The following is a 57671-nucleotide window of genomic DNA, read 5'->3' as shown; positions in this document are numbered from 1 at the left end:
GCCAGATACTTGGTGGCGGAATGCACAACGACATCTGCCCCCAGATCCAGCGGGTTCTGCAGATAAGGCGTGGCGAAAGTGCTGTCCACCGCCACTCGGGCGCCGTGCGCGTGCGCGATCCGGGCCAGTTCCGCGATGTCCACCATGCCCAGCAAGGGGTTGGTGGGCGACTCCAGCCACAGCAGCTTGGTCCGCGCGCTGATCAGCGCCGTCAGGTTCCGGCTATCGCTCAAATCCGCGAAAGTGACCTTGACGCCCGCCGGCTCCATCACCTTGCTCAGCAGCCGGTAAGCGCCGCCATAAAGGTCCGCCACCGCGATCACCTCGTCGCCCGGCTTCAGGCAGGCGCGCAGCACCGCGTCGATGGCCGCCATGCCGCTGGCAAAGGCCAGGCCGTGGCGGGCGTTCTCCAGGCTGGCCAGGCAGGCCTCCAGCGCCGCCCGCGTGGGATTGCCGGTACGGGCGTACACAAAGGGCATGGATTCGCCGACATGGCCGTATTCGAACACCGAAGTCTGGTACACCGGCGGCATCACCGCCTTGCCATGCTCTGCGTTGTCATAGCCGGCATGAATGGATCTGGTTGCAAATTTCACGACTTTTCCTCAAAAAATCATTCACTTGTCCGCCTTGTCGGACAAACCGACCGCAATCAAGCTTCTAGCGCGCCGCAGCCATGACTCTTTCATCATTTTTCGAAAACTTCAAGGAAACCGCCGTTAAAACGGCGACTACTCCCTTGATCTTGACTAAATTTTTAGCAGCTTTGGCTTTACATCCACGCTCTTTAGGACTATTTTGCAGCGTTTCGCATTCAAACAATTGTACGAATGAAGCTAGAACGCGTATTTGACATCCTGCCCCGCCAACTCGAACGCCACCCGCGCACCGACTGCCTCGCCGCCAAAACCGGCAAGGAATGGCGCAGGTTGTCCACCGAGGAAGTCGCGGACAGCGTCAACCGCTTCAGCCTGGGTCTGCTGGAGTTGGGCATCGCCAACGGCGACAAAGTCGCCCTCGCCGCCGACAACTCCATAGAATGGGTGCTGGCCGATCTGGCGCTGCAGCAAATCGGCGCCGTCAGCGTGCCGCTCTATCCCACCATGACCCTTGATGATGCACGCTATATCCTGACTCATGCCGAGGTCAAGCTCGCTTTCGTCGGCAATGCCGCATTGCAACGCAAATTGCATGAGGCGCTGGGCAAATTCAGCTGCCCGATCTACGGCCTGAGCCAGATCGACGGCTGCCCGTCCTGGACCGAAATCCTGGCCCTGGCCAAACCGGAGCGGCAGGCCGAGCTGGAACGCCGCCGCGACGCGATCCAGCCGGACGACGTCTACACCATCATTTACACCTCCGGAACCACCGGACGCTCCAAAGGCGTGATGCTGTCGCACCGCAACGTGCTCAGCACCGTGGTCGCCACCGCGGAATTCACCCGCCTGCCGCACGGAGAATGCCGCGCGCTGAGCTTTTTGCCGCTGTCGCACATCTTCGAGCGCGCCGGGGTCTTCTACTATATGTACAGCAGCGCCGGCGTTTACTTCTCCAGCGTGGAATGCCTGTCTTCCGCGCTCGCCGACATCCGTCCGCACACCTTCAGCGCGGTGCCGCGCGTGCTGGAGAAAGTGCACGACAAACTGGTGGGCAAGGCGCGCGAACTCAGCGGCTTCAAACGCCGTCTTTATCTGTGGGCCGTGGAGCGCGCCGAGCGCTTCGACCCCAACGCCCGCCGCTCGCCGCTGGAAGCCGCCAAGCACGCGCTGGCCGACAAGCTGGTTTACCGCAAGTGGCGCGCCGCGATGGGCGGCGAGCTCAAATGGATCAATGTCGGTTCCGCCGCGCTGCAGCCGCGACTGGCGCGCCTGTTCTGGGCCTGCGGCGTGTCGGTGGCGGAGGGCTACGGCATGACCGAATCCGCGCCGGTGATCTCCGCCAACCCGTTCAACGCCCGGGACACTCGGATCGGCAGCGTGGGCCTGCCCTTGCCCGGCGTGGAAGTGCGCCTGGCCGACGACGGCGAAATCCTGGTGCGCGGCGACAATGTGATGCTCGGCTATTACAAGGAGCCGGGACTCACCGCCGAAGCGCTGAACAACGGCTGGCTGCACACCGGCGACATCGGCGTGCTGGAACACGGCTATCTGCGCATCACCGACCGCAAAAAGGAAATGTTCAAGACCAGCAACGGCAAATACATTGCGCCGCAAGCGCTGGAGAACAAGCTGAAGGAATCCGCCTTCATCGACCAGATCATGGTGGTGGGCGACGGTCAGAAGTACGCGGCGGCGCTGATTGTCCCGCTCTTCGAGAAACTGAAGGAATGGTGCGCCGAACACGGCATCGCCTACACCACCGACAGCGAGATGAGCAGCCACCCCAAGATCGTCGAGTTGATTGACCGCGAGATCAAGCGCTTCAACCGCTACTTCGGCAACTGGGAGCACATCAAGAAATTCACCCTGATCGACAAGCCCTGGTGCGTCGACGCCGGCGAATTGGCGCCCACGCTGAAGCTGCGCCGCAAGGTGATCGCCGAACGCTGCCGCGCAATGATAGAAAACCTCTACGCCCCGGCCTGAGCCGGATGCGACAAAGCCCCGCAACGCGGGGCTTTTTGCTTGGAGACCGCGGTCAACGCTTATGGGCCAATTCCAGCCGCCGCTCCACATAACCCTGCACCCGCTCGAAGCTGGCGCTCAGCACCCAGTAGATCGCCGCCGCCGCCAGATAGAGCGGCAAGGGCTGAAAGGTCTGGGCGATCACTTCCTTGGTCGCCAGCATCAATTCGGTCACGGTGATCACCGATACCAGCGAAGTATCCTTGATCAGGCTGATCAGCGAATTGGACAGGCTGGGCACCGACAAGCGCAAAGCCTGCGGAGCGATGATGTGGCGCATGGTCTGCCACCAGCTCAGGCCCAAGGACAGGCCGGCGTCCCACTGGCCGCGGTGCACGCCGGCGATGCCGCCGCGCAGGCTTTCCGACAAATAGGCGGCCACATTCAGCGTCAAGGCCAGAATGCCCGCCGTCACCGGCCCCAACTCGATGCCCGCGCCGGGCAAGCCGTAATAGATGACGAAAATCTGCACCAAGAGCGGAGTGCCGCGCATCGCGCTGACATAGAAGGCGGCCAGTTGCGCCAGGACCGGCACTTGCGCCACTCGCAGCAAGGCCACGACGAAACCCAGCGCCAGCCCCAGGATCATGGAAACCACCGCGAACATCAAGGTATAGCCCGCGCCTTGCAATAGCACCGGCAGCGCCGATTCGAACAGGACGATCCAGTCAGTCATTCACGTTTTTCCAAAAAAAACCGACGCCCCCGCGCAAGCAGGGGCGTCTAGCCCTATCCACTCTGAAATCAACTGCCGCTTATTTCTTGGCCGCCGCCGGCGCTTTCGACACGTCGATGCCGAACCATTTGACCGAGATCTTCTTGAAGCTGCCGTCGGCCTTCATATCGCCCAGCGCCTTGTCTATCGCCGCCTTGAACTGCGGATTGTTCTTGGCGAACGGGATAGCCATCGTCGCCACCTCGCCCACCGGCGCGCCGGCCTTCAAGGGCAACTTGGCCTGCTTGATGGCGAAGGGGATCAGCAAGCTGTCGTTCAGCGCCGCGTCCACGCGGCCGCTGGCCAGATCCTGCAGGTATTCGGGCGCGCCGGGATAGGTTTTCACCTCGATGCCGGCCACGGCCTTGGCCATATCGGCGTAATTGCTGCCCTGGCCCACGCCCAGCTTCTTGCCTTTCAGGTCCGCCAGGCTCTTGAAAACGCGGCTCTCGTTCTTGCGCACGATCAGCTGCGCGCTGGAGTAGGTGTAGGGCTGCGAGAAGTCGAACACGTCCTTGCGTTTGTCGGTCACGCCCACCTGATTGACCACGATGTCGAACTTGCCGGCCTGCAAGCCCGCCAGCAGGCCGCTCCACTCCGCCGTGGTGAATTCCGGCTTCACTTTCAGACGCTTGGCGATTTCAGTGGCGATCTCGACATCGAAACCCGTCAGCTGCTGTTTGGCGTCCTTGAAGTTGAACGGCGGGTAAGTGCCTTCCAACGCGATTTTCAGGCTGCCGCGCTGCTTGACCGTATCCAGCAAGTCCGCCGCGAACACCTGGCCAGCCAGGCCCGCCATTACGAGAAGCGTCATCAGCTTGCGCATATCAATATAACCTTTGGTAATTTTGAAAAACAAAATAGTCAAAAGCGAGAATATCACTAGCCGTTGGCGCTGCCAAGTTCTAGATAGAACAATGGCCGCGAAAAGCGGCCATGATGTCAATTCATCTTACTCTGCTTGCAAGCGCTGGCGCAGCGTTGCCCCCAACTTACGCCCCAAGCCAATCAATACCGCCAAGACAAAGCCCCCCAGACCGGCCAGCAACACGATCATAGTCCGTTTCGGTCCCGCCTTTTCCAAAGGGGGGCTTGCCGGCAACACCACCTGCACATCCTGCGACATCAACGCTCTGGCCACCGAAGCCTGCTTCTGCAGCTCCTCCAACGTGGCCTGATAGAAGAACAAATCACGCATCGTAGCCAACTGCCTCGGAGAGATGGACTTGACCTGCGGATTGCTGCGCTCCAATTCCGCGCGCAGTTGCAATAAAGACGACTGTACCGGGCTATTCCCTTCCATTTGCTGAGCGTTCATTTGCGCTTCCAAGCGCGCGAAACTCTCGATCACACGCGCCGATTCGCTGTTCAGGAAGGTCTCGGCTACCGCGCCCAGCTGCTTCTGCTCGCGCTTCGCTCCCGACACCTGACCTTGCACCACCTTGATCCGCTCCTGCAACACCAGGTATTTCTTGCTCTGTTCCGTCACGTGCAAGCCCAGAATCCGCTGCCGGGTCTGCTCCACAAGGTAGTTGGCGAGCCGGGCGGCAAATGCCGCGTCCACATCCTGAACCGAGACTTCAAGCAAACCGTCTTTGCCCGCGGAAACTTTGAGATTGTCCAACAAGCTGAGCTTGGCCTTGTCCGCACCAGTCACTCCGTAATGCTTGGCCAGCTCAAAATGAGCCGCCGCCTCGCCCAGCATCACATTATCCTTCAACACGCTGGCGCCGCCCTGAGGACCCAGCGGCGCGGGCACGAGGAGCAGAGATGTCGCCGCATACCTGTCTTCCATATTCAACACTACGGCCACCGCCGCCAGCGCGGCGATGATGGGGAGGAAAACCATCAAACGCCATTGTTCTTTACAGAAACGAATAATATCAATCAGACTAATCTCATCAGCGACTTCAGCTTGGCGTTCCAAAACGTGTTCCCTTTTATTTACATCCCGTCGGCACTATTTTGCCGCATCTCAGTAGGCTTACAAAAATAAAGGCATGAGCCAGAGCTGCATGCCTTTATTTCGATCCGATAAGATCACACATTAAATAAGAAGTTCATCACATCGCCGTCCTGGACCACGTAGTCCTTGCCCTCGGCCCGCATCTTGCCGGCCTCCTTGGCCTTGGACTCGCCGCCCAGCGCGATAAAGTCAGTATAGGCGATGGTCTGCGCGCGGATGAAGCCGCGTTCGAAATCGGTGTGGATCACGCCGGCCGCCTGCGGCGCGGTGTCGCCGATATGAATCGTCCAGGCTCGCACTTCCTTAACGCCTGCGGTGAAGTAGGTCTGCAGACCCAGCAGCTTGTAACCCGCGCGGATCAGACGATCCAGGCCAGGCTCTTCCAGACCCAGCGTCTCCAGGAATTCGGCCTTGTCGGCGTCGTCCAGCTCAGCGATTTCGGACTCGATCGCCGCGCACAAGGCCACCACCGGCGCGCCTTCTTTGTCGGCCAGTTGCTGTACCCGCTCCAGCAAGGGGTTGTTGCTGAAGCCGTCTTCAGCCACGTTGGCCACATACATCGCCGGCTTGATCGTCAGCAGACACAGCGGCTTGACCAAGACCATTTCTTCCGGGCTCAAGTCCAGCGAGCGCGCCGGCAGGCCCTGATCCAGATGCGGCACCAGCTTCTCCAGCACCGCGATCAGCGCGCGCGCGTCCTTGTCGCCGGACTTGGCCTTCTTGCCTTCGCGCGTCATCGCCTTTTCCACCGCGGACAGGTCGGCCAGCGCCAGCTCGGTGCCGATGGTTTCGATGTCGGCGATCGGATCCACCTTGCCGGCGACGTGAACGATGTTCTCGTCTTCGAAGCAACGCACCACGTTAACGATGGCGTCGGTCTCCCGGATATTGGCCAGGAACTGGTTGCCCAGGCCCTCGCCCTTGGAGGCGCCCGCCACCAGGCCGGCGATGTCGACGAATTCGACGATGGCCGGCTGGATGCGTTGCGGATTGATGATCTTGGCCAGTTCGGCCAGGCGCTGATCCGGTACTTCCACGATGCCGACATTGGGCTCGATGGTGCAGAAGGGATAGTTGGCGGCTTCGATGCCGGCCTTGGTCAGCGCATTGAACAGGGTGGACTTGCCCACATTGGGCAGGCCGACGATACCGCATTTCAGACTCATGTCCGCATTCCTTCGAATTCTTGAAAAATCTTGTTCTGCCGCAGCATAGCGGCAAGCCGGCGATTTGCCCAGCGGCTTACTTGGCCGCGGTGTGCAATTCCTTCATCGCCGCCGCCATCTTGCCGCCGATGGCCGCCGGCAATTGCCGCAGCGCCTGCTCGATCGCCTCGTCCAGCGCCTGCTGTTCCTCGGCGCGCGGCTTCTTCAGCACGAAATTGGCGACTTCGTTGCGGTCTCCCGGATGGCCGATCCCCAGACGCAAACGCCAGAAGGCCGGCGAACTCAGCCGCGCGGCGATGTCCTTCAAGCCATTGTGGCCGCCGTGGCCGCCGCCCTGCTTGAAACGGGCCGCGCCGGGCGGCAGGTCCAGCTCATCGTGCACCACGAGGATCTGGTCCGGCAGAATCTTGTAAAAATGGGCCAGCGCCAACACCGCCTGTCCGGACAGATTCATATAGGTCATCGGCTTGAGCAGCCAGACGTCCTGTCCCTCGATGTCCACTCGGGCGACGTCGCCTTGAAACTTGCCTTCCGTGCGCCAGTTGCCCTTATAGCGCCAGCACAACTCGTCCACCAGCCAGAAACCGGCGTTATGGCGCGTTCTATCGTATTCGGCGCCGGGGTTGCCCAGGCCGACTATCAGGCGAATGCCGGACATATTCTCTGTTCCAAATGAAAAAGCTCGTTGCGGGCCGACGGCTAGCAACGAGCTTTTCAACCGTTACCGTCAGACGGCACGGCAGCTAGATTACACGCGAGCGAAGTCGATGTGCATTACTTGCTGTTTGTACGGGTGCATTTGGAACGCAGCCACTTTAACTTGTTCTTTCTGGCCGTCGATCACCAGATCCAGAACGGAAGTGTGGAACGCTTCGTTCTTCAGCGCGTAGTACATGGTGTTGTGGTCCAGAACGATGGATACGGCTTCTTTGGAAGCGCCGTAAACAACGGCCGGAACCTGGCCGGCGTGACGCAGGCGGCGGCTCGCACTCGTACCCGACTCTTCACGCTTGCTGGCGGTATATTCAAAAGACATGGCAAAACTCCAGTTTCAGATTAAAAGCACCCGGCCCGCCGCGACCAGCGGGCCCGATGTTCACGGCAGGCAGGCGCCCGCCGCAACCAGTTCCTCATTGAAGAGGTAGGACACCGATTCTTCGTTGTTGATCCGGCGCAGCGTCTCGGCCAGCAGGCCGGCGATGGAGGCCACCCGGATGTTCGGGCAGGCTTTGGCCTCGGCGGTCAACGGGATGGTGTCGGTCACCACCACCATATCGATGTCAGAATTCTTGATGCGATCAATCGCCTGACCGGAGAAGATCGGGTGAGTCGCATAGGCCAGCACGCGCTGGGCGCCGCGCTCTTTCAGAGCGCTGGCCGCCTTGCACAGGGTGTTGGCGGTGTCGATCATATCGTCGACGATCAGGCAGGTACGGCCGGACACGTCGCCGATGATGTTCATCACCTCGGCCACATTGGCCTTGGGACGACGCTTGTCGATAATGGCCAGATCGGTGTTCAAGGCCTTGGCCATCGCGCGGGCGCGCACCACGCCGCCCACGTCGGGGCTGACCACGATCAGATCTTCGATGCGCTGCGAGCGGATATCCTTCAGCAGCACCGGCGTCGCGTAGACGTTGTCCACCGGAATGTCGAAGAAGCCCTGAATCTGGTCGGCGTGCAGATCGACGGTCAGCACCCGGTCGATGCCGGCGCTGGTCAGCATATTGGCCACCAGCTTGGCGGAGATCGGCACACGGGCGGAACGCGGACGGCGGTCCTGGCGCGCATAGCCGAAGTACGGAATCGCCGCGGTAATACGACCGGCCGAAGCGCGTTTGAGCGCGTCGGCCATAGTCAGGATTTCCATCAGATTGTCATTGGTCGGCGCACAGGTCGACTGCAGAATGAACACGTCGCGTCCGCGTACGTTTTCCAGCAGCTCCACCGCCACTTCGCCGTCGCTGAACTTGCCGACGTCGGCGCGTCCCAACGAGATATCCAGATGTTTGACTACGTTTTGGGCCAGTTCCGGGTTCGCGGTCCCGGTGAATACCATCAAACTGTCGTATGCCGCCATGATTCGTGTGCCTTAGCTAGATAAAGAAAAAGCGTGTAAGGGATTCTTACACGCTTTTTTCATGCTCTCTCTTATTGAGAGAAAGTCTTGGCTGGGGAGGTAGGGATCGAACCTACGAATGCCGGAATCAAAATCCGGTGCCTTACCACTTGGCGACTCCCCAGTAACCTTTATTCAGCGTTGTCGATTAAGGGATGGACATCGAGTCCTTTTGCTAAAAACCCCTTATATTTTATCGACACCGCCTGATAAACTTTATCGGCTTCGTCTTTAGACTGGCACTCCAGAAACACGCAGGAACCGGAACCAGTCATCAGCGGCGAACCATATTTTCTTAATTCGGTCAGCACTTCATTCACCGCTGGGTACATATTCGAAACAACGTTTTGCAGATCGTTTCGTCGCTGCTGCGTTGTTTCGAGGATTCGCATTATGCCGACGACCCCTACCTCTGTCAACACCTCTTGCGAAAAATTTTGAAATACTTTGCCGGTGGGCACCTGCACCTGAGGGTGAATTACCACATACCATGCCGGCTTCAATTTGATTTCATTCAGTTTTTCGCCAACGCCGGTGGCCAGCGCGCTGCGCCCGAAAATAAACACAGGAACGTCCGCGCCCAGCTTCAAACCCAGTTCCTGCAAAGTCGCCCGCGGCAGATTCAGTCCCCACATGCGGTTCAAGGCCAGCAAAACGGTGGCGGCGTCGGAGCTTCCGCCGCCCAAACCGCCGCCCATCGGTATCTTTTTGTCCAGACGAATGGCCACGCCCAGCCCGCACTGGGCATGGGCCTGCAATAGACGCGCCGCGCGCACCGTCAGGTCCTGCTCCGGGTCCACGCCGGCGATCGGCGTCTCCAGCACGATGCGGCCGTCGTTGCGCAAGGCCAGCGACACGGTGTCGCTGAAGTTGACGAAGCGGAACACCGTCTCCAACAAATGATAGCCATCCGGGCGCTTGCCGACGACGTGCAATAAGAGATTGAGCTTGGCCGGGGCCGGAAAGTCTTGGAATACGGGGGAACTCATCAACAGAACACCATGGCAATCATTAGAAATAATACGGAGGAAGCGACGCGCGTCAGCGCCAGTCGCGGGTCACCACTCTGACCGTCAAACCGTCTCGGGCCAGATCCACGCGCTTGGGATAGCGCTCGCCGGACTCGGCCTCGCGCACAAAGCGGATGCGCCAACCCTGCTGCAGCAATTCGCCGTCGGGACGGACTTCGCTCGCCTCGCCCGGCACGGGCATGCCGCGGATCCACCAGGCCAGGCCGGACAGCGGCAGCGGCCAGCCCAGGGTTTTCTCGGTCAGGCTTTCCACATCCGCAGCCTGCCAGGCCTTGCCGTCCGCCAGCAGGGTGACGCCGCCGGCGTCGCGGATCACTTCGGCCACGGTATTGCCCAGCGGCGAGTTGATCGCCAACTGATCGCGCTCAGGCTGGTGCCGCCAATCGAAGTTGGCGACATGCCCCTTGCCGTCCAGATTCACCGACAAACGCCCACTGACCGCGAAGGGCTGGTCCGCGGACTGCGTCGCGGTGGGCATGAACACCGCCTCGCGCGTCGCGCAGCCGGTGAGCGCAAGAGACAGGGCCAGGATCAGAGCGCTCCACTTCATCAATGGGCCCCCAGACGGCGCATGGTTTCGCGCAGCACATCATGTTCCGGACTCGCCTCCAGCGCCTTGTTCCACACCGCCAACGCCTCGTCCTTCTTGCCCAGCTTCCACAACACCTCGCCCAGATGCGCGGCCAGTTCCGCGTCCGGCAACAGCGCATAGGCCTTCTGCAGCGTTTTCAAGGCGGCGTCCAGGCGGCCCAGCTTGTATTGCGCCCAGCCCAGGCTGTCCAGAATGGTGGGATTGTCCGGCTCGCTCTTCAGCGCCTTTTCGATATAGCCGAGCGCTTCCTGATGGCGGCTGGTGCGATTGGTCAGGGTGTAGCCCAGCGCGTTAAGCGCCTGAGCGTCGCCGGGCTTTTCCTTCAGCACTTGCTTGAGATCGCGTTCGGCGTTGCCGACATTGCCCAGGCTGTCCGACACCAGCGCCCGCTCGTACAACAACTCCGGCGCCTTGGGCATGCGCAGCAGCGCCTTGCTCAACAAGTCATGGGCCTTGCCGGGCTGCTTGCCCTCGCGCGCCAACTGGGACTGCAGCAAAGCCAGGGTGATCTTCTCCTGGTCGTTGCCGCCCAAGGGCGCCAGACGCGCCAGGGCCAGATCCAGCTTGCCGTCGCCAGCGTCCATGATCGCCAGCCGGCCTTGCGCCGGCAGGAATTGCGGCCCGGCGCCCACCATTTCGTACCAGCCCCTGGCCCCGGCGGCGTCCTGACGCTCCTCGGCGATCTGGCCCAGGGTGTAGCGAATGAAATTGGCCTCCGGATGGCCGGCCGCCAGCGCCTGGCGCAGATGCCGCTCCGCCGCCGGCAGGTCGCGCATCTGATAAGCCATCAGACCGGACGCGTAGAGCAAATCGGGATTATTGGGATTGCTAGGCAGCAGCTGGTCGAAAGCCTGGCGCGCCTCGGCGAAGCGCTTGGCGCCCACCAGCAGCCGCGGCTTGGCCAGCTTCAGTTCCAGGCCGGCGTTCGGCCGCCGCGCCAGTTCCCGCTGCAGAAAATCGATAGCCTGCTCCGGCTGCTCGCGGCGAAGCCGGTCCACCTGCCAGGCCACCGGCAAGTCCCAGGCCGGCGCGATCTGCGCCAGCCTGTCGAATTCGCGGTTCATCGTGGCCTGATCGCCGGCCTCGGCGGCCACGGCCAGGAGCGCGAAACGCGCCTCGGCCAGGTCCGGATAGCGGACGGCGAATTGCTTCACCAGCTCGTAAGCGGCTTGTTTGTCGCTCTGGCGCGAGGTCAGCCGCGCCAGTTGAACGAAGATGGCCGGCGCCCGCTCCGGCTCTTTTTGCAGCAGCGCCTCGATCAGCGGCTTGCTTTCCGCCAGCTTGCCGGCGCGCAGCAGAGTGATGAACAGCTGTTCTCTCGCCGGCACCGAGTCCGGCGCCAGCTCCATCCACAGGGTCAGGGCTTCCGAGGTTTCCTTCAGCAGGCCGGCGAACATGGAAAATTCGGCCGCGCGCTGCGCCAGCCGCGGATCCCGCGTCTGACGTGCCAGTTCCAGATAGGTCACGGCGGAGGCGCCCACCGAGCCGCGCTGGGCGGCGATTTCGCCGGCCACCACGCCATAGAGGATTTCCGGCGTCAGCTCCGCCTTGGGCAGTAGGGTTTCGTCTTCTTTCTGCGTGATCGCGGCCTCGTCGCCGGCCGGTTTGCCGGCATCGACCGACTTCGCCGCGCCCGGGTGCTTGAAATTGGCGCATGCCGACAGCAGCGCGACCATCAGCAAAGGGAGTGTTTTTTTCAGCCGTTGCATTCGCATGGAGTCAGAGACCTGCTTATAAACCTGTTGAATGCGTAGAATAGCATGACCTGTTTTTATCTTCGCGCCATTCTACCCATGCCTGAACTGCCAGAAGTCGAAACCACCCGCCGCGGGATTCTGCCCCATTTATTGAACGCCACGCTGGAGGGCGCCGTGGTCCGCCACGCCGGCCTGCGCTGGCCGGTGCCGCGGGAACTGCACGCCGCCTTGCGCGGCCTGACGATACGTTCCGTCGATCGCCGCGCCAAGTATCTGCTGCTGGGCACCGATGCCGGCACCCTGATCATCCACCTGGGCATGTCCGGCAGCCTGCGTTTCTTGCCGGCCGACACCCCGCCGGAGAAGCACGACCACATCGATCTGCTGCTGGGCCCCAATGTGCTGCGTTACCGCGATCCCCGCCGCTTCGGCGCGGTGTTGTGGCATGTCGGCGCCATCGAGCACCACCCCCTGCTGCAAGCGCTGGGACCCGAACCGCTGTCCGACGGCTTCGACGGCGACACCCTGATCCGGGCCGCGCAACGCCGCGGCAGCGCGGTCAAGCTGATGCTGATGGACAATCACGTGGTGGTGGGTGTCGGCAATATCTACGCCAACGAGGCGCTGTTCCACGCAGGCATCCATCCCGCCCGCGCCGCCAACGCGGTGCGCGACGGAGAATACCGCCGGCTGGCCGAGGAAATCCGCAGCGTGCTGAACCGCGCCATCCAGGCTGGCGGCAGCACCTTGCGCGACTTTGTGCACAGCGACGGCAAGCCGGGTTATTTCCAACAGACTTATATGGTGTACGGCCGTCAGGACCAGCCCTGCCGCCAATGCGGCACGCCGATCCGGCATTTGCGCCAGGGCCAGCGCAGTTCCTACTATTGTCCGCTATGCCAGCCATGCTAGAGTTACGGCCTCAACCTTGCGCACCGAGCCTCAAAGCATCTTGAAGTCAATCGCCACAACCTCTTTGCTCACCCGGATAGGACGCGTCGCGCGCCTGTTCGGCCACCTGGCCGTCGGTGTTTTCATCCTGGCCACCCGTTATTCTCGGCTGGCCCACGCCGAGCGCGCCGTCGTCACCCGGCGCTGGGCCGCTCACGCGCTGAAGATCCTCGGCATCAGCGTGCGGATCCACGGCGTCAACCCCGGCTTTTACCCGCCCAACACCCTGCTGGTGGCCAACCACATTTCCTGGCTGGACATCTTCGTGCTCAATAGCTGCACGGTGTCCCGCTTCGTCGCCAAGCGCGAGCTCCGCTCCTGGCCGGTGCTGGGCTGGCTGGCGCATCTGGGCGGCACCCTGTTTATCGACCGCAGCAAACGCAAGGACGCCAGCCGCGTTTACAAGGCGCTGGCCCACGCAATGGAAAACGGCGCCTGCATGGCGGTCTTCCCCGAGTCCACCACCTCGGACGGCCTGGCCCTGCTGCCGTTCAAGGCCTCGCTGTTCGAAGCCGCCCTGCTTTCGCGCGGCACCGTTCAGCCGGTGGGCCTGCGCTATTACGGCGCAGACGGCGAACAGACGCTGGAGCCGGCCTTCATCGGCGACCTGACCTTTTTGCAAAGCGTGCGCAAAGTGCTGGCGATGCCGGCGATGGAGGTGGAGGTCAGTTACGGCCAACCGCTGAAAGCCTGGGAAAACGGCCTGGATACCCGCTTCGCGCTGGCGCAACAGGCGCAGCAGGAAGTGGCGCGCGCGCTGCGCCTGAGCCCGCCGCCGGCCGCGGAAGCGCCGCAGGAACCGGCTCGCCAGCACTGAGCACCTGCGGCGAATCCTCGCCGATGCAAAAGCCCCCGTCCGGGGGCTTTTCTCATCCAGCGCCGACTACGCTCACAGACTGAGCCGCGCCATCAGATTATCGAACAAATCGTCGGCCAGCTTGGCATAGCCCTGCTGCGAGAAATGCACCATGTCCGGCCGCGCCAGCTGCTGAGCCTGCCAGCGCTTCATGCTGCAAGGCCCGCCCATCGCCTGCTCCCAATCCCAATACAGCACATGGCTGTCGCGCGCGACTTTCTGCTGGATGCGCTTGACCGCCGCCAATTGCAGCGGACGGCCCGGCGAGCACTCCTTGCTGGCCGCGCCGCGCTTGCGCGCGGCGTCCTGCGCGCCCAGCATCAGGATGGCCGCCTGCGGCAGATCGCGGCGCACGGTGTTGATCGCCGCCTGCAGATTGAGCTGGTACTCGATCAGGTCCAGCCTGTCGTCAAAGGCCTCGTTGACGCCGTAGGCCAGGATCACCAGGTCGCTGTTGCGCTCCGCCAACTGAGCGCTCCAGCTCTTGCCCCAGCGCTGCCAGATCGACAGCTGGGCGCCGTTGCTGCCTATGCTGTCCAGCACCACGCCGGGCGCCAGCCGCTCCAGCTCGATGCCGCCCAGCTCCACCGCCGGCAGCGCGCCAGCACGCACCACAAAGGGGAAGTACAGCTTCTGCTCCACCGTCTGCCAGCCCCTGCCCGCCTCCGGCGGATTCAGTTTGCGGCTGCCGTGGCCGTCATCCACTTCCAGCGCGCCGGCGCCGTCCTGAGCCGCCCGCACGCGGAAGCGTGCGCGCCACAGGCCGTCCAGCGGATTGCGCGGCAGTACGCTGATAGCGGCGCCCGGCCGCTGCGCCTGAGCGATATAACCGCCCAGCGGGAAGTCCGGATCGCCGTCTTTTCGGCTATTGATCAGCGTCCAGCCCTCGCTGCGCGCCATTACCAGCGCATGACGCTGGCCCGGCACCGCCATCGGCGGCGTCCAGCCGATGCCGGCGTCGCCGAACTTGGCCTGGAAGCGCTCCCGCAGCGTGCCGGTCAGATAGTCTGCCGCGGTATGCGAATCCCCCAGCTGGGTGACGCGCACCGGCTGCACGGCGGTGGAAATCGCCTTCAGCCGCGACGCCAGCCTCGCCAGATTGATCTCGCCGAAATCCTGCACCGGCGCGGCCAGCGCCGATGCCGCCACCAGCCAGCAGGCCAATGCCCCGCTGATTCTCAACTTCATTCAAACCTCAATTCTGCCAACACGCGCCGCGCCAGCAAGACCTGGCCCTGACGGGTGAAATGAATACCATCGGCGGTGCGCACCGCCACTTCGCCCTGATCGGGCAAGGTCATGAACTTGGTGAACGTCTCGTCCTCGCTGCCCAAGGCCTCGCGGGTGGACAGATAGCGCTGACCCGCGCCTTCCACTTCCTCGCGGAAGACGCCGTTAATGTACTGCACGCCGCGATTGAGCTTGTCCTTGCCCATATTCGGCGCGCCCAGCCACAGCAATTGCGTCCCATGCTTGCGGACCGAAGCCAGGATGGCGCGGATGCGTTCGCGGTAGCGCTGTTCCCACTCCTCGGAGGCGAAACGGATGTAGCGGCTGCCGCCCACCATGTCCCAAGTATCGTTGGCGCCCAGGAAGACCACCACCAGACCGGTGTCGGGATTGGCCGCCAACTGCCGTTCTATCGTGTCCGGCCAGTTGAAGAAATCCGGATAGGTCAGACCGGTGCTCTGCTTGCTGAGATCCAGCGCCTTGATCTGGTGCAGCTTGAACAAGGGACGCAGCAAATGCGGCGCCACGCCCTGCATCATGGAGTCCCCGGCCAGCAACACCTTCTGCCCCGGACGCAGCAAGATGCGGGCGTCCTTGGGCGCCGCTTGCTGCGGCGGGGCCGACGGCGGCCGCGGCGTCGGGGCCGCGTTCGGCAAGGCCGCCGTTGCCGTTGTCTGCGCCGCCGCCGGCTCCGCCGGCGCGCTTGCCGGCGGCAATGCCGGCCTCAGGCAGCAGGCGTTGAAATAGGCGATCATCTCGTCGTCCCAACGATCCAGCCGGCTCAGCAGCCCTCGGCTCTGATCGCGAAACTCCCGCCCCAGTTCCGCGCCCAAACGCCAGACGCTCAGCTCGGACAAGGCTTCCAGCTGGCTGGGACGGTGAAAGGTCTGCCGCCAATAGGCGTTGATGGAGCTCTGCTCGATCCAGCACAGCAGCAGCATGCTGCTGCCTAGGATGGCCAGGGCCTGGCGGATGGCGGAACGGGCGATCATTTGACGCTTGCCTCAATGCGGTAAGGAATGAAACGCGCGGCGGCGGATGCGTAGCCGCGCCGGCACGACTAAAACACGGTTAAAACTGGTAATAGATAAAACCCGGAATGCCCGGCGGCGACACCACGATGATCAGCAAGGCGCAGCCGGCCAGCAAGCTGGGCTTGCCCCACCACGGCAGGCGGCCCAGTTGGGCGATGCCGCGTTCGCAAACCGCGCCCAGATGAGGCAGCGCGACAAACGCCGCCGCGCTCAGCGCCAGAAAGCCCGGCGCGTTCAGCGTCAGTTCCTGGCCGGTGCCGGCCATGGCCTCCAAAAAGCTCCAGGCGTCCTCCAGCGACGCGGCGCGGAAAAACACCCAGGCCAGGCAAACGTAATGGAAGGTCAGCAGCCGCGCCAGCCAGGCCCAGCGCCGCGTCAGCGCTTCCTTGCCCAACAGCCGGTCCCCCAGGTTCAAGCCCACCACGCCCAGGCCGTGCATGCCGCCCCACACCAGGTATTTCAGGCTGGCGCCGTGCCACAGGCCGGACAGCAGCATCGCGGCCAGCAAATTGAGCTGGGCGCGGGCAAAGCCCAGCCGGTTGCCGCCCAAGGGGATATAGACGTAGTCGCGAATCCAGCTGGACAGCGACATATGCCAGCGCCGCCAGAAGTCGCGCAGATTGTGCGCCAGGTAGGGCGCGTCGAAATTGCGCGGCAACTGGATGCCCAGCAATAAGGCCAGGGCGGTGACCAGATCGGTGTAGCCGGAGAAATCCAGATAGATCTGGAAGGCGTAGGCGTAGAAAGCCGCCCAGACCTCCAGCGCATGATAGGTTTCCGGCGCGCTGAACACCGGGTCCACCCAGGCGCCGGCCAACCAGCCGGCCAGCCACAGTTTCTTGGCCAGGGCCAGCACAATCAGACCCAGCGCGCGATCCAGTTGCAGGATGTGGCGACACGCGCCGCTGCGCAGCTGCTCCAGCAGACCGGTGGCGCGACAAATCGGCCCGGCCAACAAGGTGGGAAAGAACGCCAGGAACAAACCCAGCTCCCTGGCCCGGGCGAAACGCAATTCGCCGCGATACAGGGACACCAGATAACTGACCGATTGAAAGGTGTAAAAGGAGATGCCCACCGGCATCAGGAAATCCACCGCCGGCAATATCGCGGCGATACCCAACGCATGCAGCCCCGCTTGCGCGCTTTCGCGGAAGAAATCGAAGTATTTGAATATCGCCAGATTGCCCACCGCTATCAGCAAACCTGCGCGCAACCAACGCTTGGGCCGGACGGAATCAAGCATCCGCGACGATATCAGGGTCAATAACAGGGTATAAACGGCAAGAATCAGCGCAAATCGCCAATCAAGCTTGGCATAAAAGGCGTAACTGCCCAATAACAGCAAACCATTCTGCCAATCCGTGCGCTTGCGGCACAGCCAATACAGGGCGAAAAAGGCGAGGAATGCCAGCGCGAACTCAATGGAAAGGTAACTCATACAAATAAAAAAACGGCTCTGGCAAGAGCCGCGATTATGACAGCCATAGGGCCTGGCTGACTATGGCTTGTCGATATTTTATTTACGGCGGCGCAGCCGCCCATACTCTTTAGGCGGTGATTTCGCGATAAGCCGAACACGGCAGGGAGAATAAGGCCTGGTCCCCCAAACGCATCGCGGTCAGGCTGCCGCCCCACAAACAACCGGAATCAATCGCCACCACGTCGTCGGTGATATGCACGCCCAGCGCCGACCAATGGCCGCAGATAATCGGCATCTCGCCTTGCCAGCGCCCCGGCGCCTCGAACCAGGGCGTCAGCCCGGCCGGCGCGTTTTCCAGCTCGCCCTTGTAATTCAGATCCATCTCGCCGTCGCGGTTCAAGAAACGCATCCGGGTCATCGCGTTGACGATCACGCGCAGACGGTCGGAGCCGCGCAGCTCCTCGTTCCAGCGCGTCGGCCGGTTGCCGTACAGCCGAGACAGGAATTCGCGGTGCTTGGGGCCGGACAAGCCGGCCTCCACTTCCTCCGCCAGATCCAGCGCGCGGTCTATGCTCCACTCCGGCAGCAGGCCGGCGTGCACCATCGCGTAGCCGTGGCCGGCTATCATCATAGGCTGGCAGCGCAGCCAGTCCAGCAGCACCTTTCCATCGGCGGCGTTGAGAATGTCCAGCACCGTGTCGCTGCGATGCAGCTTGCCGAAACCCTCCGCCACCGCCAGCAAATGCAGATCGTGGTTGCCCAGCACGATCTCCACCTGATCCTGATGCTGGAACACCCAGCGCAGCACTTCCAGAGACTGCGGACCGCGATTGACCAAGTCTCCCGTCAGCCACAGAGTATCCTTGCCGGGATTGAAATCGATTTGCCGCAGCAACTGCTGAAACGGCTGGAAACACCCTTGAATGTCGCCAATAGCGTAGATGGCCATATGCACCTCATAAGTGGCGGATCGATCTGAGACGTCATCCGCGGATAGCGCCATGATACCGCATGCTACAATGCACTGGCTGAGTTACCGATTTACTGCGCCCCGCCGGGCCCCTTCCCCCATACCGCCATGTCCGCTCCCTTGCTCAATCCGCCGCAGCGCGCGGCGATCCAGTATCTTGACGGCCCCTTGCTGGTGCTTGCCGGCGCCGGCTCCGGCAAAACCCGGGTCATCACCTTCAAGATTTCGCACCTGATCCGCGAAGGCGGCATCAATGCGCGCAATATCGCCGCCATCACCTTCACCAACAAGGCCGCGCGCGAGATGCTGGAACGAGTGGGCAAGCTGATGACGCCGGCGGAGATCCGCGGCATCACCGTCTCCACCTTCCATTCGCTGGGCATGCAGATCCTGCGTCAGGAAGCGCCGCACCTCGGCTATAAGCCCCAGTTCTCCATCCTGGACGCCTTCGACGCCGGCAAGATCATCTCCGACATCCTGAAGACCACCTCCAAGGATGAGGTGCGCAAGGTGCAGAGCCAGATCTCACTGTGGAAAAACGACCTCAAAACGCCAGACCAGATGCTGCTGGAAGCCCAGGGCGCATGGGAAAGCGTCTGCGCCTCCACTTACGTCGCCTATCAGGACACCTTGAGCGCCTACCAGGCGATGGACTTCGACGACCTGATCCGCCTGCCAGTGCAGCTGTTCCAAAGCAATGAAGACGTGCTGCAGAAGTGGCAGAACAAGCTGCGCTACCTGCTGATAGACGAATACCAGGACACCAATACCTGCCAGTACCAGCTGGTCAAACTGCTGACCGGCTTGCGCGGCATGTTCACCGCGGTGGGCGACGACGACCAGTCCATCTACGCCTGGCGCGGCGCCAATATGGAAAACCTGCGCTTGCTGCAAAGCGACTTCCCCAAGCTCAAGATCATCAAGCTGGAGCAGAACTACCGCTCCACCGCCCGCATCCTGCGCGCGGCCAACTCGGTGATCTCCAACAATCCCAAGCTGTTCGAGAAACAGCTGTGGAGCGAACTGGGCCTGGGCGAACCCATCCACGTGGTTCAGTGCAAGGATGAAGAGCACGAGGCGGAAACCGTGGTGCAAAGGCTGCTGGCGCACAAGTTCGAATACCGCACCGAGTTCAAGGACTACGCCATCCTCTATCGCGGCAACTATCAGGCGCGCATCTTCGAACAAGCCTTGCGCAATCAGCGCATCCCCTACCAGATGGCCGGCGGCCAAAGCTTTTTCGACAAGCCGGAAATCAAGGACATGCTGGCCTATATGCGCTTGATCGCCAATCCCGACGACGATCCAGCCTTCATTCGCGCGCTGACCACGCCCAAGCGCGGCGTCGGCGCCGCCACGCTGGAACGGCTGGGTGCCTGGGCCGGCGAACGCGGCAAAAGCCTGTTCGCCAGCGCTCATGAGGAAGGCTTCCGCCTGCAAGTGCAAAAGGCCCAGCTGGAGCCGCTGGAGCAGTTCTGCGACTTCATCGCCAATCTGCAATACCGCGCCACCCGCGAGGACGGCGGCCCGCTGGCGATGGAGATGATGCAGGCCATAGGCTACGAGGCCTGGCTTTACGATAGCGAGGACAGCCCGCGCATCGCCGAAACCAAGTGGAAAAACATCCTGGAAATGGTGAGCTGGCTCAGCCGCAAGGGCGAGGACAGCGGCAAGAACCTGGTGGAGCTGACCCAGACCATTGCGCTGATCACCATGCTGGAAGGACGCGAGGAAGGCGAGGTGGACGCGGTTAAAATGTCCACGCTACACGCGTCCAAGGGTCTGGAGTACCCGTATGTCTTCCTGGTCGGCACCGAGGAAGGCATCCTGCCGCACAGCGAATCCGTCGACAACGGCATGGTGGAGGAAGAACGCCGGCTGATGTACGTCGGTATCACCCGCGCCCAGCGCATGCTGACGCTGACCTATTGCGTCAAACGCAAGCGCGCCGGCGAATGGCAGTTCGTCGAACCGTCCCGCTTCATCAGCGAGATCAACGGCGACGATCTGCGCCACTTCGGCAAACCCGGCGCCGAGCCCATCGTCAGCAAGACCGAGGGCAAATCGCGGCTGGCCAGCCTCAGCGCGATGCTGGCCAATAAGGAAAAGCCGGCCGAATCCTGAAAAGCCGAGCAAGCCCTGCCCGCGTGGAGAATAGCGCGCGGCGTCCGCCGCTTCGGCATGCCCAGATGACCATGGCCATCTCGCGCTCTCAGTCGCTTGCCTTGTCGCGCGCAGGCTCGCCAGGCTTTGAACAGGCGCTGAGCACCCACACCAAGGCGCGAGAACTTTCGCCTGCGACGCCGGTCCATCCTGGCTGGCGCGACGCGTAAAAGAAAATGGCGCCAGCGGCGCCATATGAAGAATGAGGAACATCTCTGGGTGAAGCGAAAGTGGAAAGCCACTGAATCCCCACACCAAGCCGCGAAGCGCCTGACGCTTCACGACCTAAACAGATGGACTCATCATGCACCATGCGCCCCGCCAGGGCACCTGTCCCTTGTTACAGCGGGGTTTTGTTGACATAGCACATTGCCATTTCATCCGGTCAAAATTTTCCCAAAAACATAGAAACCCCCGCTTTTGGGCGATAAAAAACGCCTTGCAACCGTGCAAGGCGTTTTTTGCTGCGTTGATCCGCGGCTTATTTGGAATTATTCACCATGTACTCGACGGCGGAGCGGAACTCGGCGTCGCTGCCGGTATAACCGCCTTTGGCCGGCATCGCGTTCAAGCCCTTGATACCGATCTTAACCACTTCGTCCAGACCCGGCTTCAGACGTTCGGCCCAGGCCGCCTTGTCGCCGAACTTCGGCGCGCCGGCGATGCCGGCCGCGTGGCAGGCCATGCACACGCTGTCGTAGATTTTCTTGCCCACCACGGCCGGGTCCGCCGCCGCGGCCGCGCCGCCTGCGCCGCCCACCGGCGGTTCGGTGAACTTTCCGCCCGCGGAGTTGCCCATATAGGCTACCGCGCGCTTCACTTCGTCATCGCTCAGGTCGGTGGCGCCGCCCTTGACCGGCATCGCGTTGAAGCCCTGCAGCGCGTGCTGGGTCAGCGTGTCCCAGCCCTTGGCGATGCGCGAACCCCAGGTGGCCGTGTCGCCGAACTTGGGTGCGCCGGCCAGGCCGGTGCCGTGACAGGAAATACAGATGCCTTTATATACCTGTTCGCCAGTGCGCATTCCCGGAGGCGCGTCGCTGGCCTTGGCTTCGCCGACCGGTTTCAGGCGAGACGCAATGGCCTCCTTGGTCATTACTTCGGCATCCACGTTGTAACCGCTGGTAGCCAACTTGGCCAAAAGCCAGATTGCCACTACAAGAAAGACAACGACGCCAACCAGCACTTTGATGACCTGGCCGGGAGCCATTCCGTTCTCATTACTCATTACGAGCCTCGCCTGGAATTAATGACATTTAAAATAGGATAATTATACGGTAAGCCTGAAGGCAAGGCAAAACCATACACTGGACTCGGGTAAGGAAGTTGCGCTATGATGCGGGCCTGCCTCAAAGCAAGCACAGCGCACCCGTAGCTCAGTTGGATAGAGTGTCAGTTTCCGAAGCTGAAGGTCACAGGTTCGATCCCTGTCGGGTGCGCCACAACATCTCAGTATTTTCCGTTTTTCCGCTTTTCCCATTATTTTTCCGCGACGCGCGCCGAAACCGCGTTTTCGTCTAAACGCGTCCTGCATCGCCGCAGCCGTCTTCCCGTCTCCGCAATGAAAAAAGCGGGCCGCTTGCGCGTCCCGCTCTCTTGCCTTGGCCTAGGCTCAGCCTCAGGCCAGCGTCGCCACCGGCTCCGCTGCGTCGTCGTCCTCTTCGCCGAGGAAGCCCCCGCTCTGATGCGCCCACAGCCGCGAGTACAGGCCGCCCTTGGCCAGCAGGCTGCGGTGGTCGCCCTCTTCCACGATGCGCCCCTTGTCCAGCACGATCAAGCGGTCCATCGCCGCGATGGTGGACAGCCGGTGGGCGATGGCCACCACGGTCTTGCCCTCCATCAGCCGATACAGACTGCGCTGAATCGCCGCTTCCACTTCCGAATCCAGCGCGCTGGTGGCTTCGTCCAGCAGCAGGATGGGCGCGTCCTTCAACATCACCCTGGCGATGGCGATGCGCTGGCGCTGGCCGCCGGACAGTTTGACCCCGCGTTCGCCGACATGAGCATCGTAGCTGACGCGTCCCTTGGGGTCGGTCAAGGTCAGGATGAAGTCGTGCGCCTCCGCGCGGCGCGCGGCGGCCTCCATCGCCGCGTCGTCGGCGTCCGGCCTGCCGTAAAGCAGGTTGTCGCGCACCGAGCGGTGCAGCAGCGAGGTGTCCTGCGTCACCATGCCCACCTGGGCGCGCAGACTGTCCTGCGTCACCCGCGCGATATCCTGGCCGTCGATCAGAATGCGGCCGCCGTCCAGATCGTAAAAGCGCAGCAAGAGATTGACGATGGTGGATTTGCCCGCGCCGGAGCGGCCGACCAGGCCGATCTTCTCGCCCGGGCGTATCGTCAGCGACAGCTGTTCGATCACGCTCTTGCTGCCGCCGTAGCTGAAATCCACCTGATCGAAGCGGATCTCGCCCTGCTTCACCGCCAAGGGCTTGGCGTCGGCGCTGTCATTGACCAGCACCGGGCGCGACAGGGTGGCGATGCCGTCCTGCACCGTGCCCACTTGCTCGAACAGCGAAGCCATCTCCCACATGATCCAGTGCGAGATGCCGTTCAGGCGCAGCGCCATCGCGGTGGCCGCCGCCACCGCGCCGACGCCGACTTCGCCCATGCTCCACAGCCACAAGGTGGCGCCGGCGGTGCTGGCGATCAACAACATGCTCAGGCTGTGGTTGATGATTTCGAAGCCGCTGATCAAACGCATCTGGCGATAGGCGGTGGCCAGGAATTCCTGCATCGCGCCGCGGGCGAAGCCGGCCTCGCGCTGGGCGTGCGAGAACAGCTTCACCGTGGCGATATTGGTGTAGGCGTCGGTGATGCGGCCGGTCATCAGGCTGCGCGCGTCGGCCTGGGCGGTGGCGGCCTGGCCCAGACGCGGCACGAAGAAGTACAGCGTGGCCACGTACAAGGCCAGCCAGGCCAGGAAGGGCCACAGCAGACGGCTGTCGAAACTGCCGACCACGGCGATCATGGTGACGAAGTAAATCACCACGAACACCAGGATGTCGGCGACGATCATCACCGTTTCCCGCACCGCGATCGCGGTCTGCATCACCTTGGCGGAGACCCGCCCGGCGAATTCGTCCTGATAGAAATTCATGCTCTGCCGCAGCAGGTGGCGGTGGAAATTCCAGCGCAGCAGCATGGGGAAGTTGGCGGACAGGCCCTGGTATTTGATCAGCGCCTGCACGGCGATCAGCAAGGGACTGGCCAGCAGGATGCCCGCCAGCAGCAAGAGATTATGGCGTTGCGCGTCCCACAACAGCGCGGGCTTGACCGCGCTCAGCCAGTCCACGACGGAACCGAGCATGGAGAACAGCAAGGCCTCGAAGGCGCCGATGCCGGCGGTCAGCAAAATGACGGCCGCAATCAGGCCGCGCAGGCCGCGGGTACAGAACCACAAAAATGGGAAAAAGCCCTTGGGAGGTTGGGCCGGAGACGTGTCGGGATACGGATGGATCCGCTTTTCGAACCAGTTGAACAAAGATCGCTCCAGTGCAGAGGCCGCCTCTTGAGCCGCGCCTGCTTTGGGTTTAATGGGAAGTAGGACAATAGCCAAGCGCTGAAAATCGCGCAATGGAAAGTTGGCGTCGACCATGCCCGCATTTGTCATATTCAGCCAATAAACGCGAACAGGGTTGATTTGTAGGCAACTACATTGGCTAAAACGCGACAGTCAGCACAACTCCTCGAGCTTTTCCGTCTTGCGGCTGCGCAGGTCCACCACGCGGTGAATCTCGATGCGCAGCTGGCCGCGGTAAACGTTCCACATCACCAGCGCGGCCCGCCGCGCTTGTTCCTGGCTGGGATGCAGCGGCCCGCTGTCGTCGACGCCGAACTGCTCCGAGATCAGTTTCAAACGATACATCCCCCTTGCGCCCCCCAAGGCCGCGGCGTCCGCTTTCACCGCCGGCAAAAAGTGAGAAACTCGCCATGCCGATGTTTCCTTGATTCCGCCAAAAACAAACCATTGGCATAATTTTACGCGAAGCAAGCGCCGTTTCGCGGACGGCGGCGCTTAGCGACACGAGATTTGGCGCGGGAAACAGCGCGGGCCAAGGGCCCTTGGCATTTATTGACGGATTTTTCCGCTCTTGAGAATGATTCTACCCATTACCGGTGGCATCAGGCAAAGATTCCTGAATTAATTCACGCAGATGTAATATAAACGGATAGAACAATAGCGGGAGAGCCGCGCCGGCCACAGTGAAGAGCGTCCCGGCGCGGCAAGGGAATCAGCAGGAGGTCAAGGCGTGCACATCGCTGCGCTGAGGGTGGCGGATGCGCGCCAAGGCGGCGTCTATCGTCGGGGTGTGCTCTCCCCAATAGCCGTGGCGCGCCAGACAATCGCTGGCGACCAAGGCCGCGTCTATCATGAAGCGCTCTTCCAACAGCAGGCGTTCCACTTCGGCGAACGGCGTCAGGATGTGCTCGGCCACCTCGCCGTCCTGGTTACAGGGCGTCTCCCCCGCGTCCAGCCACAGATCGAAAGCGTAAATCCATTCGCGGTGCAGGCCGCGCTGCACCGGGCGCTCGGCCAGCAGCAAGCTGGATTGCGGCAAATCCCGCACCTGCTCGCGGCGCACGCCGGCTTCTTCCCACCCCTCGCGCTCCAGCGCCAGTTCTATGGTTTCGCCGGCGGCGACGCCGCCGCCGACCAGGTTGTCCATGCGATTGGGGTCCACCGCCTTGTGCGGGCTGCGGCGCCCCACCCACATCCGCACTTCGCCGGACGGCAAACGGGTCAGCCCGTTCAGGTGCACGGCGCGGCTGGTCAGGCCCAGCGGGCGGAAAGCGGCGCGTTCCAGTTCGAAATAAGGGGAGCCGTCGTGACGGAAGGCGGTGAAGTTCTCATTGCGCCAGCCATTGAGCCAACCGGCCTGCTGCCAGCGCCGCGCCGCCTGCGCCAGCGCGTGGCTGATGCTGCGGTAACTGCCATCCAGCCGGCAATGCAGTTTCTGGTATTGCTCCTCGAACAGCTGCGATTCGCTGTTCAGCAAGCGTTCCTTCCACGCCGCGTTGACCCAGCCCAAGCGCTCTTTGCCGATATACAAAGGCGTGAATTGCTGACGATCAAAACGGGTGATCTTGTCGAGATAGGCCAGAACCGCATCCACTTGCATTGCCGACTCCGCTGCGATGTGTTTCGGGAAGGCTGCATCTTAGGATGCTTCTTGGGCTTTGACTATATCTGGCGTAACAGCCGGCAAATAAACAGATTATTTTGCGTTGGGATGTTGCGGAATTGTCTCGGCGGCCGCTTCGGCCAACCCTCCGTCCAGACAATTTAACGACTTTGTCATTTCAATTTATCCGCCAGCCCCGAGTAACGCTGCGGCGCCGCGACGGCCGCCTGTTCCCACACCGGCTGCGCGCCGGACACGAGGAAGCGCTCCCGCGCCCGGGTGATCGCGGTATACACCAGCGCCCGGTTCAGCAAGGGCCCCGCCGCTTCCGGCAGCTGCAGACAGACCTCGCCGAACTCGGACCCCTGGCTTTTGTGCACCGTCATCGCGTACACGGTGTCGTGCTGCGGCAGCCGGCCGGGGGCGAATTCGCGCCAGCCGCCGTCGTCGCCGGGAAAGGCCACGCGCAAACCGGCCTCGCGCTGCACCGTGAAGCCGATGTCGCCGTTGAACAGGCCCAGGCCGTAATCGTTCTCGCTGATCATCACCGGCCGCCCCGGATACCAGTCGCGGCCGGCCGGCTTGTCGCCGTCGGCCTCCAGCTGCCGCTCCACGCGCAGATTGAAGGCCTCCACCTGCCGCCGTTCCGCCGCCAGCAGCATGAAGCCGGCGAAAGCCTGCTGCCGCTCGGCCAGCGGCGCGTCCGCGCGCACCGCCCGCCAATACGGCCGCCAGCGCGCCAGCACCTCCGCCGCCTCCAAGGCCGGCACCGCTTCCACATCGCCCCACACCGGGTCCTGCAGCACCGCCCAACTGCCGACGCCGTCGCCCGCGTTCACCCGCCGCGCCAGTTCGCCGATGCCGGAATCGGCGCCGAAACGATGGCTGTGGGTCAGCAGCGCCACGCAATCGGTGAGCTTGCCGCCCGCGCCCGGCGTCGACGGCAGGGTTTCGCCGCAGTTCACCCGCAGCCAGTCCAGAGTATCCGGACGGTAATGGATGTCGGCGCACAAATCGCCCAGCACCGCGCCGGCGTCCACCGAGGCCAGCTGATCGCGGTCGCCCAGCAGAATCAGCCGCGCCTGCGACGGCAAAGCCTCCACCATGCGCGCCATCAAGGACAGGTCTATCATCGACGCCTCGTCCACCACCAGCACGTCCAGCGGCAAAGGATTGCCGGCGTGATGGCGCGGCGCCGCCGCGCCCGGGCGCAAGCCCAGCAAGCGGTGCAGCGTCTGCGCCTGCTGCGGCAATTGCCGCAGCGTATCCTCGGCCAGGTCCAGCCGCGCGCGCGCGCCGCGCACCGACTCCGACAGCCGCGCGGCGGCCTTGCCGGTGGGCGCCGCCATCGCCATCACCAGCGGCCGCGGCGACAGGCCGGCGAGCAAGGCCAGCAGCTTGAGCACGGTGGTGGTCTTGCCGGTGCCCGGACCGCCGGAAATGATCATCAGGCGCTGACGCGCCGCCAGGGCCGCCGCCAGCTTCTGCCGGTCCGGACCCGCCGCGGACGCCGCGCCGAACAAAGCCTCCAGCAAAGGGCGCAAGCGCGCGCCGTCCGGCGCCGGTCCCGGCTCGGCCAGCGCGGCCAGGCGCTCGGCCAGCCGCGCTTCGTCGAACCAGTGGCGGGCGAAATACAGCCGGCCGGCGGCGTCCAGGATCAGGGGCGCGTAGTCGCCGGGGCGGCCGACCAGCGCGCTGGCCTGCAAGGCCTTGCGCTCCGGACGCTGCGCCAGCGGCAGGCAGACGTGGCCGGCCTGATTGGCGCTGGCCAGCTCGTGGATCAACGCCAACGCGGCCTCGTCCACGCCGGGATCGAGACGGGCGAACAAGTGGGCGAGTTCGGCGGGCAACAGGGCTTGCTGGACAGACATGGCTTGGAATCCGGATGCTTTGCGCTCCGCGACGCGGAGCCGGAATGGGGAGACTCGAAGCGCTTCAGCGCAATTTGCCGCTATCTTGCAGCTGCTGAATCGCCTTGTCCAATTGCGGCAACAGTTGCCGGTATTGCGGATGCAGGCGCAGCATCACCGACACGCTGCCCACGACGTCGCCCGCCGCGCAGGGCTGCGCCTCCGGCGCGCGGTTCAGCAGCAAGTCCAGCTGACGCTGGCTCAAGACGATGGCCTGCATGCTGCCCTGGCGCAGACCGCTGATCAGATCGCTTTCGCTGGCGGCCTCCACCCGCTTGAATTGCCCGCTGGCGAAACCGGCTTCCAGCACGGGGTAGCTGCGCCCCTGCAGCACACCCAGACTCAGGCCGCTGAGGCTGGCCGGCGCCGCGCCCTTGCGCCGCTTGCCGGGGGCGAAGCACAGCCGCAACGTCTGCACGTCGATGGGCCGGGTGTAGAAGCCGGCCACCGGCGACAGCGCGCGCCAGGACGGATTGACGCCCACTTCCACGTCCACCTTGCCCACCTCGAACAATTGCTGCAGCCGCGACGACGGATAGTACTCCAGCTCGAAGCGGACGCCGCTGTGCCGGCCGATCAGCTCCAGCGCGGCGCGGTACTGGGTGGCCAGCGCGCCGTCCTGGGCGCTGTACAAAGGGCCGAAGCTGTCGTTGGCCACGCCGGCGCGCAAGCCGGGCGCGGCCGCGGCCGGCATCGCCAGCAGCAAGGCGATCAGCCGGACGCCGCGCTCAAGCAAGCCGGGCTTCCAGCGCATCGCAAATGGTTTTAAGAATTTTGATGCGGGCATAGTATTTATTATTGGCCTCCACCAGCGTCCACGGCACCTTGCTGGTGCTGGTGCGGTCCACCATATCGCTGACGGCCAGCTTGTAGGCGTCCCATTTGTCGCGGTTGCGCCAGTCTTCCTCGGTGATCTTGAAGCGCTTGAAGCCGGTTTCCTCGCGGCCCTTGAAACGCGCCATCTGTTCGTCCTTGCTGATGGCCAGCCAGAACTTGACGATGACGGCGCCGTTTTCGCTCAGCTGATGCTCGAAATCGTTGATTTCGTAATAGGCGCGCATCCAGTCCGCCTCCTTGGCGAAGCCCTCCACCCGCTCCACCAGCACCCGGCCGTACCAGGTGCGGTCGAAAATGGTGATGCCGCCCTTGCCCGGCATATGGCGCCAGAAGCGCCACAGCCAGGGTTTGGCCTTTTCTTCCTGGGTGGGCGCGGCGATGGGCACCACCCGGTAGCGCCGCGCGTCCAGCGCCTGGGTGATGCGGCGTATGCTGCCGCCCTTGCCGGCGGCGTCGTTGCCTTCGAAAGCCAGCACCAGCGAATGCTGGGCGAAGCGCGGGTGACGGGTCAGCCGGTGCAGCCGGCCTTGCAGTTTTTCCAGCTCGGCCTTGTATTCGCCCTTGTCCATGGGCTGGTCCAGTTGCAGGGTGTCCAGCAACAGCTTGTTGTCTATCGGCGCCAGCAGCGGCGGCGCGTCTATCAATTCGGCCTGCGACCCCTGCGCCTGCGCCAGCCGGTTGCGGATGGCGTTGAGCAGGGTGTTGCCCACGGTCAGGCTGCGGTAATTGGCGTCCTCGCCGTCCACCACCACCCAGGGCGCGGCGGCGGTATTGGTCAGCCGCAGGATGTGCTCGGCGGATTTGCGTATCTTGTCGTAGCGCTCGTAATGCTCCCAGTCGGTCTTGGTCACGCGCCAACTGCTGGCCGGATCTTTTTCCATCTGCTTGAGCCGCTTGTGCTGCTGCTCCCGGGTCAAGTGGAACCAGAACTTCAGCACCAGCGCGCCGTCCATGGTCAGCATGCGTTCGAAGCGCAGGATGTCGAATATCTGCTTGTCCAGCGCGTCGCGGTCGCTGCGGGCGAACACCCGGTCGAACAGGGCGTCGGAGTAATAGGAGCCGAAGAACATGCCGATGCGGCCCTTGGCCGGCAGCTGCATCCAGTAACGCCACATCCAGGGCCGGGCGCGGGCGTCGTCGTTGGCTTCGGCGAAGGCCACGGTGTCGATCAGGCGCGGGTCCAGCCATTCATTGATCAGATTCATGGTTTCGCCGCGGCCGGCGCCGTCGAAGCCGTGAATCAGGATCAGCACCGGAAAATCGGCTTTCTCCTTCAAATCGTATTGCAGGTCCAGCAAGGCCTCGCGCAATTTGGGCATGGCTTCCCGGAATGTCTTTTTATCGATGCTATGGCCGATTTCGGCGGATTCGAACATGATGCGTCCTTGTTATTGTCGGCCCGCGCCCGGCGCCACTCTCCCCTTCCGGCCGCGTTCCACTTCAGATAGTTCAGCTTAGTCCCATGACCGCGGCTTGCGCACTCCGCATTCCTACGCATGCCCGGCGAACCATTGGTCCAGCGCCTCCAGCAAGGCCGGCGCGGGCTGATCGCTCCAGATCCCGCAAGCGTCGGCGCCGACGCCGCGCAGATAGAGATAACGCACGCCGCCGAAGCGGGCGGCGAAGTCCACGCCGCGCGCGCTGAAATAGCGCCGCAGGGCCACGCAGTAAATCAGGTATTGCAGATAATAATGTTCTTGGGCGATGGATTCCGCCAGCCGCTCGGCGCGATAGTCTTCGCGCCGCCCGCCCAGGTGGTTGGATTTATAGTCCACCAGATAAATGCGCCCGTCGGACTCGAACACCAGGTCCATGAAACCCTTGAGAAAACCGCGCACGGTGGAAAAGTCCAGTTGCGCCGCCGCCGCGCGCAAGGGCGCAGCCAGGCCGTGTTCCGGCGCGGACAGGATGGCGGCCAGCTTAGCCACCTCCAGCCTGGGCGCCGGCAGCATGAACTCCATCTCCACCAGCCGCTTGCCGTCCGGCACCTCGGCCAGTCTCACCCCCGGATCCAGTTCCGCGTTCAGCGTGGCCGCCACCATCTCGCAGCCGGCGTCGGCCCACTCCGGCGCGAAGCCGTGCTTGGCCAAGGCCCGCTCCACCGCCTGCCGCAGGCCGGCGTCGTCCACGCCGAAGCTGATGGTTTCAAAAATCTCGTGCAGGCAGGTGCCGGCCTTGGCCCCGCGCGGAAAACCGAAACGATCCAGGGCCGGCGGCTCCGGCGCTTCCGCCGCCGCCGCGGGCTGCCCCGCGTCGTGGTCCGGGCTCTCCTGCCATTTGCCGGCCGCCTGCGCGTGGGTCAGCGAGGTGAAGCTGGCCACCCGCCACGGCGCGGCCAGCCGGCGCGTGAACGCTTGAGCCTGATAATCCCGCCCCGTTTCGCGCCGCGCGGCCAAGGCCGGCCGCGCGCCGTCCTCCTCCAGCACCGCGCAAGCGCCTGCCGCGGCGGCGTTGGCCGTCGCCGCGAACGCCTCCAGCTCCCGCCTGAGCACGGCGTCGTCCAGTTCCAGCGTTTCCAGCTCCGGCAAGGCGCGCGCGTCGCGGCCGTGCAGCAGCCAGCTCAGCGCCGCCGTCTCCATGCCGCGCACCCAGCCCCAGCACAGGTATTGGCGATATTGCGCCCGGGTCAGCGCCACGTAGAGCAGACGCAGTTTCTCCGCCAACAGTTCGCTGCGCGCCGCCAGTTTCACCTCGGCGTCGGCCGCGGCGTCCGGCGCCAGCCAGGATTGATCCTGAGCGTGGTAGCGCCAGAACGCGGCGTCGCGTCGCTCCAGCGCGCCGCCCCACAAAAAAGGACAGAAGGCCACCGGGTATTGCAGGCCCTTGGCGGTGTGGATGGTGACGATTTTGACCAGGGCCGCGTCGCTCTCCAGCCGCAGCACCGCCTCCTCTCCGCCCGGCGGCTGCGCCACCCGCGTTTCCAGCCAGCCCAGCAGCGGCGCCATGCCCTGGCGCTGATCGCTCTCTTGCTGAAGCAGTTCGGCCAGATGAGACAGATTGGTCAGCCTGCGTTCGCCGTCCGGCATCGGCAGCAGGCGTTCGGCCACCCGCTCCCGTGCGAAGAAATGCCGCCAGGCGGCCATGAAGCCGCGCTCCCGCCATAGCAGGTGGTCGGCGGCGTTGGCCTGCAGCTGCGCTTCCCAGCGCGCCTCGTCCTCCACCCGGGCCAGCAACTCTCCGGCGTCGACCCCGGCCAGTTCGGTCACCAGCGCCGCGCGCAGCCGCGCCTCGCTGGCCGGCTCCGCCCAGGCGCGCAGCAAGGCCAGCATCTCGCCGGCCTCGCGGCTGGCGAACACGCTCTCCTGGGTCAGCGCCACGCTGGCCACGCCGCGTTCGGCCAAGGACTGGCGCACCCGGTCCCCCTGACGATGGGTGGACACCAGCACGGCGATGTCGCCGCCGGCCAAGGGCCGGCGCGCCTCGCCGGCGATGATGGCGGCGCGATCGACCGCGGCCAGCGCCAGCAGACGCGCGATCTCGTCGGCGCAGGCCTCGGCGGCCCCTTCGGCGGCGGCTTCTCCGCTGGCGGCCTTGCCCTCGGTCTCCGGTCTCAGCCATTGAAAGCAGAACGGCGGCCTGTCGTCGTCGATGTCCAGCCGGCCGCCGGAGGCCGGTTGCGCCGCCACCGGCTGATAGGCGATGCCCTCGATCAGAAACGGCAGTTCCCGCGCGAACAGCGCGTTGACGGTGCTGACCAGCGGAGCCTCGGAGCGGCGGTTGGTGTCCAGCGTGTAATGATGTTGCGCGTCGTTACGCGCCGCCAGGTAGGCGAAGATGTCGGCGCCGCGGAAACTGTAGATCGCCTGCTTCGGATCCCCCACCAGGAAGACCGGCCGCCACTGCGCGACGAAGCAATGTCGGAAGATGGAATACTGAATGGGGTCCGTGTCCTGGAATTCGTCGATCAAGGCCACCTGGAAGCTGCGCGCCACGTGGGCCGCCAGCAGCGGACCGCTGATCGGGTCGGTCAACGCCGCGCCCAGATCGGTCAACAGGTCGTCGAAACTGCGGCTGCGCTCCCCCACGCGGCGCGCGCTCAATTGTTCATTGGTCCAGGCGATCAGCTCCAGCTTGAGTTGCGCCACCGACAGCGCCACCTCTTCCATATAAGCATCCCAGGCGCCCAGCCAGGCCTCCGTCAAGGCGAACAAGGGGTGCTCCGGCACGGCGTGGCCTTTCTTCATGCCCTTGGCCAGCGAGGCCGGCAGCAGCTTGTCCAGCTGGCGACGGCTCTCCTTGTCCAGCACCGGGGTGGTCTCCGGCGCGGCCAGCAGGCCGTCCAGGGCGCCGATGGCGCGTTCGATAATGGCCGGGCTGTAGCTGCGCGCGTTGAAGCCGACGGCGGCGCGCAGCAGATCGGCGGCCTCCGCCGCGCCTTCCGGCCGCGCCGCCAGCGCCCGCCAGCCCCGCTCCACCGCGAGCAAGGCGCGCTCCAGGCCGGCCACGTGCGGCGCGCGCATGCGCAGATAGGGCTTGGACAGATAGGGCCGGATGTCCGCCAGCCAGCCGTCCGGCGTTTCGCCGTTGTCCACCAGCACTTGGGCGAGCAAGGGATCGTCCACCACCCGCCTCCGCCAGAAGTCGTCGACGATCTCGATCAAGCGCTCCTCGTCGTCGCTGACCAGTTCGGCTTCGAAGGTCTGGCTGCTTTCAAAGGCGGCATCGGTCAGCACCCGCTGGCAGAAGCCGTGGATGGTGTAGATGGCGGCGGCGTCGAAGCCGGTGATCGCGGCCTTGAGCCGCTGCGAGGCCTGCTCCCGCGCCGCGCCGGGCGGGAAACGCGCCGCCAGCGCCGACAGAAAGGGATCGCCGCCGGCCTCGCCCTCTCCGGCCAGCGTCTGCGCCAGCTCGCTCAAGCGCCGGCGCAGCCGTTCGCGCAGCTCCGCGGTGGCGGCCTTGGTATAGGTCACCACCAGCACTTGATCGACGGTGGGCGGCGGCTGACCGTCGCGCTCTTCCAGCAATAACCGGGCGAACAGAGCCGCAATGGTCCAGGTTTTGCCGGTGCCGGCCGAGGCTTCGATCAGGTTGATGCCGCTCAGCGGGCAGTTCAGCGCGTCCAGCGCTTGGGGAAGCAGGCTCATGATGGCGACACTTTAATGCGATTCGGCCATTTAAACGACCCGTCATCGGGGCCAGCGTCGCTTGTCCGCATTCAGAAGCGCTCGTCCAGGATAGCGGGCAGGACGATTTCCCGCGCGAAGGAGGCGTCGGACAAATTCAGCAAGGCGCGCGTCAGGCTCACCACGTCGTGCAGCGGGATCAGCTGGCCGGCGCCGCGCTCGGCGGCGTGTTCGCGGGGCACGGACAAATCGTCCTCCGTATTGAGGTAGCCCAATTGCAGGCAGGTCACGGCCAGGCGCTGCGCGCGGTACTCCTCCCGCAGCGCGTCGGCCATGCCGCTCAAGGCGAACTTGCTGGCGGCGAAAGCCACTTCGGGACGGCCGCTGCGCGGCAGGCCCGAAGTCGACCCCGTCAGGATGAGCTGCGGCTTGGCCGCGCCCGACATGCGCGGCAGCAGATGTTTGAGCAGCAGAATCGTCGAAGCGATATTGACCTGGACCACTTCCATCAGTTCCAGATCCGAACAGCGGGAAAACGCATAGGAGGACTCAAACGCCTCCCGCTCCCAGATCCCCACATTGCACATCACCACGTCCAGCCGTTCCGGCAGCGCGCTCATCACTTGCTCCACGGCCAGCGCCGGCTTGGACAAATCGGCCTCTATCCAGTCCAGCGCAACGCCGGCCGGCGGCTTCAGGTCTTCCGGCCGGCGCCTGGAAACGCCGATCACGCGGTCGCCCTCCCGCCCCAATCCTTCCACAAAAGCCTTGCCAAGGCCCCGGCTCGCTCCAATGATCAGTATATTCACGGCGTCTCCAAAATGAATCTGCGCGGCGGTTCCGCGGCAGTGACAGACGAGAAGGATACCTGATTCGTCAAATTTGTCGGCCACGCCGGCAAAGGGGATAATCGCCGCCCGAACCCCGCATTCAAGGCCTGACACAATGAGCGACGCCGCAATCCGACTTTCAAAACGCATGGTGGAACTGGGCCTGTGCACGCGGCGCGAAGCCGACGCCTGCATCGAGCAGGGTCTGGTGAAAGTGGACGGCCAGATCGTCACCGCGCTGGGCAGCCGGGTGGAGCCGCAGCAGCGCGTCGAACTCCTGGGCCGGCCCGACGCGCAGCGCGACGCGGCGGTCACCCTGCTGCTGCACAAGCCGGCCGGCGCCGAGCCGCTGTCCCTGCTGGGCCCGGACAGCCAGATGCCGGGCGACGTCAGCGGGCTGAGCTGGCTGCCGCGCCATCGCCAGCATCTGCAAGGTGTCGGCGCCGTCGCCGATCGCGCCCACGGCCTGGTGGCGCTGACCCAGGACCGCAAGCTGGCGCAGCGGCTGGCCGATTGCCAGCTGGAATTCCTGATCAATGTCGACGCCGCGCCCGCCGCCGCCGAACTGCAACAAAGACAAAGCGGCCTGCGCCCCGGCGGCAAACCGCCGCGCGAACTCAAAGTCTCGCGCCAGAGCGACCGACAACTGCGCCTGGTGCTCGCGGCGCGCGACGCGCGCTGGCTGGACGATATCTGCGCCGGCCTGGGCGTCAGCCCGCTGGCGCTGCGCTGCATCCGCATCGGCCGGCTGGCGATAGGCCAGTTGGCGGCCGGGCAGTGGCGTTATGTGCCGGACTTCGAGCGTTTCTGAGAACCCAGCTTCATGCCCAGCGCCAGCGCCGCCGCCGCGTTGCGCGCGGCGCGGCTGACATTGTCCGCGGCCTCGGCCAAGGCCTGTTCCTGGCTGCACGGCCGGCTGACCGCGGCGAACACCGCGTCCAGCCCGTGCGCGTGGGTCAGCTCGCTGCCCGCGCCCAGACAACCGCCTATCGCCAGCACCGGCACCCCATGACGCCGAGCGACGCGGGCGACGCCTATCGGCGTCTTGCCTTGCACGCTCTGGCTATCGATGCGGCCTTCGCCGGTCACCGCCAGATCGGCGTCGGCCAACGCCGCGTCCAGGCCGACGGCCTCGGCGACGATGGCGCTGCCGGAACGCAGCCGGCCGCCCAGGCAGGCCAGCAGCGCGGCGCCCATGCCGCCGGCCGCGCCGGCCCCGGCCGCCTCGGCCGCGGCCACGCCCGACTCGCCCTCCATCAAGACCGCGAAATGCGCCAAAGCCGCATCCAGCACCGCCACCATCGCCGGCGTCGCGCCCTTCTGCGGCCCGAACACCGCCGACGCGCCGCGCGGGCCGGTCAGGGGGTTGTCCACGTCGCAGGCCACGTCGATGCGGCAGGCCGCCAGCCGCGGGTCCAGCCCGGACAGCTCCAGCCGCGCCAGGCTCGCCAAGGCCGCTCCGCCGGCCGGCAGTTCGCCTCCGTCCGCGTCCAGCAGCCTGGCGCCCAGCGCCTGCAACATGCCGGCGCCGCCGTCGTTGGTGGCGCTGCCGCCTATGCCCAGCACAAAGCGGCGCGCGCCGGCGTCCAGCGCGTCGCGGATCAGATCTCCGGTGCCGTGGCTGCCGGTCAGCAAGGGGTTGCGCCGTTCCGGCGGCAATAAGGCCAGGCCGCTGGCGGCGGCCATTTCTATCACCGCCACGCCGTCCGCGGTCAGCCCGTAGCGCGCGGACAAGGTCTCGCCCAGCGGGCCTCGCGCCGACGCCTCGCGCCACTGGCCGCCCAGGGCGTCCAGCATCGCCTGCACCGTGCCCTCGCCGCCGTCCGCCATCGGCAGCTTGTGGTAGCGGGCGGCGGGAAACACCTGGCGGAAGCCGTCCTCTATCGCCTGGGCCACCTGCAGCGCGCTCAGGCTTTCCTTGTAGGAGTCCGGGGCAATCACGATTTTCATGCGGTTTTCAATCACAAGAGACGACGATGGCAAGATATTAGCGATTGACCAGCCGCGGCGGAATCCGCAGCACCAGCAGCGCGCCGGCCAGCATCACGCCGGACAGAATGTACAACGCCGGATCCGTGCTGTGAGTCAGGTCCTTGATCCAACCCACCAGGAAGGGGCTGACGAAGCCGGCCACCTGGCCCAGCGAATTGATCAAGGCCAGCCCGCCGGCGGCGGCCGCGCTGCCGAGAAAGGCGGTGGGCAGCGGCCAGAACATGGACAGGCCGGCCAGCGCGCCCATGGTGGCCAGGCTCAGCCCCAGCATGGACAGCCAGACCGCGCCGCCGCTATTGGCCGCCATCAGCAAGCCCAGCACGCCCATCAGCAGCGGCAGCACCACGTGCCAGCGGCGTTCTCCGCGCCGGTCGCCGGAACGGCCGACCCAGACCATGAAGAAGCAGGCGGCCAGATAAGGCAGCGCGCTGAGCCAGCCGATGACGCCGGCGCTCTGGAAACCCAGACCCTTGATGATGGACGGCAGCCAGAAGTTGATCGCGTACACCCCCATCTGGATGGCGAAATAGATCGCGCCCAACATCCACACATTGACGTTGCGCAGCACGCTGGCGAAGGACTGCTCCACCGGCCGCTGCGCCGAGCGCCGCGCCTCGTCGTCGATCAGCGCCTGCCGCATCGCCGCTTTCTCTTCCGCGCTCAGCCAGCGCGCCTCGGCGATGCCGTCGTTCAGATAGAAATACACGCCCAGGCCCAGCAACACCGTGGGCAGGCCTTGCAGCAGGAACAGCCACTGCCAGCCGGCCAGGCCGCCTTGGCCGGCGGCGAAATGCTGCAGCATCCAGCCGGACAGCGGCCCGCCCAACACGCCGGACACCGGGATGGCCGACATGAACAGCGCCATCACCTGGCCGCGCTTGTCGGCCGGAAACCAGCGGGTGAAGTACAGCACGATGCCGGGAAAGAAGCCGGCCTCGGCCACGCCGGTGAAAAAGCGCAGCGTGTAGAAGGACTGCGGCGTGGACACGAACATCAGACAAGCGGACAAGGTGCCCCACACCAGCATCAGCAAGGCGATCCAGCGCCGCGCGCCCACCTTGTGCAGCATCAGATTGCTGGGCACGCCGCACAGCACATAGCCGATGAAGAAAATGCCGGCGCCCAGGCCGTAGACGGTTTCGCTCAAGCCCAGCGCGTCCAGCATCTCCAGCTTGGCGAAGCCGACGTTGACGCGGTCCAGGTAGTTGAACAGATAACAAACGAAAATGAAGGGAATCAGCCGCCAAACGGCTTTCTTGTAAGCGCCGGCCAGAATGTCCTGCCGCGGCGCGCTCAGGGTATCGCTAGGGTTCACATCCATCTCCTCTGCGCGCGGGGGCTCTCCCTCCGGCGCGTCTCCTTGGTTCTGATGAATATTGTTTTTGTATCGCGTCGCTCATTCTGGTCAGCGCCAACGGAAAATACTTCGTGCAGACGTCTGGTTTATGCGCGGAAATTGCCGGAATATATTATGCAAACGCACAAACCCTGGACGCGCCATGCCCATTCTGACCGCCGAACTCGCGCAGGACATCGTCAGCCGCACCATGCGCATCATTCCGTTCAACGTGAACGTGATGGACGCCCAAGGCGCGATTCTGGGCAGCGGCGACGCCGGCCGGCTGGGGCAGTTGCACGACGGCGCGCTGCTGGCGCTGGCGCAACGACGCACGGTGGAAATAGACGAGGCCACCGCCGGCAAGCTGCACGGCTCCCGTCCCGGCATCAACCTGCCCCTGCACGTGAACGGCCGCATCGCGGGCGTGGTCGGCCTGACCGGCCAGCCGGAGCAGGTTCGCCAGTTCGGCGAACTGGTGCGGCTGACCGCCGAGATGATTCTGGAGCAGGCGCAGTTGCAGCGGGCGCTGCAACACGACGCGCGCCAGCGCGAAGCCTTTGTGCTGGAATGGATACGCGGCGAGCCCGGCCCGGCGCTGGACGCCTGGGCGCAGCGCCTGGGGCTGCGCTTGGAACAGCATCATGTGGCGCTGAGCCTGCAACTGGACGAAGAGGGCTTGGCCGCCGATCAGGCCCAGGCGGCGCTGCAACAGCTGCAATCGGCGCTGGCGGCGCGCTGGCCGCGCTTGCTGAGCGCGGCCACCGGCCCTTACGAGCTGGTGCTGGTGGAGGCTTGCGAGGAGGAAGGCGAAGCCGAGCGCGAAGCGCTGCTGCAACGCCGGCTGCGCGCGCTGGCCGCCTGGCTGGAAGAAACGGCGGCGCCCAGCTTCCGCCTGGGCATGGGCATTGCGCTGCCAGGGCGGGACGGCGCGGCCCAATCCTGTCTCAGCGCCCGCGCCGCCGCGCGCATCGGCCGGCAACGGCAGCCCAAGCGGCGGGCGCACAGCTATTACGAACTGGCGCTGCCGGTGCTGCTGTCCGGCCTGGATCACGGCTGGCAGGCCCAGCAATTGCGGCAGCCGCTGCAAAGGCTGGAGCAGGCCGGCAAAAGCGGACTGCGCCGCACCGCCGAGGCCTGGTTCGCCCACCAGTCCCACCCCGGCGCCACCGCGCGGGCGCTGCACATCCACCGCAACACGCTGGACTACCGGCTGGGCCGCATCGCCGACATCACCGGACTGGACCTGCAGCGTCACGAGGACCGTTTCCGGCTCTACGTCGCGCTGCTGCTGGGGTGACACTCGCTCGTCGACGGCCTCGGCCTCGGGCTACCGGCCGATGCGCTTGAGCCGCGCCGGCTTGGCCCCCTGCTGCGCCAGCGCGATTTCCAGCAAGGTCTCCAGATGCTTATGCGCAGTCCATGACTGCGGCAACGAAACAAGACCAAGACGGCGTATGGACACTTTTTGAGAGGCAGGCTCCAAGCCTGTCTCTAGTATTGCCCCCTGTCGCGATGCCCGAGATCGCCCTCACCGCACAGGACCGCCATATGCCCTCCATTCCCTTTTTCTCAAGTCGCCCCTCCCAGCAGCCTAGCCCGATTGAAGCGCAACTGCTCGCCAACGCAAAAACCCCGGCAGAACGCCGTGAAACGGAAAATCTGTTTGCTCAGGTGAAACAAATACGCAATGCACCCGATTCGTCGGCATCCACGCTTTCGCCCCCCGCCTTTCCCCTCACCTTGAAAAACGTTCTGCTGAGCGGCCTGTATGTCCAGGCCGGGGTCCAGTCGCTTCTCAACCGCGAATCGCCATTGCTTCCAGCGTTCTCCGCGCCATCCGCCCTCCCCTCGGCGCTGGTCCAGGTCCACAGCCAGCCCTATTCCCGCTCCGCGCCTCCACAGCCGGAAACGCCCCTGCTCCGCCAAGCGCGCCATGTCGTTCCCAAACCCAAGACCACGACCACGACCGCTGCGCCTGACGACGTCAAGATCGTTAAGATGTTTGATTTTTCCTGCATGAACGAAGGCGAGAACCTGTCCTTCGCCCAAGTGCTGCGCCAAATCGGCAAAACCTTGCGCAACCCCATCACCGCACTGGCCACGGAAAGCAAGCATGTCGACAGCTGGAGACAGGGCCGCGGCTGCGCCACGTCCGAGGAGATCTCGGCCATCACCGACATCACCGAGAAAGTCGATGCCATCACCTCCCAAGTCCTGACGCTGCTGCCAGGCAGCCAGCCCTTGGCCATCGCGCAATACATCGTCGGCCCTCTGCTGGAGCATGCAGCCAATGATCTGGAAGGCAAACCCACCTCGCGGGAAGAAGAACTCAACCTGTTGCAGCAAGTGACCCAACAAGCCCGCTTCAGCATTGATGGGATGAGCCATGCCGAGCGGCAGCGCTTGCAAACCGCGCCCCAGCCTGGCGGCAAGGCTTCAGGAATAGACCTGCCGGCATTCCATCTCAAAAACGGTCGTAACCACATCAAACTCAAAGCCAACGGCAAACACCATGACGTCGCCTTGTTGGAGAAGGATGGCCGCAGCTTTGCGCAAATCCCGGCCAAGCAGCAGGGAAAGTTTGCTAACCGCGAAGTCTATTTCAACCATCTCGCACAGGAATGGCGCTTGCTGGGCGATGGCAAATTCCGGCATTTCAGCAAGCAGGAACAATTGGCCGCCCATAAACTGGCGCTGGGTCCGCATCACTTGCATCGCTCCAGCAGCGCGAACACGCCTCATGTCTACAGCGTTCACAACTCCTTCACAGCGCAACCGGCACGGCTTGAAGCCATCGAGCTGTTTGGCCGCCTGGTGCCTTACCGTCATGAACTCGCCACCGGCAAGGAATACATCTACGATGCCCGCCGGCCTGACGCCGCGCCCCTGGAAGTGGAAAATCGTCTGGGCGAATGGCATATCAAGCACGAGCTCACGCGACAGGCCGCTCCCGAACTGCGCGCGGCCATCGCCAAGCACGACATCGCGCCGCTGGCCCTGGACGAGCGCCAGCTATCCACGCCCAATCACTTCGGCATCCAGCGCACCGGCGATGGCCAATACGTCCTGGCCATCGACCAGCAGTACTACCCCGTTCAACGGCACGGCAAGCAAGTGCAGCTTGGGGACGCCCGCAATCTGCAGATCGAGCTGAGCGCCCACGGCAAGCGCGTCGAGGTGGGATTGGCCAAACCAGCCAGCCGGGACAATCCCGCGTTCAAACTGGTTGACATGCCTATCATCGGCAAGCCGCTGAAAATCCGCGCCGCGCGCAAGGCCATAGGCAAGGCGCTGCCAATCGCGCAAACCAAAATCGCCAATGCGATCCAGGCCTTGAACCGCTCCGACCTTCGCCCCCAAGTCCAGTTGGCGGAGGAGGCCTATTTCGGCAAAACCTTCCATCAGGACCCGAAACGCTTGGCGCAGCTGGGCAAATATCTGGACCAGATCCGGGGCGACCTGGCGCGCATCGATACCGCCAACTTCAATTTCGACAGTCGGGTCGGCTCTCCCACCACGGTGGCGGAACTCTCCAGGGAGCAATACCAGATTCTGGGCCGCAAGCCCAAATCAAAAATCATCAATGTTGGCCGCGATGGCTTCTACGCCTATTACGAACGGATGGGCAAAAACCCGAGCGCGGTCGCCGATGTGCTGATCCACGAGCTGTCGCATGGCGGCCCCAACACGCTGGACTTCGCTTATGTCGGTACGCAAAAGCAGGCCCGCGTCGGCGATGTCGATGTATTCGAACTGATCAACCTCGCCAATAAGCATATCGAGAAGGATAGCCGCTACGGCGGCGCCGACCTGCCGCAGATCGATAACATCAACATTGCGTTCAAAGGGCTCAAGAACGCCGACTCCATCGCCCAGTTCGTCTCCTTCCTGGGCAAGGCGGACAGCGACCCTGCCGGTTTCGAGCGCGACTACCAAACACTGAAGGCCGCCGCCGACCGCTCTGACCATTTTCAGCAACGCCTGCCGGAAGGCGTGCCGGTGAGCCGCAACCGCCGCTCCATTGAGACCCCGGTCCCGTCACTGCCGCCGTTGCTGTTGCTAGTGGAACGACAAAGCGGCCGTTATCACTTGTATCGTCCGCTCGCAGGCTGATTCACCTGGCCCGCCGCCGGGCAGGGTCCAATCTCCCTGCCCGGCCCGCCGATGCGCTAAACTGTTCGGTTTAGACTTCTTGCGTAATCCCTCATGGGCCAGCCCTCTGCCACTCACCCCCTCCCCCGCCGGCTGGCCTGGATCGCCGCCGCCGGCTGCCTTGGCTACTATCTGCTGCTGGCGCTGCGTCCGGCCTGGCTGGAAGCCAAACTCGCCGGCTGGCCGGCGTCCGTTCTGCTGGCGCTGGCCATGTTCCTGCTGTTCTTCCTGCTGGCCGCCGGCTACGCGCTGGCCGCCGGCCGCGCCGACGACTCGGAGCGCGCATGAACCACGCGTCCGCCTTTTTCCTATTGTTCGTGCTGCTGACCCTGGCCATCACCGCCGCCGCCGCGCGGCGCACCGCCTCGGCCGGCGATTTCTACACCGCCGGCGGCCGCATCCGCGGCTGGCAGAACGGGCTGGCGCTGGCCGGCGACTACCTGTCCGCGGCGGCCTTCCTCGGCGCCGCCGGCCTGTATCTGTCCCAGGGCTACGACTCTCTGGCCTACGCCGTCGGCACCCTGGCCGGCTGGCCGCTCTTGCTGCTGCTGTTGGCGGAAAAGCTGCGCGGCAGCGGCTGCTACACCGCCGCCGCGGTGCTGGGCCGGCGCTTCGACCACGACGGGGTGCGGCTGGCCGCCAGCGTCAACTCGCTGACGGTGACGCTGTTCTACCTGATCGTGCAGATGGTGGGCGCCGGCAAGCTGATCGAGCTGCTGTTCGGCCTGCCCTATCTGGCCGCGGTGAGCCTGGTGGGCGCGCTGATGGTGCTCTACGTGGCGCTGGGCGGGATGTTGGCCACCACTTGGGTGCAGATGGTCAAGGCGGTGCTGATGTTCGGCTGCGCGCTGTTGCTGGCCGGCGGCGTGCTGGGGCGCTTCGGCGGCGATCCTGCGCGGCTGTTCGCCGCCGTGGAGGCCTTGCGCGGGCCGCAGGCCTTCCTGCCCAGCCCGGCGCTGAGCGATCCGCTGGAAGTGCTGTCGCTAGGCCTGGGCCTTTGCCTGGGCCTGCTGGGCCTGCCCCATGTGCTGATGCGCTTCTTCACCGTGCCTGACCGCCGCGCCGCGCGCCAGTCCGCCTGCTTCGCCACCGGCCTGATCGCGCTGTTCTTCGCCGTCAACATCATCATCGGCTACGGCGCGCTGGCGCTGGTGGGGCCGGAACCCAGCTTCCACGACGCCGCCGGCAAACTGCTGGGCGGCGGCAATATGGCCGCCATCCACCTGGCCACCTTGCTGGGCGGGCCGGCCTGGCAGGGCCTGGTGGCGGCGGTGGCCTTCGCCACCATCCTGGCGGTGGTGTCCGGCCTGGCCATGGCCGGCGCCAGCGCCATCAGCCACGATCTCTACGCGGTCTGGTGGCGGCGCGGCCGCGTCGACGCCCACGCCGAATTGCGGGTGTCGCGATGGGCCACCGTCGGCCTGGGCCTGCTGGCCCTGCTGTTGTCCACGCTGTTCCAGCAGCAGAACATCGCCTTCCTGATGGGCCTGGCCTTCGCCATCGCCGCCTCGGCCAATTTTCCGGTGCTGCTGCTGGCCCTGCACTGGCCCGGCCTCAGCGCGCGCGGCGCGCTGTGGGGCAGCCTGGGCGGGCTGGCCGCGGCGGCGGCGCTGATCGTGGCCGGCCCGGCGGTATGGGTGGGCATGCTTGGCCACGCCAAGCCGCTGTTTCCCTACGCCAACCCGGCGCTGTTCTCTGTGCCGCTGGCCTTTGCGCTGGCTTGGCTGGGTTCGCGCCGCGGCGCAACGGCGGTATCATCGGCTAGCGATACTTCTCACCGACCCTGACACTCATGACCACACTGACTCTTTACGGCAACCGACTGTCCGGCCACAGCTACAAGGTGCGCCTGGCGCTGATGCTGGCCGATGTTTCCCATGATTACGTCCATGTGGACCTGGAGCTGCCGCGCGAACAGCGGCCGGAGGATTTCCGCGCCGCCAGCCGTTTCGGCGAAGTGCCGGTGCTGGTGGCCGACGGCACCGCGCTGTGCCAGTCCAACGCCATTCTGCAATGGCTGGCCAATAATTTCGGCCAGCTCAGCGGCGAGCACGGCAGCCGCGAAACCGTGCGCGAATGGCTGAGCTGGGAAGCCAACCGCGTCGGCCTGTCGGTGCCCAATCTGCGCTGGTCGCGGATGAACCGGCTGCCTCAGCCGGAGGTGGAAGCCTGGCTGGAACAACGCGCGCGCGCCGATCTGGACGCCCTGGACGCCGCCCTGGCCGAACAGCCCTATCTGGCCGGCCAGCGGTTGAGCATCGCCGACCTGTCCGCCAGCGCCTATCTGTGGTGGCTGGCCGACGCCGGCCTGGACATCGCCGCTTGGCCTCAAGTCCGGGCCTGGCTGGAACGCATCGCCCAGCAGCCGGGCTGGCAGCACCCCGATGTGCTGATGGCGCCGGACATTCCCGACTAAGCCCCCACGGAGCCCCGCCATGTCGTCCCGTCCCGATTGCATCCGACACTGGAGCGAGCTGATCGAAGCCCGCTCGCAAAGCTATCCCGACAGCCGGGAGCCGCTGGCGCGCGGCGCGGCGCTGGGCAAGCATTACGGCTTCGCCCGCCTCGGCATCCATCACGAACTGCTGGAGCCGGGCCAACGCACCAGCTGGCCGCACGCGGAAAAAACCGAGGACGAATTCGTCCACGTGCTGGAGGGCGAGCCCGACGTCTGGCTGGACGGCGCGCTGCACCGGTTGCGGCCCGGCGACTCGGTCGGCTTCAAGGCCGGCACCGGCCTCGCCCACACCTTCATCAACAATAGCGATAAGCCGGTGCGCCTGCTCTGCGTCGGCGACGTCAACCGCGACGACAATCAGGTGCACTACCCGCTGCACCCGGCGCGCAACGCCGCCATCGGCCCGCAGCACTGGAGCGACGCGCCCGAGCGCCCGCAGGGCGATCACGACGGCCTGCCCGATCTGCTGCGCGCGGCCGGAGGCCCTTTCTAACATGCACGATTTTCTCCAAGCCGCCGCGTCCCTGATCGGCCCCGCCCATCTGCTGACCGAAGCCGCCGACACCGCGCCCTACACGCTGGACTGGCGCCGCCGCTACCAGGGCCGGCCGCTGGCGGTGGCCTTGCCCGGCAGCACCGCCGAGGCGGCCGAGCTGGTCAAGCTCTGCCGCCGCCATCAGGTGGCCATCGTGCCGCAGGGCGGCAACACCTCCACCTGCGGCGCGGCCACGCCGGACGCCAGCGGCCGCCAACTGGTGGTGGCGATGCGGCGGCTGCGCGCCGTGCGCAAACTGGACGCGGACAACAACGCCGTCACCGTGGAGGCCGGCGCCACGCTGCGCGAGGTGCAGTTGGCGGCGGAACAGGCCGGACGGCTGTTTCCGCTGTCGCTGGCCTCGGAAGGCAGCTGTCAGATCGGCGGCAATCTGTCCACCAACGCCGGCGGCGTCGCGGTGCTGCGCTACGGCACCATGCGCGAACTGACGCTGGGCCTGGAAGTGGTGCTGCCGGACGGCCGGGTGCTGGACGCGCTGGCCGGCCTGCGCAAGGACACCACCGGCCTGGACCTCAAGCAATGGTTCATCGGCGCCGAGGGACAGCTGGGCCTGATCACCGCCGCCACGCTGAAGCTGTTTCCGCTGCCCAGCGCCCGCGCCACCGCGCTGATCGGCGTGAACGACATCGAAACCGCCATCGTCTGGCTCAACGGCCTGCGCCAACGCTTCAACGACCGCCTCACCGCCTTCGAGGTGATCGAGGCCGACTGCCAACAGGCAATCGAACGCCACCGCCCCGGCCAATTGCCGTTCACCGCGCCGTGGCTGCTCTTGATCGAGCTGTCCGACGGCGGCGACGACGCCGCGCTGAACGAGGCGCTGCTGGACTGGCTGGCCGGGCAAACCCCGCGCGACGGCGTGGTGGCGCAAAGCGAGGCGGAGCGCCGCAAGCTGTGGCTGCTGCGCGAGGAGATTTCGGAAATCCAGAAACAGGACGGCCCCAGCATCAAGCACGACATCGCCGTGCCCACCTCGGCGCTGCCGCAATTGGTGCGCGACTGCGGCGCCGCGCTGCGCCGCGCTTATCCCGGCGTGCGCATCGTCGCCTTCGGCCACGCCGGCGACGGCAATCTGCACTACAACATCAGCTATACCCGGCCCGGCAACGTCGATCTGTTCGACGACGAGGCGGCGGTCAACGCCATCGTCTACGACCACGTCTACCGCCTGGGCGGCACGCTGGCGGCCGAACACGGCATAGGCCAGCTCAAGCCCCAGTGGCTGGAACGCTACAAGGACCCGCTGGCGCTGGAGCTGATGCGCGCGCTCAAGGCCGCGCTGGACCCGGAGCGGCTGATGAATCCGGGCAAGTGGCTGTGATGGATTGCCCCGCCCCGCTCAACCCTTAAGGTCCGGATCGCCCGGCAAGGCGCTCGCCAAGCGCGCCAGCGGCGCCGTCCAGTCCCCTGCCTCGCTTTGGCGGAACAGACGATGGCGCGGATACCAGGGCGTGGTTTCGCTCTCCAGCCCCCAGCGCCAGTCGGCGTGCCGCGCCGACAGCAGCAAGGCGCAAGGCAGCCCCAAAGCGCCGGCCAGATGGCCGAAGGCGGTGTCCACCGTCACCAGTCCGTCCAGCTCCGCCAGCAAGGCGGCGCTGGCGGCGAAATCCGCCAACTCATCGCCCAGGGCCGGCACGCCGCGCGCGCGCAGCCAATCGCGCTCGGCCTGGTTCAGCTCCGGCTGCAAGGCCAGCCACTGAACACCGGGCAAGGCCAGCAGGGGAAGCAACGCCTCCGGGCCCGGCAAGGAGCGGCAATGGTCGAACTCGTGCTCCGGCCGGCCGCGCCACACCAGGCCCAATTTGCGGCCGCCGGCCGGCAAGCGCGCGCGCCAGGCGGCGCGGCCGGCGTCGTCGGCGCGCAGATAGGCCGGCGCTGGCGCGGGCTCCGGCTGCAAGAGGCCGGGCAAACTCATGGAAAACACATGGCAATCGTGTGCCGGCCACGGACCGGCGAGATCGCTTATCGGCAGCCACTCCACCGGCCAGCCCTGCGCTTGCAGCAAGGGCAGCAGGACAGGCCGGCAGGCGATGATCACGCGCGCCGGCCCGCGCCCCAGCAGCAGCGGCAGGTAACGCGCCGTCTGCAAGGCGTCGCCGTAACCCTGCTCGAACCACAGCAGCAGACGGCGGCCGGCCAAGGCCTCGCCGCGCCAGCGCGGTGAGCTCAAGGCCGGCGACGGCGCGGTTTCCAGCCGCGCCTCGTGCAAGGGCCAGCCCTCGCCCCAGCGTCCCTGGGTCAGCAGCAAATAGCCCAGATTGCGACGCAGCCCGGCGTGCAGCGGCTGAGCGTCCAGCCCCGCGCGCAGCGTAGTTTCGGCCTCTTCCCAACCGCCTTGCTGCGCCAGAGCCAGCGCCAATTGCTGATGAGCGTCCGCGTCCGACGGCTCCAGCGCCAAGGCGCGGCGCGCCAGCGGCTCCGCCTCCTCGCTGCGCCCCTGCCGCCACAAACACAGGGCCAGATTGCCCAGCACCTGCGCCTGTTCCGGCGCGCGCTCCGCCGCCGCGCTCAAGCAGGCCTCGGCCTCGGCCCAACGCCGCTGCGCCTGCAACAACAAACCCAGATTGCTCAGCGCGCCGGCATGGCTCGCCTCCAGCGCCAGCGCCCGGCGCAACAACGTTTCCGCCTCGGCCCGCTCCCCGCGCTCCGCCAGCCTTTGTCCCAGCAGATTGAGCGCGTCCACGTCGTCCGGCGCGCAGGCCAGCGCCCGGCGCAAGCAGTCCTCGGCCTCCTCCGGCCGCAGCCGATACAATAAACGGCCCAGATTGAAGCAATGAACGGCGGACTGCGGCCGCAGCCGCAGGGCCAGCCGATACTGGGCTTCGGCTTCGTCCAGCCGTCCCGCCTCCTCCAGCAAGACGCCCAGATTGCCTTGGCAGGCCGCGTGCTCCGGACGCTGCGCCAGTTCCGCACGGAAATGCGCCTCCGCCTGCGCCAACTGGCCTTGCGCCATCAGGCAGCGGCCCAGATTGTAATGGGCGTCCGGCGTCCGCGGATCGCATTGCAGCGCCTGACGCCAGCACTGCTCGGCCATGGCCAGTTGCTCCAGCCGCGCCGCGCATACGCCCAGCAGGTTCCACAATTCGGCGTTGTCGGCCTGGGCCTGCAAGCCGCTTTGCGCGGCCAGCAAGGCGCCGTTCAGATCGCCGGCGGCCAATAAGGCGCCGGCGCGCAAGGCGTGGGAAGTCGGTTCGGTCATAAGTTTTCAGCGCCCGGAACGCAAGCGCCCCGGCTCCGTTCCGATTAAGCGCTTTTTGAAATCAGCGGAATATCGTCTCCCGCATAGTAACCAGCATCTCTCCTTGATGAAAACGCCCTTTGCCGTGCCCCGCCTGAATTTCTTCCACGCGCGGCGGCCTTTTCACTGGGGGGCGGCAAGAACGCTGCCTGCCGGCTGGATGCTGGGGCCGGCTGAGCCGCCTATGAAAACGGCCGGGGAGCATGCTCCCCGGCCGTGTGTTCTTGCTCTCGCCGTTTTACAAACGGAATTTGTCGAACTCGGCGTTCATCTTGCCGGCATTGAGCGACAAGCCGGTTAGCGTGCTGCTGACGTTCTGCAAGGAGTCGTCGTTTTCCAGCACATGGCCGTTGATCGCCTCCGAGCTTTGCGCGATCAAGGTGGTCGCCTTGTGCTGCTCGCTGGTGGAATCCGAAATCTCGTTCATCTTGGCCACCACGTCCAACATGGACGCGCGGATTTCCTCGATCTTGGCCACCGCTTCGCGGGTCAGCTCCACGCCCTCGTCCACCGCGGCCACGGTCTGATTGACGTCGTTGACCGCGCGGCCGGTTTCGTCGCGGATGGCGCTGACCATATTGGAGATTTCCAGCGTGGCCTGGGCGGTGCGCTCGGCCAGCTTGCGCACCTCGTCCGCCACCACCGCGAAACCGCGGCCCTGTTCGCCGGCGCGCGCGGCCTCGATCGCCGCGTTCAAGGCCAGCAGATTGGTCTGGTCGGCGATGTCGCGGATCACATTGGTGATGCCGGAAATTTCCTGAGAGCGCTTGTCCAGCGAGGACAACATGGTTTCCAGGCCGCGCACCGACTGCACCGTGCCCTCCATGCCGCTGGACAGCCTTTGCATATTGCTGGCGCTGGCCTCCAGGCTGGCGCCGGTCAGGCTGGTCAGCTCGTCGGCCTGGCGCGCGCTGTCGGCGATGTGGGAGATGGACACCGTGATCTGCTCCAGCGTGGCCGCGTTGGACGAGGACACATCGGAAATATGGCGCGAGCTGTCCGCCACGCCGGCCACCAGCTGGCTGGCGTCCTGCACCCCGTTGACCACGCCGGCGGCGTCCTGCTTCAGGCCGCGGAACAGCTGGGCCAATTGGGCGACGAAGGTGTTGAAGGCGCGCGCGGTGGCGGCGATTTCATCCTGGCCGTCGTCCTTCAGCCGCAAGGTCAGATCGCCCTCGCCGTGGGAAATGTCCTCCATCGCGTTCTTCAGCCGCACCAGGCCGGCCAGCATGCGGCCTATCACCAGACTCGCCAGCGGGATCATCAGCACGAACACCAGCGCGGTCAGGCCGGCGATGGTGTACAGCAGCGTGGTCAGCGGCGCCAGCACGGTGGCGCGGTCCGCCGCCAAGGCCATCACCCAGTTGGTGCCGGGGATTTCCTGCGCCGACAACAGCATGGCCTGGCCGCCGATCTGCACTTCCGACGCCTGGTCGTGGCTGACGATGTCCGCCAGCCGTTCCGGCGTCAGTTCCGGCGCCACGCTGGTGATGGGCTTCAGCGCCAGATCGGTTTGCGGATGGGCGATCACCGTGCCCTTCTTGTCCATGATGAAGGCGTAGCCGTTGCCGCGCACTTTCAGGCCCAGCACCGATTTCACCAGCGTGTCCACCATCACGTCGCCGCCCACCACGCCGGCGAAAGCGCCGTTGTGGTTGAAGGGCGCGGAAATGGTCACCGTCAGTTTCTTGGTGGCTTCGTCCAGATAGGGGTCGGTCACCACCGCCTGGCCGCTGTCCTTGGCGCGCTTGTACCAGTCGCGGTCGGCCACCTTGTAGTCGGCCGGCGCCGTCCAATCATCGGAAAACAGCGAGCGACCGTCGGCGTAGCCGGCGTAGTTGACGTTGAAACCGCCGGCCTTGGCGCCGGTCTTCAGGAAGCGGAGGGCGTCGGGCTCGGACGCCATCGTGCTCTGCGCGACAATCTGCTGTTTCTTCTCGCCCAGCCAGGTGGTCACCACCGCGCTTTGTCCCATCAGGCTGGCCTCGAACTCCTGGTCCAGGCCCTGCAATATTTCCGTGCGCATCTGCACGAAGACGATGACCACCAGCACCAAACCAAACAGCGCCATCAATAGCGCGTTCAGGGCGATCAGCCGGCTACGGAGCGATTTCATAACAGTCCTTTTTCTCGCGTGATTGACAACCATGGTTTTGATGCCCCGCCTTGCCGCGCGACACTCCCCTTACCGTTGGCAGCCAATTGTTATTGTTGGTTTATCTTCGGCCAGTTTAACGGATGTAACCCGTTTTAAATATCAAATATGGGTACAGTTGTGACAGATTATGATTTTGTTTGATCAAACACAGGAGCAAGGGAAGACGCGCGCCGGACGGCGGGCAAAAAAAACCCCCTGCGGTTTGACAACGGCAGGGGCCAACACGAGGAAGAAACGTCGTCCGGCGGACCGGCCGACATTTCGAGGGGCTAACACCTCAAAACCATACGGTTTTCAGTGCAGCCGCCACTGTAGCGTAATTACTCTATTCAGTCCAGTCCATTCCGCGACCGACGTCAGGAACGCCAGCGAAAATCGCGGAACTGCTCGCGCAGCCGCACCTTCTGCAATTTGCCGGTGGCGGTGTGCGGCAGCTCCTCGACGAAGGCCACATCGTCCGGCGTCCACCATTTGGCGATCTTGCCTTCGTAAAAGCCCAGCAGCTCTTCCGCCGTGGCGCTGGCGCCGGGCTTGAGCACCACCACCATCAGCGGCCGCTCGTCCCACTTGGGATGCGGAATGCCGATGGCCGCCGCCTCCGCCACCGCCGGGTGGCCCACCAGGATGTTTTCCAGCTCGATGGAGCTGATCCACTCGCCGCCGGATTTGATCACGTCCTTGGTGCGGTCGGTGATGCGCATGAAGCCGTCGGCGTCTATGGTCACCACGTCGCCGGTGTTGAACCAGCCGTCGGCGCTGTGGCTCGCGTCCAGTTCGCGGCGGAAGTATTGCGACAACACCCACAGGCCGCGCACCTGCAAGTTGCCGAAGGCCACGCCGTCGTGCGGCAGCGGCTTGCCGGCGTCGTCCACGATGCGGAGTTCGACGCCGTAGATCGGCCGCCCCTGCTTGGACAGCAGCGCATGCAGCCGGGACGGCTCCAGGCCCTCATGCTTGAGCTTGGGCGTGCCGGTGGTGCCGCAGGGCGACAGCTCGGTCATGCCCCAGAGCTGGCGCATTTCCACGCCGTGCTCGGCCAGTTGTTCGATCATGCTTTCCGGCACCGCCGATCCACCGGCGATCACCCGCTTCAGGGAATGCAGCTTCAGATGGTTCTTCTGGCAATGCTGCAACAGCATCATCCACACCGTCGGCACCCCGGCGGTGACGGTCACCTGCTCGCTCTCGATCAGTTCGTACAGATTGACGCCGTCCAGCTTGGGTCCGGGCAGCACCAGCTTGCTGCCGTTCATGGTGCAGCTGTAGGGCAGGCCCCAGGCGTTGACGTGGAACATCGGCACCACCGGCATCACGCAGGCGCGGGCCGAGATGTCGAAACTGTCCGGCAAGGCGCTGCCGTAGGCGTGCAGCACGGTGGAGCGATGCGAGAACAGCACGCCCTTGGGGTTGCCGGTGGTGCCGGAGGTGTAGCACAGGCTGGACGCGGCGTTTTCGTCCAGCAACGGCCACTGGTACTGGTCGCTGTGGCTGTTGACCAGATCTTCGTAGCACAAGAGATTGGACAGCGGCGTCTGCGCCGGCATATGCGCCTTGTCCGTCATCAGCACGAAGGCCTCCACCGTGTCCAGTTGCGGCGCGATCTGCTCCACCAGCGGCAGGAAGCTCAGGTCGAACATCAGCACCCGGTCTTCCGCGTGCTGGACGATCCAGGCGATCTGTTCGGCGAACAGCCGCGGGTTCACCGTGTGGCACACCGCGCCGTAGCCGGACACGGCGAAGTAAGTCTCGTAATGGCGGTAGCCGTTCCAGGCCAGGGTGCCGACGCAGTCGCCCTGGCGCACGCCCAGCGCCGCCAGCGCATTGGCCAGTTGGCGCGCGCGCCGCGCCGCCTCGCGGTAGGTGTAGCGATGGATGGGCCCCTCCACGGTGCGCGACACGATGGGCGTGTCGCCATGGTAGGTTTCGGCGTGACGCAGCAAGTCGGAAATCAGCAAAGGCCGGTCCATCATCTGTCCGCGAAGCATGGTAATCCCCTCCATTGGCATGGTTATGGACATTCACCATACGGCGGCTAGAGTGGACGCTCCAATCAATTTTTCTGATGGCGCGGCCAAGCCGGATTTATACCCCCGTCATGACACGGTAATTGAAGAACAAAGACCGCTACAATCCGCATCCAGCCCATTGGCGGCGGACCGCCGCGCTGTAGCAATGCAACAGGCCTGGCTTCAACTCTTCACCGGCTTCTTCGCCAGCATCCGCTGCAAAGTGCGCCGGTGCATGTTCAAGGCGCGGGCGGTGGCGGAGATGTTGCCGTCGTTTTCGCTGAGCACCCGTTGCAGATGCTCCCAGGTCACCCGCCGCAGCGACATCGGCTGCGGCGTCAGCGGCAGCTCGGGATTGGCCTGCTGCTGTTCGAAAGCGGCCAGGATTTCGTCCACCGTCGCCGGCTTGGCCAGATACTGCACCGCGCCCAGCTTGGTGGCCTCCACCGCGGTGGCGATGCTGGCGTAGCCGGTCAGAATCAAAATGGCGCTGCGCGGGCAGGCGGCGAGCAAGGCCGGCAGCAGACGCAGCCCGCTGTCGCCGTCCAGGTTCAAATCCAGCACGATGCGCGCCGGCGCGTCGCCGGCCAATTCCAAGGCCTGCGCGGCGGTTTGGGCCGCCGCCACTTCAAAACCGCGCCGGCTCAGGGAGCGCGCCAGAATGGCGACGAAGGCCTCGTCATCGTCCACCAAGAGAAAATCCAGCATCAGGCTCCTTCCTTATCGTCCGCCAGCAAGGGCAGGCGCACCTGCGCGTGCACGCCGCCCTCCGGCCGGTTCAGCAAACGCAGCGAACCGCCCAGCCGCGCCAGCGTCGCATGGCTCAGCATCACGCCCAGGCCCATGCCCACCGGCTTGTCGGACGGCAGCGGGGTCAGGCCGGCGCGCTCCAGCTGCTGCTCGGTCAAACAGCCCTGATGATTGACGATGTCCAGCAGCAAGGCCCCCTGCTCCAGCCGCGCCGCCACCGTCAGTTCGCCGCCGCCGGCTTCGGCCGCGTTGTTGATCAGATTGAAAAACGCCGGCCAGAACGCCGGGTCCAGCGTCGCCAGCGGGTCCGGCCCGCGCGGCGTCTGCCAGTCCAGCCTCACGTCCGGCCGCAGCGAGCGCCAGCCGGCCAGGCGCTCGGCCAAGGCCGCGAACAGCGCGGTCTCCCCCGGCGCGGACTCCGAACCCAGCTTCAAGCGCGCCAGCGCGCTGCCGCAGTTGGCCAGCTGCGCCTTCATCAGCAGCAAGTCTTCCATCAGCTCGGCGTCCCGCTGCCGCGTGGCCAGCAACTCGTCCACCAGCAGCGTCATGGTGTTCAAGGGCGTGGACAACGAGTGGGCGGCGCCGGCCGCCTGCATGCCCACCGCCAGCAATTGCTCGTCGCGCAGCTGAGTTTCCCGCGCCGTCGCCAGCGCCGCCTCGCGCAGGGCCAGCTGCCGCGCCAGCCAGGACACGAAGCCGGCGATCAACAGCGCCGACAGCGCGAAGCTCAACCACATCCCGGTCAGATGCATGGAGAAGATGTGCAGCGCGTTGCCGTGGTCCACCGGCCAGCTCAGATGCCACTCGAACAGCAGGCCGTAGGCGGCGACGCTGGCCAGCGCCAGCGCCCAGGCGAACAGGCCCGGCGACAACAGCGCGGCGAACAGCACCGGCGGCAAAAACAGCGAAGCCAGCGGATTGGCCGCGCCGCCGGTGAAGGCCAGCAGCTCGGTCAGCACCAGCACATCGGCGGACAAGCCCAAACGCAAGGCCAGCAAGGGGTCGCCGCCGCGGCGCAGCCACCACGGCAGGCAGACGTTGACCGCGGCCAGCGTCAGCAGCGCCTGGGACAGCAAAGGCCAGGGCAGGTAGACGTGCTGCCACCAGCAGACCAAGGCCACGGTGGAGCCCAGCAGCAGCATCAGCCAGCGCAGCCAGCCTATCAGCCGCGCCGAGCGCGCGATGTCAGCGGTCAGGCCCAGGCGGGGGGAGGAAACGGGGAATCCGGCAATCATGGCCGACACTTTATCACCATGCGCCGAACAGGGGCGCTGCGACACTTTGCCGCATTGGGCCGCTGCAACTCGCAACTTAGAATTGTCACCTCTAAATTTGTTAACGTTAGTTTCTAAAAAATGACTAAAAAACCGTATTTGCTGCCGATTCCCCTGGCGCTCGCCGTCGGCCACGCCTTTGCTCAGGAACTGCCGGAATTCCGCGGCGAGGAAGTGCTGGTCACCGCCACCAAGGCGGAACAGCCGCTGAAAATGTCGGTGGACCCGCGCGCGCCGCGTCAGCCGCTGCCCTCCGCCGACGGCGCCGGCCTGCTCAAGGGCCTGCCCGGCTTCAACGTGATCCGCAAAGGCGGCGCCTCCGGCGACCCGCTGCTGCGCGGCCTGGGCGGCTCCCGCCTGGCCATTCTCGCCGACGGCAACTTCGTGTTCGGCGGCTGCGGCGGTCGCATGGACCCGCCCACCGCCTATCTCTATCCGGACGCCTATGACGAGGTGAACGTGGTCAAGGGCCCGCAAAGCGTCAAGCTCGGACCCGGCCTGATCAGCGGCGGCGTCAACTTCGAACGCAAGACCAAGCGCTTCGACGAGGCCGGCGTGCGCTTCAACGGCAGCCTGACCGGCGGCAACGCCGACCGCAACGACGCCTACGCCGACGCCGCCTTCGGTTCCAGCCTGGGCTATGTGCGCGCCATCGCCAGCCGCAACCATGGCGGCGATTACAAGGACGGCAAGGGCAATAAGGTCCACTCCAGCTTCGACCGCGACAGCCAGACCCTGATCGCCGGCCTGACACCGGACCAGGACACCACGCTGGAACTGGCGCTGGACCGCAGCCGCGGCCAGGCCGCCTACGCCGACCGCGGCATGGACGGCAGCAAGTTCGACCGCGACGCCTGGAGCTTCAAGGCCGAGCGCCGCAATCTCAGCGGCTGGCTGGACGCCGTGCGCCTGCAACTGGGCCATAGCGAAGTGGACCACGTGATGGACAACTACTCGCTGCGCCCGCAGACCGCGCCGGCGGACCGCGCGGCGATGAATCCCGACCGCAGCGCCGACACCGGCCGCCTGGCCGCCGACATGGCCTTCGGCGACTGGGAAGTCAGCGCCGGCTTCGACTGGCTGCGCGACCGCCACCGCAGCCGCATGGGCAAAGGCCCCAACGTCGGCCAATACGTGGATCAGCCGCGCACGCCCAATCAGAGCTTCGACAACCACGGCGTCTACGCCGAAGCCAGCCGCCCGCTGGGCGACGGCGGCAAGCTGATCGCCGGCCTGCGCCGCGACCAGACCCAGGCGGTGTTCGAAGCCAAGGCCGCCGCCATGGGCCAGCCGGCCCAGCCGCGCCGGGAAACCCAGTACCAGCTCAACGCCGGCTTCCTGCGCTATGAACACAGCGCCGGCAACTGGACCCGCTACCTCGGCTTTGGCCAGGCGGAACGCGCGCCGGACTTCTGGGAGCGCAACAAGAACGACAGCCTGAACAGCGAAACCAACCGCCAGCTGGACGCCGGCCTGCTCTACCGCGGCGACAAGCTGCAAGGCTCCTTGTCCGCCTACGCCAGCCGCGTGCAGAACTTCATCCTGGTGGAAGGCAGCGCCGGCGCCGTCGGCAACAAGGCCCGCAATATCGACGCGCGCCGCTACGGCTTCGAAGGCGACCTCAGCTGGCGCTTCGCGCCGGAATGGACGCTGTCCGGCAGCCTGGCCTGGGTCTGGGCTGCCAATCTCGATGAAAACCGTCCGCTGGGCCAGACCCCGCCGCTGGACGCCAAGGCGGCGCTGAAATGGGACAACGGCAAATACGCGGCCGGCCTGACCGTGCGCGGCGTGCAGCGCCAGGACCGCGTGGCGCCCGGCCAGGGCAATATCGTCGGCACCGACATCGGCGCGACCCCGGGCTTCGGCGTGGTGTCGCTGGACGGCGGCATGAAGCTGAACAAGCACGCCAAGCTCTTGTTCGGCGTCGACAACCTGTTCAACAAGGCCTACGCCGAAAGCGTCAGCAAAGGCGGCGCGATGGTGGCCGGCTACGACCGCACCCTGCAGGTCAACGAGCCGGGCCGCACAGTGTGGGGCCGCGTGCAACTTCAGTTCTGAGAACGTGTTTACAATCTTGCGAGCGAAGGCGGGACAAGGCGAAAACCGCTGAGAAAGCGGGGTGTACACACGGTATATGAGCATTTCGACGTTGTGCTCGCCGCGCCACGTCTCACGACGCGCAGCAGATCGTAAACAGGCTCTGAGCGCGCGGCCTCTCGCCGCCATGCCTCCAGTCTGCTAGGCTGGAGGCCTTTTGCCACCGCCCAAACCTCACCGCCGGATGAAAACGCCCTATCTGAAAATACTCGCCTGCGGCCTGACCCTGTTCATCCTGCTGGGTCCGCTGGTGGCCTTGCTGGCCAGCGGCGTGGTGCCGATGATGGCTTATTTGATGGGCGCGATTCCGGCGCTGGGCTTCGGCCTGCTGCTCTGCCTGCTGCGCATGCTGCTGGCCCGGCCCATCGCCGGCTGGCAGCAAGGCTGGCCGCGCTGGCTGCTGGCCCTGGTCGCCTTCCTGCCCGGCGCCTTCAGCGGCAGCGTGGTCACCTTCGTCTACGCCCGGCTGGCCGAGCCGCTGCTGTACAACGACCTGATGAACCTCTATCTGGGCGCGATGGCCGGCGGCGTCTGCAACGCGCTGTTCTGGCTGATGCGCTTCGGCGCGCCTAAACGCCCGGGCTAGACAAAAAGAAAGCCCGCCGAAACCGGCGGGCCGCAACCAAATGTAGAACGCTGGCTGCGTCAGGGCCAGCGTCGCCAGCATAGCCGGATTCCCCCTCTGCTCCCATGCGGCGAATTGCCGCAGTCCCAGAGCCTGCTCCAAGCCTCGCCTGCAAGACGAAAACGGCTGAGAAAGCGGAATGCACGAATGCCGCATGAGCGTTTCGAATGCTGCGCTCGCCGCGCCACGTCTCACGAAGCGCAGCGGACTTTGCACCGCTTCTCAGCGCCGCCGCAAGCCGGCCTCCAGCCCGCCGCCGTCTCGCTTGGCCAGAATCAGGCGCAGGCCGTGCAGCTCCGCCACCCGCTCGACGATGGACAAGCCCAGTCCGCTGCCGACCACGTCCTGGCCCGGCGGCCGGAAGAAGCGCTCGCGTATCCGTTCCAGCCATTCCGCCGCCACGCCCGGACCGCGGTCCAGCACGCTGACCGAGTCCTCGGTCAGCACCAGCCGCGCCTCGCCGCCCTCGGCGCCGTAGCGGACGGCGTTTTCCAGCAGATTGCGCAGCATCAGGCCCACCAGGGTTTCGTCTCCGTTCAAGGGCAAGACCCGTTCCGGCACGCAGCGCCATTCGGTTTCCAGCCTCACCCCCTTGAGCGCCGCCTCGGCCGCCATCTCCGCCAACACCCGCTCGGTCAAGGCCGCCCAGGCGATGGGCTCGCCCTGGCGCGGCGCGTTCAAGGGGTCCAGGCGCGACAGGGCCAGCAACTGCTCCACCAAGCGCGTGGCGCG

46 protein-coding genes and 2 tRNA genes (2 of these 48 cut by a window edge) are annotated in these 57671 nt (G+C 65.1%); 15 read left to right on the top strand and 33 right to left on the bottom strand.

Features of this window, described 5'->3' with window-relative positions:
• Window positions 1-596, bottom strand: the 5' portion of a protein-coding gene (locus QUG03_RS03975; RefSeq protein ID WP_227105014.1) for a trans-sulfuration enzyme family protein. It extends 550 nt beyond the left edge of the window; the window shows 596 of its 1146 coding nt (coding positions 1-596); its start codon is at window positions 594-596; its stop codon lies beyond the left edge, outside the window.
• A gap of 234 nt (window positions 597-830) precedes the next feature.
• On the opposite strand from QUG03_RS03975, the gene QUG03_RS03970 reads away from it, so the two are divergent.
• On the top strand, window positions 831-2585 hold the full coding sequence (locus QUG03_RS03970) for an AMP-dependent synthetase/ligase (protein ID WP_227105015.1): 1755 nt from the start codon (window positions 831-833) through the stop codon (window positions 2583-2585).
• 52 nt (window positions 2586-2637) lie between these two features.
• Here QUG03_RS03970 and QUG03_RS03965 read toward each other — a convergent pair whose 3' ends face one another.
• The 11 genes from QUG03_RS03965 to QUG03_RS03915 all read right to left on the bottom strand — a co-directional run bounded on the left by QUG03_RS03965 (window position 2638) and on the right by QUG03_RS03915 (window position 11928).
• Window positions 2638-3300 carry an amino acid ABC transporter permease gene (locus QUG03_RS03965; RefSeq protein ID WP_118268338.1) on the bottom strand — a complete coding sequence of 221 codons (663 nt, stop codon included), beginning with the start codon at window positions 3298-3300 and terminating at the stop codon, window positions 2638-2640.
• Between the two features lie 79 nt (window positions 3301-3379).
• A complete protein-coding gene (locus tag QUG03_RS03960) occupies window positions 3380-4153 on the bottom strand; it encodes a transporter substrate-binding domain-containing protein (protein WP_231580992.1) in 774 nt (257 codons plus the stop codon).
• Between the two features lie 138 nt (window positions 4154-4291).
• Entirely contained in the window at window positions 4292-5266 is a 975-nt protein-coding gene (locus tag QUG03_RS03955; RefSeq protein WP_500819427.1) for a GumC domain-containing protein, read from the bottom strand.
• A gap of 113 nt (window positions 5267-5379) precedes the next feature.
• Window positions 5380-6471, bottom strand: coding sequence for a redox-regulated ATPase YchF (ychF, locus tag QUG03_RS03950; RefSeq protein ID WP_107800628.1), 1092 nt, complete (start codon window positions 6469-6471; stop codon window positions 5380-5382).
• Between the two features lie 76 nt (window positions 6472-6547).
• Entirely contained in the window at window positions 6548-7129 is a 582-nt protein-coding gene (gene pth / locus QUG03_RS03945) for an aminoacyl-tRNA hydrolase (RefSeq protein ID WP_107800629.1), read from the bottom strand.
• A 90-nt stretch (window positions 7130-7219) separates the two neighbouring features.
• Complete coding sequence (gene rplY / locus QUG03_RS03940; RefSeq protein WP_043589895.1) at window positions 7220-7507, bottom strand: 50S ribosomal protein L25; 288 nt, start codon at window positions 7505-7507, stop codon at window positions 7220-7222.
• 60 nt (window positions 7508-7567) lie between these two features.
• On the bottom strand, window positions 7568-8551 hold the full coding sequence (locus tag QUG03_RS03935) for a ribose-phosphate pyrophosphokinase (protein ID WP_043589892.1): 984 nt from the start codon (window positions 8549-8551) through the stop codon (window positions 7568-7570).
• 88 nt (window positions 8552-8639) lie between these two features.
• Window positions 8640-8714, bottom strand: a tRNA-Gln gene (locus tag QUG03_RS03930).
• 7 nt (window positions 8715-8721) lie between these two features.
• A complete protein-coding gene (gene ispE, locus QUG03_RS03925) occupies window positions 8722-9579 on the bottom strand; it encodes a 4-(cytidine 5'-diphospho)-2-C-methyl-D-erythritol kinase (protein WP_500819425.1) in 858 nt (285 codons plus the stop codon).
• A 52-nt stretch (window positions 9580-9631) separates the two neighbouring features.
• On the bottom strand, window positions 9632-10171 hold the full coding sequence (gene lolB, locus QUG03_RS03920; RefSeq protein WP_488876879.1) for a lipoprotein insertase outer membrane protein LolB: 540 nt from the start codon (window positions 10169-10171) through the stop codon (window positions 9632-9634).
• Window positions 10171-11928, bottom strand: coding sequence for a tetratricopeptide repeat protein (locus tag QUG03_RS03915; RefSeq protein ID WP_474454625.1), 1758 nt, complete (start codon window positions 11926-11928; stop codon window positions 10171-10173). The genes lolB and QUG03_RS03915 overlap by 1 nt, the downstream gene beginning before the upstream one ends.
• A 78-nt stretch (window positions 11929-12006) precedes the next feature.
• Here QUG03_RS03915 and mutM point away from each other — a divergent pair, with 78 nt between their 5' ends.
• Together mutM and QUG03_RS03905 are read left to right on the top strand one after the other, a co-directional pair.
• Window positions 12007-12822 (top strand): bifunctional DNA-formamidopyrimidine glycosylase/DNA-(apurinic or apyrimidinic site) lyase, encoded by an 816-nt coding sequence (gene mutM / locus QUG03_RS03910; protein ID WP_500819423.1) that lies wholly within the window; start codon window positions 12007-12009, stop codon window positions 12820-12822.
• Window positions 12823-12862: 40 nt separating this feature from the next.
• Window positions 12863-13678 carry a lysophospholipid acyltransferase family protein gene (locus QUG03_RS03905; RefSeq protein ID WP_500819422.1) on the top strand — a complete coding sequence of 272 codons (816 nt, stop codon included), beginning with the start codon at window positions 12863-12865 and terminating at the stop codon, window positions 13676-13678.
• A gap of 72 nt (window positions 13679-13750) precedes the next feature.
• Here the strand turns inward: QUG03_RS03905 and QUG03_RS03900 are convergent, their stop codons facing one another.
• The 4 genes from QUG03_RS03900 to QUG03_RS03885 all read right to left on the bottom strand — a co-directional run bounded on the left by QUG03_RS03900 (window position 13751) and on the right by QUG03_RS03885 (window position 18350).
• Window positions 13751-14905, bottom strand: a complete 1155-nt coding sequence (locus QUG03_RS03900) for an SGNH/GDSL hydrolase family protein (protein ID WP_500819421.1) — start codon at window positions 14903-14905, stop codon at window positions 13751-13753.
• The gene (locus tag QUG03_RS03895) at window positions 14902-15939 is read right to left on the bottom strand and encodes an SGNH/GDSL hydrolase family protein (protein WP_500819420.1); all 1038 of its coding nucleotides are present in this window, start codon (window positions 15937-15939) and stop codon (window positions 14902-14904) included. Before QUG03_RS03895 ends, QUG03_RS03900 begins: the two co-directional genes overlap by 4 nt.
• 79 nt (window positions 15940-16018) lie before the next feature.
• Window positions 16019-17224: an MBOAT family O-acyltransferase gene (locus QUG03_RS03890; RefSeq protein ID WP_500819419.1), complete on the bottom strand. Its 1206-nt coding sequence runs from the start codon at window positions 17222-17224 to the stop codon at window positions 16019-16021.
• 304 nt (window positions 17225-17528) lie between these two features.
• Complete coding sequence (locus tag QUG03_RS03885) at window positions 17529-18350, bottom strand: symmetrical bis(5'-nucleosyl)-tetraphosphatase (RefSeq protein WP_107800637.1); 822 nt, start codon at window positions 18348-18350, stop codon at window positions 17529-17531.
• 129 nt (window positions 18351-18479) lie between these two features.
• Here QUG03_RS03885 and QUG03_RS03880 point away from each other — a divergent pair, with 129 nt between their 5' ends.
• Window positions 18480-20495, top strand: coding sequence for a UvrD-helicase domain-containing protein (locus tag QUG03_RS03880; protein ID WP_227105030.1), 2016 nt, complete (start codon window positions 18480-18482; stop codon window positions 20493-20495).
• A gap of 520 nt (window positions 20496-21015) precedes the next feature.
• On the opposite strand, the gene QUG03_RS03875 is transcribed toward QUG03_RS03880, so the two are convergent.
• A complete protein-coding gene (locus tag QUG03_RS03875; protein WP_500819418.1) occupies window positions 21016-21759 on the bottom strand; it encodes a c-type cytochrome in 744 nt (247 codons plus the stop codon).
• 137 nt (window positions 21760-21896) lie between these two features.
• On the opposite strand from QUG03_RS03875, the gene QUG03_RS03870 reads away from it, so the two are divergent.
• A tRNA-Arg gene (locus QUG03_RS03870) sits at window positions 21897-21973 on the top strand.
• Window positions 21974-22149: 176 nt separating this feature from the next.
• On the opposite strand, the gene QUG03_RS03865 is transcribed toward QUG03_RS03870, so the two are convergent.
• From QUG03_RS03865 to QUG03_RS03830, 8 genes are all read right to left on the bottom strand, one after another.
• A complete protein-coding gene (locus QUG03_RS03865; protein ID WP_107800640.1) occupies window positions 22150-24012 on the bottom strand; it encodes an ABC transporter ATP-binding protein in 1863 nt (620 codons plus the stop codon).
• Between the two features lie 192 nt (window positions 24013-24204).
• Window positions 24205-24396 carry a hypothetical protein gene (locus tag QUG03_RS03860; RefSeq protein ID WP_048409471.1) on the bottom strand — a complete coding sequence of 64 codons (192 nt, stop codon included), beginning with the start codon at window positions 24394-24396 and terminating at the stop codon, window positions 24205-24207.
• Between the two features lie 367 nt (window positions 24397-24763).
• Window positions 24764-25651 (bottom strand): NUDIX hydrolase, encoded by an 888-nt coding sequence (locus tag QUG03_RS03855; RefSeq protein ID WP_227105034.1) that lies wholly within the window; start codon window positions 25649-25651, stop codon window positions 24764-24766.
• A 176-nt stretch (window positions 25652-25827) separates the two neighbouring features.
• Entirely contained in the window at window positions 25828-27525 is a 1698-nt protein-coding gene (gene recD / locus QUG03_RS03850) for an exodeoxyribonuclease V subunit alpha (protein ID WP_500819416.1), read from the bottom strand.
• Between the two features lie 64 nt (window positions 27526-27589).
• A complete protein-coding gene (locus tag QUG03_RS03845; protein ID WP_253313687.1) occupies window positions 27590-28318 on the bottom strand; it encodes a substrate-binding periplasmic protein in 729 nt (242 codons plus the stop codon).
• Window positions 28293-29777, bottom strand: a complete 1485-nt coding sequence (pap, locus tag QUG03_RS03840; RefSeq protein WP_227105040.1) for a polyphosphate:AMP phosphotransferase — start codon at window positions 29775-29777, stop codon at window positions 28293-28295. The genes QUG03_RS03845 and pap overlap by 26 nt, the downstream gene beginning before the upstream one ends.
• Window positions 29778-29891: 114 nt before the next feature.
• Complete coding sequence (gene recB / locus QUG03_RS03835) at window positions 29892-33485, bottom strand: exodeoxyribonuclease V subunit beta (protein WP_500819415.1); 3594 nt, start codon at window positions 33483-33485, stop codon at window positions 29892-29894.
• A 71-nt stretch (window positions 33486-33556) separates the two neighbouring features.
• Entirely contained in the window at window positions 33557-34273 is a 717-nt protein-coding gene (locus QUG03_RS03830; RefSeq protein WP_107800646.1) for an SDR family NAD(P)-dependent oxidoreductase, read from the bottom strand.
• Window positions 34274-34409: 136 nt separating this feature from the next.
• Here QUG03_RS03830 and QUG03_RS03825 point away from each other — a divergent pair, with 136 nt between their 5' ends.
• Entirely contained in the window at window positions 34410-35105 is a 696-nt protein-coding gene (locus QUG03_RS03825) for a S4 domain-containing protein (protein WP_235086357.1), read from the top strand.
• On the opposite strand, the gene QUG03_RS03820 is transcribed toward QUG03_RS03825, so the two are convergent.
• The gene (locus QUG03_RS03820) at window positions 35078-36244 is read right to left on the bottom strand and encodes a glycerate kinase (RefSeq protein ID WP_500819413.1); all 1167 of its coding nucleotides are present in this window, start codon (window positions 36242-36244) and stop codon (window positions 35078-35080) included. The two genes, QUG03_RS03825 and QUG03_RS03820, sit on opposite strands and share 28 nt — an antisense overlap.
• 37 nt (window positions 36245-36281) lie before the next feature.
• Complete coding sequence (locus QUG03_RS03815; RefSeq protein ID WP_227105050.1) at window positions 36282-37601, bottom strand: MFS transporter; 1320 nt, start codon at window positions 37599-37601, stop codon at window positions 36282-36284.
• A gap of 184 nt (window positions 37602-37785) precedes the next feature.
• On the opposite strand from QUG03_RS03815, the gene QUG03_RS03810 reads away from it, so the two are divergent.
• From QUG03_RS03810 to QUG03_RS03780, 7 genes are all read left to right on the top strand, one after another.
• On the top strand, window positions 37786-38922 hold the full coding sequence (locus tag QUG03_RS03810) for a sugar diacid recognition domain-containing protein (protein ID WP_500819411.1): 1137 nt from the start codon (window positions 37786-37788) through the stop codon (window positions 38920-38922).
• A 251-nt stretch (window positions 38923-39173) separates the two neighbouring features.
• Window positions 39174-41738, top strand: coding sequence for a hypothetical protein (locus QUG03_RS03805; RefSeq protein ID WP_500819410.1), 2565 nt, complete (start codon window positions 39174-39176; stop codon window positions 41736-41738).
• A 93-nt stretch (window positions 41739-41831) separates the two neighbouring features.
• Window positions 41832-42065 (top strand): hypothetical protein, encoded by a 234-nt coding sequence (locus tag QUG03_RS03800; RefSeq protein ID WP_500819408.1) that lies wholly within the window; start codon window positions 41832-41834, stop codon window positions 42063-42065.
• On the top strand, window positions 42062-43564 hold the full coding sequence (locus QUG03_RS03795) for a sodium:solute symporter family transporter (protein WP_500819407.1): 1503 nt from the start codon (window positions 42062-42064) through the stop codon (window positions 43562-43564). The genes QUG03_RS03800 and QUG03_RS03795 overlap by 4 nt, the downstream gene beginning before the upstream one ends.
• A gap of 5 nt (window positions 43565-43569) precedes the next feature.
• Window positions 43570-44193, top strand: coding sequence for a glutathione S-transferase family protein (locus tag QUG03_RS03790; protein WP_227105058.1), 624 nt, complete (start codon window positions 43570-43572; stop codon window positions 44191-44193).
• Window positions 44194-44212: 19 nt separating this feature from the next.
• The gene (locus QUG03_RS03785; RefSeq protein WP_107800656.1) at window positions 44213-44728 is read left to right on the top strand and encodes a cupin domain-containing protein; all 516 of its coding nucleotides are present in this window, start codon (window positions 44213-44215) and stop codon (window positions 44726-44728) included.
• Window position 44729: 1 nt separating this feature from the next.
• Window positions 44730-46112, top strand: coding sequence for an FAD-binding oxidoreductase (locus QUG03_RS03780; RefSeq protein WP_500819406.1), 1383 nt, complete (start codon window positions 44730-44732; stop codon window positions 46110-46112).
• An 18-nt stretch (window positions 46113-46130) separates the two neighbouring features.
• Here QUG03_RS03780 and QUG03_RS03775 read toward each other — a convergent pair whose 3' ends face one another.
• From QUG03_RS03775 to QUG03_RS03755, 5 genes are all read right to left on the bottom strand, one after another.
• Window positions 46131-47990 (bottom strand): tetratricopeptide repeat protein, encoded by a 1860-nt coding sequence (locus QUG03_RS03775; protein ID WP_500819404.1) that lies wholly within the window; start codon window positions 47988-47990, stop codon window positions 46131-46133.
• Window positions 47991-48267: 277 nt separating this feature from the next.
• On the bottom strand, window positions 48268-50145 hold the full coding sequence (locus QUG03_RS03770; RefSeq protein ID WP_227105066.1) for a methyl-accepting chemotaxis protein: 1878 nt from the start codon (window positions 50143-50145) through the stop codon (window positions 48268-48270).
• A gap of 398 nt (window positions 50146-50543) precedes the next feature.
• On the bottom strand, window positions 50544-52172 hold the full coding sequence (locus QUG03_RS03765) for a 3-(methylthio)propionyl-CoA ligase (RefSeq protein ID WP_107800662.1): 1629 nt from the start codon (window positions 52170-52172) through the stop codon (window positions 50544-50546).
• Between the two features lie 204 nt (window positions 52173-52376).
• A complete protein-coding gene (locus tag QUG03_RS03760; protein WP_107800663.1) occupies window positions 52377-52901 on the bottom strand; it encodes a response regulator transcription factor in 525 nt (174 codons plus the stop codon).
• Window positions 52901-54178 (bottom strand): ATP-binding protein, encoded by a 1278-nt coding sequence (locus tag QUG03_RS03755; RefSeq protein ID WP_227105070.1) that lies wholly within the window; start codon window positions 54176-54178, stop codon window positions 52901-52903. Before QUG03_RS03755 ends, QUG03_RS03760 begins: the two co-directional genes overlap by 1 nt.
• Window positions 54179-54298: 120 nt before the next feature.
• Here QUG03_RS03755 and QUG03_RS03750 point away from each other — a divergent pair, with 120 nt between their 5' ends.
• The gene (locus tag QUG03_RS03750) at window positions 54299-56275 is read left to right on the top strand and encodes a TonB-dependent copper receptor (RefSeq protein ID WP_500819402.1); all 1977 of its coding nucleotides are present in this window, start codon (window positions 54299-54301) and stop codon (window positions 56273-56275) included.
• Window positions 56276-56471: 196 nt separating this feature from the next.
• Entirely contained in the window at window positions 56472-56900 is a 429-nt protein-coding gene (locus QUG03_RS03745; protein WP_500819401.1) for a hypothetical protein, read from the top strand.
• 261 nt (window positions 56901-57161) lie between these two features.
• Here QUG03_RS03745 and QUG03_RS03740 read toward each other — a convergent pair whose 3' ends face one another.
• Window positions 57162-57671, bottom strand: partial view of an ATP-binding protein gene (locus QUG03_RS03740; RefSeq protein WP_235086338.1) — the 3' portion only. It continues 843 nt past the right edge of the window; 510 of the gene's 1353 nt are visible here — the last part of the coding sequence; its start codon lies off the right edge, out of view — the gene reads right to left on this strand; it ends in the stop codon at window positions 57162-57164.

It is taken from the genome of Chromobacterium sp. CCUG 30098 (assembly GCF_059916605.1).
The sequence above is the reverse complement of the archived record's forward strand: the minus strand, read 5'-3'. Positions and strand labels throughout refer to the sequence as shown.

Excerpts from the sequence above, each read along its gene's own strand:
- QUG03_RS03780 (WP_500819406.1), top strand. The coding sequence starts at position 44,730 with ATGCACGATTTTCTCCAAGCCGCCGCGTCCCTGATCGGCCCCGCCCAT.
- QUG03_RS03960 (WP_231580992.1), bottom strand. The coding sequence starts at position 4,153 with ATGACGCTTCTCGTAATGGCGGGCCTGGCTGGCCAGGTGTTCGCGGCG.
- QUG03_RS03765 (WP_107800662.1), bottom strand. The coding sequence starts at position 52,172 with ATGCTTCGCGGACAGATGATGGACCGGCCTTTGCTGATTTCCGACTTG.
- QUG03_RS03900 (WP_500819421.1), bottom strand. The coding sequence starts at position 14,905 with ATGAAGTTGAGAATCAGCGGGGCATTGGCCTGCTGGCTGGTGGCGGCA.
- ychF (WP_107800628.1), bottom strand. The coding sequence starts at position 6,471 with ATGAGTCTGAAATGCGGTATCGTCGGCCTGCCCAATGTGGGCAAGTCC.
- QUG03_RS03750 (WP_500819402.1), top strand. The coding sequence starts at position 54,299 with ATGACTAAAAAACCGTATTTGCTGCCGATTCCCCTGGCGCTCGCCGTC.
- QUG03_RS03915 (WP_474454625.1), bottom strand. The coding sequence starts at position 11,928 with ATGCGAATGCAACGGCTGAAAAAAACACTCCCTTTGCTGATGGTCGCG.
- QUG03_RS03880 (WP_227105030.1), top strand. The coding sequence starts at position 18,480 with ATGTCCGCTCCCTTGCTCAATCCGCCGCAGCGCGCGGCGATCCAGTAT.
- mutM (WP_500819423.1), top strand. The coding sequence starts at position 12,007 with ATGCCTGAACTGCCAGAAGTCGAAACCACCCGCCGCGGGATTCTGCCC.
- QUG03_RS03810 (WP_500819411.1), top strand. The coding sequence starts at position 37,786 with ATGCCCATTCTGACCGCCGAACTCGCGCAGGACATCGTCAGCCGCACC.
- pap (WP_227105040.1), bottom strand. The coding sequence starts at position 29,777 with ATGTTCGAATCCGCCGAAATCGGCCATAGCATCGATAAAAAGACATTC.
- QUG03_RS03770 (WP_227105066.1), bottom strand. The coding sequence starts at position 50,145 with ATGAAATCGCTCCGTAGCCGGCTGATCGCCCTGAACGCGCTATTGATG.
- recB (WP_500819415.1), bottom strand. The coding sequence starts at position 33,485 with ATGAGCCTGCTTCCCCAAGCGCTGGACGCGCTGAACTGCCCGCTGAGC.
- QUG03_RS03875 (WP_500819418.1), bottom strand. The coding sequence starts at position 21,759 with ATGAGTAATGAGAACGGAATGGCTCCCGGCCAGGTCATCAAAGTGCTG.
- QUG03_RS03965 (WP_118268338.1), bottom strand. The coding sequence starts at position 3,300 with ATGACTGACTGGATCGTCCTGTTCGAATCGGCGCTGCCGGTGCTATTG.
- QUG03_RS03895 (WP_500819420.1), bottom strand. The coding sequence starts at position 15,939 with ATGATCGCCCGTTCCGCCATCCGCCAGGCCCTGGCCATCCTAGGCAGC.
- recD (WP_500819416.1), bottom strand. The coding sequence starts at position 27,525 with ATGTCTGTCCAGCAAGCCCTGTTGCCCGCCGAACTCGCCCACTTGTTC.
- QUG03_RS03775 (WP_500819404.1), bottom strand. The coding sequence starts at position 47,990 with ATGACCGAACCGACTTCCCACGCCTTGCGCGCCGGCGCCTTATTGGCC.
- lolB (WP_488876879.1), bottom strand. The coding sequence starts at position 10,171 with ATGAAGTGGAGCGCTCTGATCCTGGCCCTGTCTCTTGCGCTCACCGGC.
- QUG03_RS03970 (WP_227105015.1), top strand. The coding sequence starts at position 831 with ATGAAGCTAGAACGCGTATTTGACATCCTGCCCCGCCAACTCGAACGC.
- QUG03_RS03805 (WP_500819410.1), top strand. The coding sequence starts at position 39,174 with ATGCCCTCCATTCCCTTTTTCTCAAGTCGCCCCTCCCAGCAGCCTAGC.
- QUG03_RS03855 (WP_227105034.1), bottom strand. The coding sequence starts at position 25,651 with ATGCAAGTGGATGCGGTTCTGGCCTATCTCGACAAGATCACCCGTTTT.
- QUG03_RS03845 (WP_253313687.1), bottom strand. The coding sequence starts at position 28,318 with ATGCGCTGGAAGCCCGGCTTGCTTGAGCGCGGCGTCCGGCTGATCGCC.
- QUG03_RS03800 (WP_500819408.1), top strand. The coding sequence starts at position 41,832 with ATGGGCCAGCCCTCTGCCACTCACCCCCTCCCCCGCCGGCTGGCCTGG.
- QUG03_RS03795 (WP_500819407.1), top strand. The coding sequence starts at position 42,062 with ATGAACCACGCGTCCGCCTTTTTCCTATTGTTCGTGCTGCTGACCCTG.
- QUG03_RS03755 (WP_227105070.1), bottom strand. The coding sequence starts at position 54,178 with ATGATTGCCGGATTCCCCGTTTCCTCCCCCCGCCTGGGCCTGACCGCT.
- QUG03_RS03760 (WP_107800663.1), bottom strand. The coding sequence starts at position 52,901 with ATGCTGGATTTTCTCTTGGTGGACGATGACGAGGCCTTCGTCGCCATT.
- QUG03_RS03935 (WP_043589892.1), bottom strand. The coding sequence starts at position 8,551 with ATGGCGGCATACGACAGTTTGATGGTATTCACCGGGACCGCGAACCCG.
- ispE (WP_500819425.1), bottom strand. The coding sequence starts at position 9,579 with ATGAGTTCCCCCGTATTCCAAGACTTTCCGGCCCCGGCCAAGCTCAAT.
- QUG03_RS03885 (WP_107800637.1), bottom strand. The coding sequence starts at position 18,350 with ATGGCCATCTACGCTATTGGCGACATTCAAGGGTGTTTCCAGCCGTTT.
- QUG03_RS03890 (WP_500819419.1), bottom strand. The coding sequence starts at position 17,224 with ATGCTTGATTCCGTCCGGCCCAAGCGTTGGTTGCGCGCAGGTTTGCTG.
- QUG03_RS03790 (WP_227105058.1), top strand. The coding sequence starts at position 43,570 with ATGACCACACTGACTCTTTACGGCAACCGACTGTCCGGCCACAGCTAC.
- QUG03_RS03860 (WP_048409471.1), bottom strand. The coding sequence starts at position 24,396 with ATGTATCGTTTGAAACTGATCTCGGAGCAGTTCGGCGTCGACGACAGC.
- pth (WP_107800629.1), bottom strand. The coding sequence starts at position 7,129 with ATGTCCGGCATTCGCCTGATAGTCGGCCTGGGCAACCCCGGCGCCGAA.
- QUG03_RS03785 (WP_107800656.1), top strand. The coding sequence starts at position 44,213 with ATGTCGTCCCGTCCCGATTGCATCCGACACTGGAGCGAGCTGATCGAA.
- rplY (WP_043589895.1), bottom strand. The coding sequence starts at position 7,507 with ATGTCTTTTGAATATACCGCCAGCAAGCGTGAAGAGTCGGGTACGAGT.
- QUG03_RS03820 (WP_500819413.1), bottom strand. The coding sequence starts at position 36,244 with ATGAAAATCGTGATTGCCCCGGACTCCTACAAGGAAAGCCTGAGCGCG.
- QUG03_RS03825 (WP_235086357.1), top strand. The coding sequence starts at position 34,410 with ATGAGCGACGCCGCAATCCGACTTTCAAAACGCATGGTGGAACTGGGC.